Annotated in this window: 52 protein-coding genes and 1 tRNA gene (2 of these 53 only partly in view); 36 read left to right on the top strand and 17 right to left on the bottom strand. The window is 48.6% G+C overall.

Annotated elements, in window-relative coordinates:
- From ABXT40_RS11300 to ABXT40_RS11290, 3 genes are all read right to left on the bottom strand, one after another.
- Positions 1-1,640, bottom strand: the 5' portion of a protein-coding gene (locus tag ABXT40_RS11300; protein WP_443645699.1) for a malate synthase G. It extends 529 nt beyond the left edge of the window; 1,640 of the gene's 2,169 nt are visible here — the first part of the coding sequence; it begins with the start codon at positions 1,638-1,640; its stop codon lies off the left edge, out of view.
- Between the two features lie 196 nt (positions 1,641-1,836).
- Positions 1,837-3,222 (bottom strand): phosphomannomutase/phosphoglucomutase, encoded by a 1,386-nt coding sequence (locus ABXT40_RS11295; protein WP_443645698.1) that lies wholly within the window; start codon positions 3,220-3,222, stop codon positions 1,837-1,839.
- A 94-nt stretch (positions 3,223-3,316) separates the two neighbouring features.
- A complete protein-coding gene (locus ABXT40_RS11290; RefSeq protein ID WP_443645697.1) occupies positions 3,317-4,177 on the bottom strand; it encodes a UTP--glucose-1-phosphate uridylyltransferase in 861 nt (286 codons plus the stop codon).
- 225 nt (positions 4,178-4,402) lie between these two features.
- Between ABXT40_RS11290 and ABXT40_RS11285 the strand changes: the two genes are divergently transcribed.
- Together ABXT40_RS11285 and ABXT40_RS11280 are read left to right on the top strand one after the other, a co-directional pair.
- Entirely contained in the window at positions 4,403-5,707 is a 1,305-nt protein-coding gene (locus ABXT40_RS11285) for a UDP-glucose dehydrogenase family protein (protein ID WP_443645696.1), read from the top strand.
- Positions 5,708-5,762: 55 nt separating this feature from the next.
- On the top strand, positions 5,763-6,167 hold the full coding sequence (locus ABXT40_RS11280) for a VOC family protein (protein ID WP_443645695.1): 405 nt from the start codon (positions 5,763-5,765) through the stop codon (positions 6,165-6,167).
- 11 nt (positions 6,168-6,178) lie between these two features.
- On the opposite strand, the gene ABXT40_RS11275 is transcribed toward ABXT40_RS11280, so the two are convergent.
- Positions 6,179-9,631 (bottom strand): indolepyruvate ferredoxin oxidoreductase family protein, encoded by a 3,453-nt coding sequence (locus tag ABXT40_RS11275; RefSeq protein ID WP_443645694.1) that lies wholly within the window; start codon positions 9,629-9,631, stop codon positions 6,179-6,181.
- A gap of 195 nt (positions 9,632-9,826) precedes the next feature.
- On the opposite strand from ABXT40_RS11275, the gene ABXT40_RS11270 reads away from it, so the two are divergent.
- Together ABXT40_RS11270 and ABXT40_RS11265 are read left to right on the top strand one after the other, a co-directional pair.
- On the top strand, positions 9,827-10,708 hold the full coding sequence (locus ABXT40_RS11270; protein WP_443645693.1) for a DMT family transporter: 882 nt from the start codon (positions 9,827-9,829) through the stop codon (positions 10,706-10,708).
- A gap of 128 nt (positions 10,709-10,836) precedes the next feature.
- Positions 10,837-12,456, top strand: a complete 1,620-nt coding sequence (locus tag ABXT40_RS11265) for a GMC family oxidoreductase (RefSeq protein ID WP_443647017.1) — start codon at positions 10,837-10,839, stop codon at positions 12,454-12,456.
- A gap of 25 nt (positions 12,457-12,481) precedes the next feature.
- Here the strand turns inward: ABXT40_RS11265 and mmsB are convergent, their stop codons facing one another.
- The gene (gene mmsB, locus ABXT40_RS11260) at positions 12,482-13,372 is read right to left on the bottom strand and encodes a 3-hydroxyisobutyrate dehydrogenase (RefSeq protein WP_443645692.1); all 891 of its coding nucleotides are present in this window, start codon (positions 13,370-13,372) and stop codon (positions 12,482-12,484) included.
- Positions 13,373-13,498: 126 nt separating this feature from the next.
- On the opposite strand from mmsB, the gene ggt reads away from it, so the two are divergent.
- The gene (ggt, locus tag ABXT40_RS11255; RefSeq protein ID WP_443645691.1) at positions 13,499-15,094 is read left to right on the top strand and encodes a gamma-glutamyltransferase; all 1,596 of its coding nucleotides are present in this window, start codon (positions 13,499-13,501) and stop codon (positions 15,092-15,094) included.
- A gap of 48 nt (positions 15,095-15,142) precedes the next feature.
- On the opposite strand, the gene ABXT40_RS11250 is transcribed toward ggt, so the two are convergent.
- The 4 genes from ABXT40_RS11250 to ABXT40_RS11235 form a co-directional block, all read right to left on the bottom strand.
- Positions 15,143-16,282, bottom strand: a complete 1,140-nt coding sequence (locus ABXT40_RS11250; protein WP_443645690.1) for an SAM-dependent methyltransferase — start codon at positions 16,280-16,282, stop codon at positions 15,143-15,145.
- A 62-nt stretch (positions 16,283-16,344) separates the two neighbouring features.
- On the bottom strand, positions 16,345-18,996 hold the full coding sequence (locus tag ABXT40_RS11245; protein WP_443645689.1) for a TRAP transporter large permease subunit: 2,652 nt from the start codon (positions 18,994-18,996) through the stop codon (positions 16,345-16,347).
- Positions 18,996-20,012 (bottom strand): TRAP transporter small permease subunit, encoded by a 1,017-nt coding sequence (locus ABXT40_RS11240; RefSeq protein WP_443645688.1) that lies wholly within the window; start codon positions 20,010-20,012, stop codon positions 18,996-18,998. Before ABXT40_RS11240 ends, ABXT40_RS11245 begins: the two co-directional genes overlap by 1 nt.
- Positions 20,013-20,110: 98 nt before the next feature.
- The gene (locus tag ABXT40_RS11235; protein ID WP_443645687.1) at positions 20,111-21,205 is read right to left on the bottom strand and encodes a TRAP transporter substrate-binding protein; all 1,095 of its coding nucleotides are present in this window, start codon (positions 21,203-21,205) and stop codon (positions 20,111-20,113) included.
- Between the two features lie 241 nt (positions 21,206-21,446).
- Between ABXT40_RS11235 and ABXT40_RS11230 the strand changes: the two genes are divergently transcribed.
- Positions 21,447-22,064: an antibiotic biosynthesis monooxygenase family protein gene (locus ABXT40_RS11230; RefSeq protein ID WP_443645686.1), complete on the top strand. Its 618-nt coding sequence runs from the start codon at positions 21,447-21,449 to the stop codon at positions 22,062-22,064.
- 145 nt (positions 22,065-22,209) lie between these two features.
- Here the strand turns inward: ABXT40_RS11230 and ABXT40_RS11225 are convergent, their stop codons facing one another.
- Positions 22,210-22,896 (bottom strand): VOC family protein, encoded by a 687-nt coding sequence (locus tag ABXT40_RS11225; RefSeq protein WP_443645685.1) that lies wholly within the window; start codon positions 22,894-22,896, stop codon positions 22,210-22,212.
- Between the two features lie 898 nt (positions 22,897-23,794).
- Here ABXT40_RS11225 and ABXT40_RS11220 point away from each other — a divergent pair.
- From ABXT40_RS11220 to ABXT40_RS11210, 3 genes are all read left to right on the top strand, one after another.
- Positions 23,795-24,565: an FKBP-type peptidyl-prolyl cis-trans isomerase gene (locus tag ABXT40_RS11220; protein ID WP_443645684.1), complete on the top strand. Its 771-nt coding sequence runs from the start codon at positions 23,795-23,797 to the stop codon at positions 24,563-24,565.
- Positions 24,566-24,667: 102 nt separating this feature from the next.
- On the top strand, positions 24,668-24,919 hold the full coding sequence (locus ABXT40_RS11215) for a hypothetical protein (RefSeq protein WP_443645683.1): 252 nt from the start codon (positions 24,668-24,670) through the stop codon (positions 24,917-24,919).
- Positions 24,920-24,929: 10 nt separating this feature from the next.
- Positions 24,930-25,859: a DMT family transporter gene (locus ABXT40_RS11210; RefSeq protein ID WP_443645682.1), complete on the top strand. Its 930-nt coding sequence runs from the start codon at positions 24,930-24,932 to the stop codon at positions 25,857-25,859.
- A gap of 15 nt (positions 25,860-25,874) precedes the next feature.
- Here the strand turns inward: ABXT40_RS11210 and ABXT40_RS11205 are convergent, their stop codons facing one another.
- Positions 25,875-26,033: a hypothetical protein gene (locus ABXT40_RS11205; protein WP_443645681.1), complete on the bottom strand. Its 159-nt coding sequence runs from the start codon at positions 26,031-26,033 to the stop codon at positions 25,875-25,877.
- Positions 26,034-26,550: 517 nt separating this feature from the next.
- Between ABXT40_RS11205 and ABXT40_RS11200 the strand changes: the two genes are divergently transcribed.
- From ABXT40_RS11200 to ABXT40_RS11175, 6 genes are all read left to right on the top strand, one after another.
- Complete coding sequence (locus ABXT40_RS11200) at positions 26,551-27,702, top strand: FAD-binding domain-containing protein (protein ID WP_443645680.1); 1,152 nt, start codon at positions 26,551-26,553, stop codon at positions 27,700-27,702.
- 217 nt (positions 27,703-27,919) lie between these two features.
- Entirely contained in the window at positions 27,920-29,101 is a 1,182-nt protein-coding gene (locus ABXT40_RS11195) for an ABC transporter substrate-binding protein (protein WP_443645679.1), read from the top strand.
- 59 nt (positions 29,102-29,160) lie between these two features.
- On the top strand, positions 29,161-29,952 hold the full coding sequence (locus ABXT40_RS11190) for an ABC transporter ATP-binding protein (RefSeq protein WP_443645678.1): 792 nt from the start codon (positions 29,161-29,163) through the stop codon (positions 29,950-29,952).
- On the top strand, positions 29,952-30,656 hold the full coding sequence (locus tag ABXT40_RS11185; protein WP_443645677.1) for an ABC transporter ATP-binding protein: 705 nt from the start codon (positions 29,952-29,954) through the stop codon (positions 30,654-30,656). The genes ABXT40_RS11190 and ABXT40_RS11185 overlap by 1 nt, the downstream gene beginning before the upstream one ends.
- Before the next feature lie 3 nt (positions 30,657-30,659).
- Positions 30,660-31,673: a branched-chain amino acid ABC transporter permease gene (locus ABXT40_RS11180; RefSeq protein ID WP_443645676.1), complete on the top strand. Its 1,014-nt coding sequence runs from the start codon at positions 30,660-30,662 to the stop codon at positions 31,671-31,673.
- Between the two features lie 95 nt (positions 31,674-31,768).
- Positions 31,769-33,043, top strand: coding sequence for a branched-chain amino acid ABC transporter permease (locus ABXT40_RS11175; protein WP_443645675.1), 1,275 nt, complete (start codon positions 31,769-31,771; stop codon positions 33,041-33,043).
- 199 nt (positions 33,044-33,242) lie between these two features.
- Here the strand turns inward: ABXT40_RS11175 and ABXT40_RS11170 are convergent.
- The 3 genes from ABXT40_RS11170 to ABXT40_RS11160 form a co-directional block, all read right to left on the bottom strand.
- Positions 33,243-33,317: transfer RNA gene (locus tag ABXT40_RS11170), tRNA-Gly, on the bottom strand.
- A 171-nt stretch (positions 33,318-33,488) separates the two neighbouring features.
- A complete protein-coding gene (locus ABXT40_RS11165; protein ID WP_443645674.1) occupies positions 33,489-34,622 on the bottom strand; it encodes a DegT/DnrJ/EryC1/StrS family aminotransferase in 1,134 nt (377 codons plus the stop codon).
- On the bottom strand, positions 34,619-35,647 hold the full coding sequence (locus ABXT40_RS11160; RefSeq protein ID WP_443645673.1) for a Gfo/Idh/MocA family protein: 1,029 nt from the start codon (positions 35,645-35,647) through the stop codon (positions 34,619-34,621). The genes ABXT40_RS11165 and ABXT40_RS11160 overlap by 4 nt, the downstream gene beginning before the upstream one ends.
- 221 nt (positions 35,648-35,868) lie before the next feature.
- On the opposite strand from ABXT40_RS11160, the gene ABXT40_RS11155 reads away from it, so the two are divergent.
- The 5 genes from ABXT40_RS11155 (at position 35,869) to ABXT40_RS11135 (ending at position 38,932) form a co-directional block, all read left to right on the top strand.
- The gene (locus ABXT40_RS11155) at positions 35,869-36,387 is read left to right on the top strand and encodes a prolyl-tRNA synthetase associated domain-containing protein (protein ID WP_443645672.1); all 519 of its coding nucleotides are present in this window, start codon (positions 35,869-35,871) and stop codon (positions 36,385-36,387) included.
- A gap of 160 nt (positions 36,388-36,547) precedes the next feature.
- Positions 36,548-37,450: a thioredoxin gene (trxA, locus tag ABXT40_RS11150; RefSeq protein ID WP_443645671.1), complete on the top strand. Its 903-nt coding sequence runs from the start codon at positions 36,548-36,550 to the stop codon at positions 37,448-37,450.
- Between the two features lie 107 nt (positions 37,451-37,557).
- Positions 37,558-38,274: an LON peptidase substrate-binding domain-containing protein gene (locus tag ABXT40_RS11145; RefSeq protein WP_443645670.1), complete on the top strand. Its 717-nt coding sequence runs from the start codon at positions 37,558-37,560 to the stop codon at positions 38,272-38,274.
- Positions 38,261-38,467 carry a Trm112 family protein gene (locus ABXT40_RS11140; RefSeq protein ID WP_443647016.1) on the top strand — a complete coding sequence of 69 codons (207 nt, stop codon included), beginning with the start codon at positions 38,261-38,263 and terminating at the stop codon, positions 38,465-38,467. Before ABXT40_RS11145 ends, ABXT40_RS11140 begins: the two co-directional genes overlap by 14 nt.
- 81 nt (positions 38,468-38,548) lie before the next feature.
- On the top strand, positions 38,549-38,932 hold the full coding sequence (locus ABXT40_RS11135; protein ID WP_443645669.1) for a gamma-butyrobetaine hydroxylase-like domain-containing protein: 384 nt from the start codon (positions 38,549-38,551) through the stop codon (positions 38,930-38,932).
- A 34-nt stretch (positions 38,933-38,966) separates the two neighbouring features.
- On the opposite strand, the gene ABXT40_RS11130 is transcribed toward ABXT40_RS11135, so the two are convergent.
- Positions 38,967-40,247 (bottom strand): FAD-dependent monooxygenase, encoded by a 1,281-nt coding sequence (locus ABXT40_RS11130; RefSeq protein ID WP_443645668.1) that lies wholly within the window; start codon positions 40,245-40,247, stop codon positions 38,967-38,969.
- On the bottom strand, positions 40,244-40,780 hold the full coding sequence (locus tag ABXT40_RS11125; protein WP_443645667.1) for a D-glycero-alpha-D-manno-heptose-1,7-bisphosphate 7-phosphatase: 537 nt from the start codon (positions 40,778-40,780) through the stop codon (positions 40,244-40,246). The genes ABXT40_RS11130 and ABXT40_RS11125 overlap by 4 nt, the downstream gene beginning before the upstream one ends.
- A 230-nt stretch (positions 40,781-41,010) precedes the next feature.
- Between ABXT40_RS11125 and ABXT40_RS11120 the strand changes: the two genes are divergently transcribed.
- The 7 genes from ABXT40_RS11120 to ftsY all read left to right on the top strand — a co-directional run bounded on the left by ABXT40_RS11120 (position 41,011) and on the right by ftsY (position 49,350).
- On the top strand, positions 41,011-42,216 hold the full coding sequence (locus tag ABXT40_RS11120; protein WP_443645666.1) for an aminotransferase class I/II-fold pyridoxal phosphate-dependent enzyme: 1,206 nt from the start codon (positions 41,011-41,013) through the stop codon (positions 42,214-42,216).
- Positions 42,217-42,290: 74 nt separating this feature from the next.
- Positions 42,291-44,642, top strand: a complete 2,352-nt coding sequence (locus tag ABXT40_RS11115) for a DNA translocase FtsK 4TM domain-containing protein (RefSeq protein ID WP_443645665.1) — start codon at positions 42,291-42,293, stop codon at positions 44,640-44,642.
- A 53-nt stretch (positions 44,643-44,695) separates the two neighbouring features.
- The gene (locus ABXT40_RS11110; protein ID WP_443645664.1) at positions 44,696-45,313 is read left to right on the top strand and encodes a LolA family protein; all 618 of its coding nucleotides are present in this window, start codon (positions 44,696-44,698) and stop codon (positions 45,311-45,313) included.
- An 82-nt stretch (positions 45,314-45,395) separates the two neighbouring features.
- On the top strand, positions 45,396-46,175 hold the full coding sequence (xth, locus tag ABXT40_RS11105) for an exodeoxyribonuclease III (RefSeq protein WP_443645663.1): 780 nt from the start codon (positions 45,396-45,398) through the stop codon (positions 46,173-46,175).
- Positions 46,176-46,238: 63 nt separating this feature from the next.
- Positions 46,239-47,108, top strand: coding sequence for a diaminopimelate epimerase (dapF, locus tag ABXT40_RS11100; RefSeq protein WP_443645662.1), 870 nt, complete (start codon positions 46,239-46,241; stop codon positions 47,106-47,108).
- Positions 47,105-48,391 (top strand): tRNA (N(6)-L-threonylcarbamoyladenosine(37)-C(2))-methylthiotransferase MtaB, encoded by a 1,287-nt coding sequence (gene mtaB / locus ABXT40_RS11095; protein ID WP_443645661.1) that lies wholly within the window; start codon positions 47,105-47,107, stop codon positions 48,389-48,391. Before dapF ends, mtaB begins: the two co-directional genes overlap by 4 nt.
- Positions 48,388-49,350, top strand: coding sequence for a signal recognition particle-docking protein FtsY (gene ftsY, locus ABXT40_RS11090; RefSeq protein WP_443645660.1), 963 nt, complete (start codon positions 48,388-48,390; stop codon positions 49,348-49,350). The genes mtaB and ftsY overlap by 4 nt, the downstream gene beginning before the upstream one ends.
- A gap of 3 nt (positions 49,351-49,353) precedes the next feature.
- Here the strand turns inward: ftsY and ABXT40_RS11085 are convergent, their stop codons facing one another.
- Positions 49,354-50,133, bottom strand: coding sequence for a YdcF family protein (locus tag ABXT40_RS11085; RefSeq protein ID WP_443645659.1), 780 nt, complete (start codon positions 50,131-50,133; stop codon positions 49,354-49,356).
- 199 nt (positions 50,134-50,332) lie between these two features.
- Here ABXT40_RS11085 and ffh point away from each other — a divergent pair, with 199 nt between their 5' ends.
- From ffh to ABXT40_RS11040, 9 genes are all read left to right on the top strand, one after another.
- Positions 50,333-51,841, top strand: a complete 1,509-nt coding sequence (gene ffh, locus ABXT40_RS11080; protein WP_443645658.1) for a signal recognition particle protein — start codon at positions 50,333-50,335, stop codon at positions 51,839-51,841.
- 39 nt (positions 51,842-51,880) lie between these two features.
- Positions 51,881-52,474 carry a 30S ribosomal protein S16 gene (gene rpsP / locus ABXT40_RS11075; RefSeq protein ID WP_443645657.1) on the top strand — a complete coding sequence of 198 codons (594 nt, stop codon included), beginning with the start codon at positions 51,881-51,883 and terminating at the stop codon, positions 52,472-52,474.
- Positions 52,474-53,007: a ribosome maturation factor RimM gene (rimM, locus tag ABXT40_RS11070; protein ID WP_443645656.1), complete on the top strand. Its 534-nt coding sequence runs from the start codon at positions 52,474-52,476 to the stop codon at positions 53,005-53,007. The genes rpsP and rimM overlap by 1 nt, the downstream gene beginning before the upstream one ends.
- A gap of 47 nt (positions 53,008-53,054) precedes the next feature.
- Positions 53,055-53,825 (top strand): tRNA (guanosine(37)-N1)-methyltransferase TrmD, encoded by a 771-nt coding sequence (gene trmD / locus ABXT40_RS11065; RefSeq protein WP_443645655.1) that lies wholly within the window; start codon positions 53,055-53,057, stop codon positions 53,823-53,825.
- A gap of 74 nt (positions 53,826-53,899) precedes the next feature.
- Complete coding sequence (rplS, locus tag ABXT40_RS11060) at positions 53,900-54,280, top strand: 50S ribosomal protein L19 (protein ID WP_443645654.1); 381 nt, start codon at positions 53,900-53,902, stop codon at positions 54,278-54,280.
- Positions 54,281-54,335: 55 nt separating this feature from the next.
- Positions 54,336-55,739, top strand: coding sequence for a 3-isopropylmalate dehydratase large subunit (leuC, locus tag ABXT40_RS11055; protein WP_443645653.1), 1,404 nt, complete (start codon positions 54,336-54,338; stop codon positions 55,737-55,739).
- Positions 55,740-55,757: 18 nt separating this feature from the next.
- Positions 55,758-56,363, top strand: coding sequence for a 3-isopropylmalate dehydratase small subunit (leuD, locus tag ABXT40_RS11050; protein ID WP_443645652.1), 606 nt, complete (start codon positions 55,758-55,760; stop codon positions 56,361-56,363).
- Between the two features lie 54 nt (positions 56,364-56,417).
- A complete protein-coding gene (gene leuB, locus ABXT40_RS11045; protein ID WP_443645651.1) occupies positions 56,418-57,530 on the top strand; it encodes a 3-isopropylmalate dehydrogenase in 1,113 nt (370 codons plus the stop codon).
- A gap of 87 nt (positions 57,531-57,617) precedes the next feature.
- Positions 57,618-57,671 carry the start of an aspartate-semialdehyde dehydrogenase gene (locus tag ABXT40_RS11040; RefSeq protein WP_443645650.1) on the top strand. Its footprint extends 981 nt past the window's final position, so 54 of the gene's 1,035 nt are visible here — the first part of the coding sequence; its start codon is at positions 57,618-57,620; its stop codon lies off the right edge, out of view.

Raw genomic sequence — 57,671 nt, 5'->3', positions numbered from 1 at the left:
AAGGCATGCAAAGTGGCGGCAGTTGGTGATGGCACCCAAGCGCAATTGGCACCGGCTTTTGGGTGGCTAATCTTCTGGGTAAACATATCGGCCATCAAATCGGGCATGGCCCACATGCCTTTGCCAATTTGCGCCTTGCCCGAAAATCCACAAGCAAGCCCAATATCGACATTCCAATCTTCATAGGCTGAAATCCACGCTGCGGCTTTCATATCGCCTTTGCGGATCATCGCGCCAGCATACATTGATGTGTGAATCTCATCGCCCGTGCGATCAAGGAATCCGGTATTGATAAAGGCAACGCGTGATTTTGCCGCCCGAATACATTCTTTTAAATTAACCGTGGTGCGGCGTTCTTCATCCATGATGCCGATTTTGATAGTATTGGCAGGAAGCTGAAGAAGCCGTTCGACCATATCAAAGGTTTCAACAGCAAAAGCCACTTCATCGGGGCCGTGCATTTTCGGTTTTACAACATAGATTGAACCGGCTGGTGAATTCTGCTTGCTGGCAAAATCGGGCAGCGCTGCGGCGACTGAAATAAAGGCATCTAAAATCCCTTCGGGAATTTCACGCCCATCAGATAAAAGCACGGCTGGGTTACTCATCAAATGCCCAACATTGCGAACCAGCATCAAGGCCCGTCCGCGCAGCGTTTGGCGGCTGCCGTCAGCGGCGATAAAGCTTTTATCGTCATTCAATTTGCGATCCATCATTTCACCATTCTTGGTGAAACTCGCGGTCAAGGTGCCGCGCATGATCTTGTTCCAATTGCGATAGGCAAGAACCTTATCTTCAGCATCAACCGCAGCAATCGAATCTTCAAGATCAATGATGCTTGTCAGTGCTGATTCAACCATCACATCGTTAATATGCGCTGCATCACCGGCACCGATGGTGCCATTGGCATCAATGATGATTTCAAGATGAAGCCCGTTCTTGATCAAGATAATGCTGCTTGGTGAATCGGCTTTGCCGGTATAGCCGACAAATTGATCATGATCGCCAAGGCCTGTATGACCATCACCCATTGTCACGACAAGCGCTCCATCGGTAATGGCAAAACCGGTTACATCATTCCAGCTGCCAATTGACAGCGGTGCTGATTTATTCAAAAGATCACGCGCAAAGGCAATGACCTTATTGCCACGAACCGGATTATAGCTGTTCGTTTTTTCGGCACCACCAGCATCACTAATCGCATCAGTTCCGTATAGCGCGTCGTAAAGACTGCCCCAGCGTGCATTGGCGGCGTTCAGCGAATAGCGTGCATTAGTGATTGGCACAACAAGCTGTGGGCCGGCAATAGTGGCAATTTCAGGATCGACATTGCTGGTTTCAATGTCGAAATCGCCGTCATCTGCATGAAGATAGCCAATGTCACTTAAAAATGCTTCATAGGCGACTGGATCAATGCTGTCATTGCTATGCGTTTTTAGCCAGTTATTAATCTGGTTTTGCAGCCTCGCTCTTGTTTCCAAAAGCGCCTGATTTTTTGGCGCGAGTTGGTGCGCCGCCTGATCAAAACCGTGCCAGAAATCTGCAGGCGTAATATTGGTGCCAGCAAGAATTTCGTCATTCACTAAATCATAAAGAACCGTGGCAATGGTTAAACCGCCATGGATGGTAACATCTGACATTATTTGCTCCGCTTTAGCAGGCAACCCGTGAGTTTCATCGGGAAGGGGGGCATGGATGAATTTTTTTTCATCTTTAACCGAAGCGGCCGGACGTTTCAAGTTGCAAGGCGCGTGTTTTGGCGGAAATCGTCATAATTCGTGGGTAGATTTTTCGGTAATTGGTTTTTGATGACCAAACTTTTCAAGACGGCTGGTTTTATGGCCGCTGCCATGCCAGCCCAGCACCAGCCAACGCATCTTCAATTTGACTAACAAGCGTGTTTAGAATTTCGGGTGTTCTGCCCTCGGCTCGCGCGACAAGTGCCGCCTCGGTGTTTGAGGCTCGAACAAGCCACCAGCCGTCATCATTTCGCACTCTTACACCATCAATCAGGCTCAAGCTTTCTTCGCCAAACCGCACTTTTGCTTCATCGGCAAGCCGGTCAATAACACCAAATTTCTGATCATCAGGGCAATCAATGCGTAATTCAGGCGTTGCATGTTGTGGCGGCAAGCCATCAACAAAATCGGTGATGCTTTGGCCGGTCTTGGCCATCTGACAAAGAACGCGAAGGCCAACATAAAGCGCATCATCAAATCCGTAAAACCCGTCTGTGATAAAAATATGTCCTGACATTTCACCGGCCAATGGTGCGTTGATTTCGGCCATTCGGGTTTTCATATGGCTATGTCCGGTTTTCCAGATTTGCGCATCACCACCAGCCTCGGCAATTAAAGCTATTGCCATATCGGATGACTTCACATCGAGAATAACCGGCGCACCGGCATGCCGTGCCAAAATGTCACGCGCCAGAAAGGCGGTTAAGAAGTCCCCTGGCACCTGACGGCCTTTCGCATCGACAATGCCAATCCGGTCGCCGTCACCATCAAAGCCAATGCCAAGATCTGCGCCAGCATCAGCAACAGCTTTTCGCAAAATGGCCAAAGTTTCTGGATCAACAGGGTTGGGGTGATGATTGGGAAATGTGCCATCAATATCGCCAAACAGGACTTTGTGATTGCCACTGATTTTCTGTGTTGCGGCAATTGTCGCTGGCCCTGATGCGCCATTGCCACAATCCCAAATCACGGTGAAATCCCCGGTATTGGCATCGGCAATTAGGCGGTTAATATAATCGTCAAAAATCGGCACTTCGCTGTGGCTACCCCCTTCTTGAAGGGCGGGGCCATTGGCGCTGATGGCACCAAGGTCTTGAATATCATCACCAAAGAAAACCGTGCCATCCATCACCATTTTAAACCCGTTATGCGTTGGCGGGTTGTGCGATCCGGTTACTTGAATGGCGGCGTTGGCGTTTAGGGTGACACCAGCATAATAAAGCATCGGTGTGGGGCCACATCCAATATCACTAACCCGCGCACCGCCGGCAACCAAACCATCGCAAAGTGCTGCTGCCAAAGCTGGTGATGATAATCGTCCATCACGGCCAACCGCGACATGATTGCCATAACCGCGCTGGCGAAGACAGGCCGCAAAGGCAATGCCAATGGCCTTTGCATCACTCAGCGTCAATGTCTCATCAACAATGCCGCGAATGTCATAAGCGCGTAAAATGCTTGGATGAAAAACATGCTTTGTCATGTGAACACCTTTGATCGAAATTTTTTTGATGGGACTGGCAACAGGGTCATGGCTTAGAACAATATTTTATACCGATCAGCGACGCTGAGGAGGTTTAGGATAATGCCATGCGGTTTTTGATCCAGCTTGCAAGCGGTTCGGCAAGATCATCGCGTGACATGGCAAAAGCGATATTGGCCTGTAAAAACCCGATTTTTGATCCGCAATCAAACCGTTCGCCTGAAAAGCGGAATCCATGAAATGGCACCTTGCCAATCTGGCGCGCCAACGCATCGGTCAATTGCACCTCGTTACCGGCACCGCGATCTTGCGTGCCAAGCTGGGCGAAAACCCCTGATTCAATGATATAGCGGCCAACAACACCAATATTTGATGGGGCATTTGCTGGATCAGGTTTTTCCACAAGCTCTGATACTTCGACAAGCTGTCCATGATCGGCACCGGGGGTGATGATTCCATAAGAGCCGGTTTTGGATTTTGGAACATCCATAACCGCAACCATGTTGCCGCCTTGATATGATGCCACCATTTCAGCCAAACAACTTGGACCAAGGATCAAATCATCAGCAAGAATAATGGCAACCGGTTCATCATGGATCAAATGACGCGCGCACCAAACAGCATGGCCAAGACCAGCCGGTTCTTGTTGGCGAACATAGGCAACGGTTCCCGGTTCGTGAATCATGCCGCGCACGGTTTCAAGCGCGGCTGCTTTGCCTTTGGCAAGAAGTGTTTCTTCCAATTCAAAGGAATGATCGAAATGATCTTCAATGGCAGTCTTGTTACGGCCGGTCACAAAGATGAATTCCTCAATACCGGCGGCCGCGGCTTCTTCGACGGCATATTGAATTAACGGCTTATCAACAACCGGAAGCATTTCCTTTGGCAGCGCCTTCGTGGCTGGCAAAAACCGTGTGCCAAGTCCGCCAACGGGGAAAATTGCTTTTTTGATCATTTATGCTGTTCCTTAAACTGCGACTGATCGAAATGGTGATGCCACCATCACAAAGGCTTACTCTGCAGAGGTAAAATAGGTCAAGATACCTTTGCGTGAAACCTTGCCATAAAAAATGTCAAAATCCTAATCTGTGATGAATCTTGCCGCCTACCCGAACTCTTTGATTGATCAAATTTTGTCTGCCTGTTATCAAACCTTAAGGTTATCAAAGGAATCAATATTGTGAAAATTGCAGTCATTGGCACTGGATATGTCGGTCTTGTTTCGGGGGCGTGTTTTTCCGAATTTGGATTTGATGTTACTTGCATCGATAAAGACCCGGCGAAAATTCAAAAAATCAACCAAGGCGAAATGCCGATTTACGAGCCCGGTCTGGCCGAACTTGTGGCACGCAATGTCAAGGCTGGAAGGCTGCATTTTGATCTTGATCTTGGCGCGGCGGTTGCTGCTGCTGATGCTGTCTTTATCGCTGTTGGCACCCCGACACGTCGCGGCGATGGCCATGCTGATTTGTCATTTGTGTATGCTGCGGCTGAAGACATTGCCATGCATCTGTCAGGCTATACGGTTGTTGTGACGAAATCGACCGTACCGGTTGGCACCGGCCGCGATGTTGCTGGCATCATTGCCAAAACAAACCCTGATGCAAAATTTGATACTGTCTCAAATCCAGAATTTTTGCGTGAAGGCGCGGCGATTTCCGATTTTATGCGTCCTGACCGTGTTGTTGTTGGTGCTGAAACCGACGCTGCCCGCGATGTTATGCGCGCGCTATACCGGCCGCTATTTCTGATCGAAACACCAATTTTATTTACCAATCTGGAAACCTCTGAATTGATCAAATATGCCAGCAATGCCTTTTTGGCGGTAAAAATTTCCTATATCAACCAGATGGCTGATCTATGTGAAAAAGTTGGGGCAAATGTCCATGATGTTGCTAAGGGCATGGGGCTAGATAAACGGATTGCCAATAAATTCCTGCATCCGGGGCCAGGCTATGGCGGGTCCTGTTTTCCAAAAGATACATTGGCGCTTGTCAAAACAGCCGAACAGCATTCAAGTGATCTAAGCATTGTTGATGCGGTTGTTGGCTATAATCAGGCGCGCAAAATCGCCATGGCCGATCGTGTTATCGCCGCCATGGGTGGATTAGTTGCTGGCGCAAAGATTGCCATTTTGGGGCTGGCCTTCAAGCCGGAAACCGATGATATGCGCGACAGCCCATCGCTTGATATCATTGATGCGTTGACCAAGGCAGGGGCAGTTTTGCGCGCCTATGATCCAAAGGCGATGGATGAGGCACGCCATATTTTGCCACAAGATGTCACATTTTGTGATAGCGCAACCGATTGCCTAAACGGGACAGATGCTGCTGTTATTGTCACTGAATGGAACGAATTTCGCGCTTTGACGCCGGCGCAATTTGCCGCCGCAATGCGTGGGCGGGTTCTTGTCGATTTGCGGAATGTCTATGAACCAGACGCGATGCAGGATGCTGGCTTTATCTATTTGTCGATTGGCCGCTAACAGGCCAAAGTCACGATAAAGTTTCGTCTCGTTTGGTGCTTTAAAGGAACGTAAAATGCAAAAGCCTGAAATTCAATCGATTGACCATATTGTTATGCAGGCGGCCGATCTTACGGCAACGATCAAATTCTATACTGAAATTCTGGGCATGGATCATAGTTCGTTTCAGCCACCAACAGGAGGGCCAGTGCGCCAGGCTTTGAATTTTGGATTGCAAAAGATCAATTTGCATGACGCCGCCTCGCCGTTTATTCCACATGCCAAAAATCCGGTTTCTGGCAGTGTTGATCTATGTTTCATCACAACGCAGCCGCTTGCTGATTGGCAAACGCATCTTGCCAATCATGGCATTGATATTGAAGACGGGCCGGTTCGCAAAACCGGCGCAAACGGCCCGCTTTTATCGGTCTATATTCGTGACCCCGACCATAATCTGATCGAAATTTCCAACTATATCTAGCAAGATAAACCCTATTCAGCAGCCATATCAATTGGTGGCGGCAGGGTTGAAATTTGCTCAATGATCGCGGTGATTTGCGGCACATAGCGTGAATGATTTGCCGCCCTGATATGACCATAGCCGCGAATCTTCAGCATCAGCTCAAGCGCTGTTTTGATTTGATCCTGCCGGTCAGGTGATGCTGCCATACCAAGCGCGTCAAGCCAGTCAATGACCCGTTCACGATAAGCGCGTTCGGCGCGCCGATCGGTTGCATAGCCAAAAGGATCGGCCCAGCTATCGCGCAGCCATGATAGGCGCGCAAGACCGCGCAAATAAGGCGTCAACCAGCGGCCAAAACGTATCTTGCGTGGGCTGCCATCACGCGCCTTTAGCCAGGCCAGCATCGGCGGGGCAAGATGATAGGAAATGGCGGCATTTTCGCCAGCCACCGTGGCAATCCTTGCGGTGAAATCGGTACTGGTTAACTGGCGTGCCACTTCATATTCATCCTTGATTGCTATCGCCCGATATAGCGCCCGCGCCGCGGTTACGCCAATGTCGTTTGATACAATGTCGCGGCTTTTTAGCCGTGTCATAAATTGTGTGATGATTGTTTCATAGCGCGCGGCATAGGCGGCATTTTGATAGCTTGTTAATTGCGCGGTAAAATAGGCAATCGCCCTATCGGGATCGTTTAGTGCTGTTTCATTTTGTGGGATCGCTGTAATCGCATCAAGATGGGCAAACAGCTTGTCCGGCGCATGCGCCAGCAACCGGCCCCATCGCAATGCCGCAAGATTATTTTCAAGCGATGTGCCGTTCAGCTGCAAGGCTGCCTCAACCGCATCAATGCCAAGCGGGATAAACCCTTTTTGAAGCGCCCAACCAAGCATGATGATATTGCTTGACGTCGTGCTTCCCAAAAGCTGATTGGCAAGCGATGAAATGGCCCATTTGACAATATGATCCGGATTCATGGCTGTGCCAAGACGGGTCATCACAAGTGGCATATCAATAGTGCTTCCAATCCCGACGCCAGCAACGCCAACCGGATCAATATTATCATTGAGAATGGCACGGCTTTGGGTTTTGTTTAGAAGGCCAAGAACCATATCATTCGCCGCCACCACCGCATCACAGCCAATCAACAAATCAGCTTCATGGCTTGGCAGCCGCACCATATGACCATCAAGTGATTGATCGCGAGCAAGCCTGATTTGTGAGGTGACGCCACCGTTTTTTTGCGACAGGCCGGTTTGATTGACCGCGGTTCCGGCAATGCCATCAACCCGCGCGGCCATAATCAAAATACCGGCAAGTGTGGAAACGCCGGTACCGCCAATGCCGGCGATGAAAATATTGCAAATATCGCCGCTGGCTGGGGGTGGCATTGGCAGTATTATATCTTCTGGAAAAGTTGGCTTTACAAAGGTCTTTGCCGGGGTTGATTGGTCGCTTTTATCGGCTTTTTTGACCGTTACAAAGCTTGGACAAAACCCGTTCAGGCAAGACATATCTTTATTGCATAGGCTTTGGTCGATCTGGCGTTTTTCACCTTCAGGTCGTATCAGGGGTTTGACAGCGACACAATTTGATTTGACTGCACAATCACCACAGCCTTCACAGACAGCGTCATTGATCATGATCGTTTCAGGTTTATCGGCAATTAGCCCGCGCTTGCGTTTGCGCCGCAATTCGGTTGCACAGCCCTGAACATAAATGATTGCGGTAACGCCGGTGATTGTTTTGAGTTCCTGCTGCAATGCCAGCATATCTTGGCGATCATAAACCTGGCAATTGCTGGCCCACTTGGCGCCAGTCAGCAACGCATCCGGCGTGTCACTGACGACAGCAATTTTGACCACGCCTTCGGCGGCGAGCTGGCGGGAAATAACCCATGGCGGCTGTCCGCCTTCAACAGTCTGGCCGCCGGTCATTGCCACCGCGCCATTATATAGAATTTTAAAGGTGATATTGACCCCCGCCGCCACCGCCGCGCGAATGCCAAGATAGCCCGAATGGGCATAAGTGCCATCGCCGATATTCTGGAAACTATGGTGATGGCTTGAAAAGGGTGCCCGCCCAATCCAGAAAGCACCCTCGCCGCCCATTTGGGTGAAATTAGTGATAATGTCAGGCGTTAAAAACCCACTGATCGAATGGCAGCCAATGCCCATCCCAACAATTTCACCGTCGGGAAGCTTGGTGCTGGAATTGTGTGGGCAGCCTGCACAATACCATGGCGTGCGCGCGGCTATTTTGGGAAGGTCGGCTGTGGTGAAGTCTGGCTGTATTATTGCGCGCATTGCAATGCCATGCGCGTTGGCGCGGTCGCTTATCGCCGTCAGTAAAATGGAATGGGTGATTTCGCCAGTCTCGGGCAAAAGGCGTGATCCATCTGGGGCTAATTTGCCGGTGATGACTGCGCGTTCGGCAAGATTGACGACCGCCCGTGCCACTTGATCTTCAACGATGGGGCGTTTTTCTTCGACCACCATCACCTCATCATAATATTTCGCAAAATCAACAAGGCTTGCTGGGTCAATTGGCCATGGCATGACAATAGAAAACAGGCCAATGCCAGCTTTTGCTGGATCATCAATGCCAAGGCTGGCAAGCGCGTCATTGACCTCATAAGTTGTTTTGCCAACCGTCATGATGCCAAGTTTGCCAATGGCTGGCTGGCTGCCGATTATGCTGTTTATATTTTGCGCTTTTTGAAACCGGCGAACGGCTGGAAGCCGAAAATTAAACAGCCGGTCTTCACGAACCAATGCCGGATCATGGCGGCCAATATGAACTGGCCCCGATTCATCATTTGCGGTGATTTCGGGGCGAATCCGGTTAAGGTCAATAATGCTGCTTGCATCGGCCGTATCGACAACAATTTTCATACCTACACAGCACCCGGCCAAACGTGATAAGGCAAAAGCCTGCAACCCCATGGGAATAATGTCATGGATTGATCGCGGGTAGAAAAATGGCACACCAGCGGCAATGAAGGTTTGTTCGGACTGATAGGCAAGGGTTGATGATTTGCCTGTGGCATCATCGCCAACCGCCAAAACCATGCCGCCATATTTGGCAACGCCGCCCATATTGGCATGGCGAATTGCGTCAAGTGCGCGATCAAGGCCCGGCCCCTTGCCATACCAAAGGCCAAACACCCCATCAATTTCGGGCTGATCATAAAGATGGATATGCTGGCTTCCCCAGATTGCAGTTGCCGCCAGTTCTTCATTGATTGCTGGCTGGAATGTCACCCCGTCTTTTTCCAGCAGGTCAAGATTGCGATTTAATTCGAGGTCGAGCCCGCCAAGTGGCGACCCCGGATAACCACTGACAAGGCCACGGCTATTGATTCCCTGTTCGCGGTCAAGACGCGCTTGCTCGAGTAGTAGGCGCACCAAAGCTTGGGTTCCAGTCATGTAAGCTGGCCCATGATCCTTTGTGTAGCAATCCAGAAGTTTTATTTTATCCATCAGGTAATAATTAAACATAAATTTGGATTAACTATAAAGTGATTATTAGAACCAAGTTGTTTTTAAACTTCACTTTTAAATCCGAGAAGCTTTGCATGGCGCATATGCTAAAACATGTCTAAGAATAATATTCATCGATAGCACCTACATTGCTTTTTTGTTTTTTTACCTAATACAGTGCCGGAAGATACAATCATGACAACAAGATCTGAACCGCTGAAGGCAACAGTTTGGATGATTGGGGCGATGGTGTCATTTAGTCTGATGGCGGTTTCAGGGCGAGAGCTTGCAACCAGCTTGAACACTTTTGAGATAATGCTGTATCGGTCTATAATTGGCCTTATGATTGTTTTAGTTATTGGTTTTTTTGCTAAAACCCTTAATGAAATTAGGTGTGACCGCCTTGGGCTGCATTTGTTCCGAAACTTGGCTCATTTTTCTGGACAAAATTTATGGTTTTTAGCTGTTGCTTACATTCCATTTTCACAACTTTTTGCATTAGAGTTTTCCACACCAATCTGGGTTGCGTTATTTGCTCCTTTATTTTTGGGCGAGGCCTTAACAAGACAGCGTGTTTTAACTGTTATATTAGGATTTGCAGGTGTATTGATCGTTGCTAGGCCAGATATGGAACAAATTGATTTTGCAATTATTGCAGCGGTTGCTTGTGCTATCTGTTTCGCCGGTTCAATGATGGCGACTAAAAAGCTGACAAACGATCAATCCATTACGTGTATTCTTTTTTGGTTGACCTTAATGCAGCTTTTCATGGGCCTTATGGCAACGTTTTTTATGGGTATGAACACTTTCCCAGAAGGCATTAATATCATATGGGTTGTGATCGTGGGTATAGGTGGTTTGATGGCTCATTTTTGTATCACCAATGCACTGGCACTTGCTCCAGCCATTGTTGTCATCCCCCTAGACTTTATGCGTTTGCCATTGATTAGTGTGATTGGCTTTTTGATTTATGGTGAGGCCTTTGAGCTACCAATTCTTTTGGGCGCAGGGATTATTTTCATCGCAATTTTGTTAAGTTTGAAAGCTGAAAAGCAACGTCAGTCTGGGCTGGCCTAAATGGTGTTATTTAATAGCTGTGTTTGTCTGGGACTAATGAATGTGATGTGCAAATCAGACTTGTCACTTTAAGACTGATTAGTCACTATCATATACTGCGGGCCTTATTTGAGTTTGAAAGCAGATTGATGTCAGAAAAATATGATTATGTGATTGTTGGTGCTGGCAGTGCTGGGTGTGTTCTAGCAAATCGCTTGACTGCTTGTGGCACCTATAAGGTTTGCCTTTTGGAAGCAGGTCCGTCTGATTGGAATCCGATGATCCATATCCCTGCTGGTTTCATTAAAACACTGGTCAATCCATCAGTAAATTGGATGTATCAAAGTGAGGCTAGTAAAGGAACGAACGGCCGTACAATTCCAATGCCTCGCGGCAAAGTTCTCGGTGGGTCAAGCTCAATCAACGGCTTGATTTTTAACCGTGGTCAAAAGATGGATTTTGACGTCTGGGCGCAAAAAGGAAATCGGGGCTGGTCATATGATGACGTGCTTCCTTATTTTCGCCGTTATGAGTCCCACGAGGATAGCCCAGATGCGAGCTATCGAGGCCAGACGGGCGAAATGAAGATAACCAACCTTGCGTGGCGCGACCCACTTTGTGAGGCTTTTATTGAAGGTGCTGAAAGCATTGGGATACCGAGGAATCCAGATTATAACGGTGCTTACCAAGAGGGCACTTCTTATGTTCAACGCACCGCCACTGGCAAATTACGAATGAGCTCAGCTCGCGCTTTTCTGAAGCCGGCACGCAATCGTTCTAACCTTCATGTCATTACCAACGCACATGCAACAAAAATTTTACTGGATGGTAAGCGGGCAATTGGTGTTGCTTATAATCGAGGTGGAGCCAATGGCCGCCCAGATCAGGTGTATGCGGGTCGTGAGGTAATTATTGCTGGCGGCACAATCAATTCACCACAATTACTTCAGTTATCAGGAATTGGGCCAGGGAAGCTTTTGAATGAGCTTGGTATTGAGGTGAGGCATGAATTGTCTGGTGTTGGTGAAAATTTGCGTGATCATTACGGCACGCGTCTGACTGCTCGAGCAAAAAATGTAAAAACTATAAATGAACTCGCTCGTGGCCCAAAATTGGTTGGTGAAATCGCCAAGTATTTTTTAGGAAGGCGTTCTATTCTTGAGTTAGGACCAACGCTGGTTTACTGCTTTTGGCATTCGGATGAAACTGTTCGTAATGCTGATCTTCAAGTGAGCTTTACGCCTGCTAGCTATAAGGAAGGTTTGCAAGCCTGGCTTGATGATGAACCGGGATTCACCCTTGCTACTTGGCAACAACGTCCTGAAAGTCTTGGTTATGTTCGCGCAAAGAGTAGCGACCCTTTCGTCAAACCCTTGATACAGCCAAATTATTTGGCGAGTGAGGAAGACCGACGTGTACTGCTAGCCGGTATTAAACTAAGCCGCCGACTTATGAATACTGAACCATTAGCGCCTTATTTTGATTATGAGGGGTATCCTGGTGCGCATATTCAAAGTGACGAAGAATTACTGGACGTAGCTCGCCAGCGAAGCACTACAGTCTACCATCTTATGGGAACTTGTCGGATGGCGCCAGAGACGGATCCAACTGCAGTGGTCGATGATCAATTGCGGGTTCATGGCATGCAAAACTTGCGTGTTATTGATGCCTCTATAATGCCAACTATGCTATCGGCAAATTTGAATGCTGGTGTTTTGATGATTGCAGAGAAAGGCGCTGATTTGGTGCTTGGCAAACCACCGCTTTAAGGGTTTTTGCAAAATCATTTTTGCACTATTGATCTTTACTGCGTGACGTTAGGTCTTGGAGTATTGCAGAAAAATCTAGCGCTCCGCCTTTGCTTGATTTTACAAAATCTTGATATAATTCCAAAGCAAGTTGACCGGCTCTGGTTGGTGTGCCGTGGATTGTTGCGGCTTCTTGAGAAAGCTTCAAATCTTTCAGCATTAAAGAAGCTGAAAAACCAGGTAAGTAATCATTGTCAGATGGGCTTTCTGGTCCAACTCCAGGTGCTGGACAATAGGTGCTCATTGACCAGCTATTTCCTGATGAGGTGCTGACAACATCAAAAAGCTTTTGCCGATCTAGTGCCAAATCATCAGCAAGTGCAAAGGCTTCACATGTTGCTATCATGGTAACACCGAGGATCATATTATTACAAATTTTGGCTGCCTGTCCGGCGCCGTCAGCACCACAATGAATAACACGTTGACCCATGATTTTGAAAAGTGGGTTTCCTATGGCAAAGCTATCTTCACTGCCACCAACCATAAAAGTGAGTGTGCCTGCGACAGCGCCGCCGACACCACCTGAGACTGGAGCGTCAAGAACGTGAATGGCCGCATTTTTTAGCAGTGTAGCCACCTGCCTTGTAGTATTTATATCAACTGTTGAGCAATCAATGAAACATGATCCCTTCGGCATAACAGGAATGATTGCTTCTACAACCTTGATAAGCGCTTCACCGTTGGGAAGCATTGTTATGACAACGTCCTGTTCGCGGGCTGCTGTTAAAATGTCTTTGGAAAAACTCATTTTTACTTCTGATAAAGCAGCCATAGCGCTCTCCATTACATCATAACCAGTGATGTCGTGACCTGATGCCACAAGTCGTTTCACCATTGGAGCGCCCATATTACCTAGTCCAATGAACCCAATTTTCATGTTTTTCTCCTTACCATCACCCCGCGCTGCTTATATGGCTGGTGATATTATATTGCTCAAATAAGCCTAGGTACTGTATTACTCTGACCTCAAGTTGTTTTTAAGGTTTTATTATGAGGAAATGTGATGCGTAGTTTACAACGGCCGGGTCGGTCACCAGTTCTAGCCCCAAATGGGATGGCTAGCACGTCTAATCCCTTATCAACTCAGGCTGCGGTCACAGTTCTTCAAAATGGCGGAAATGCAATGGACGCAGCCATAGCTGCGAGTGCCGTACAAGCGGTTGTAGAGCCAGAATCTACAGGTATTGGTGGTGACTGCTTCTGCCTTTATTCAGAAGCTGGTAGCGACAAGGTTATTGCCTTGAATGGATCTGGCCGTGCGCCAATGAGTTTAACCGCTGATTGGTTGTTGGCACAGGGAATCAAAGAGATTCCTCAACAATCCCCTCATGCAGTGACAGTGCCAACAGCAATTGATGCTTGGGTACAATTGAGTCGTGATTATGGAAAAAAATCGCTTGGCGATCTTCTTCAGCCAGCAATTGGCTATGCCCGCGATGGATTTCCGATTGGTCAACGAGTTGAAGCAGATTTTGCTGCAAGTCGCGAGCTAATTTTGGGTGATGCCGATTTGAGTGCGCTATACCTTAAAAATGGTGAAAATTATAGAATGGGCGATCGGTTTATTAATAAAAACCTCTCCAAAGCATTGGAGGCTGTTGCAAAAAATGGCCGCGCTGGATTTTATGAAGGCTGGGTAGCAGACGATATTTTAACCAAGCTAAATACACTTGGTGGTTTACACACACAAGCTGATCTCGACTCGGCATTGGCAAATTATGTTACACCGATTAAAACCAACTTCCGTGGTTATGATATTTGGGAATGTCCGCCAAATGGGCAAGGCGTCATAGCCTTGATGTTGCTAAACATTATGTCCGGTGTAGATAAGTTTGGTGATCATCCTATTTCTGTTGAACGTATTCACCATGAGATTGAAGCAGGCCGAATAGCTTATCGTGATCGAAACCTATATTTGTCTGATCCGGAGTTTTCTGCCATGCCGATTGATGACATGTTAAGTCAGGAGACAGCTGATCTCATACGCGCTCAAATTAACCCAAATAGGGCACTTGATAAACTTCCAGAAACCACACTTCCTAAGCATAAAAGTACAGTTTACATCAGTGTTGTTGATAAAGATCGGAATGCATGTAGTTTTATAAACACTGTATTTCATAATTTTGGTGCCGGTATTCTTGCGCCAAAATCAGGTATCATTTTGCAAAACCGTGGCCAGGGATTTGTAGTTGAGCCAGGTCATCCAAATTGTATTGAACCTGGCAAACGCCCGCTTCATACGATCATTCCGGGCATGGCCACTAAAGATGGTAAAACCATAATGCCATTTGGCGTTATGGGCGGTGAATATCAGGCGTTCGGCCATATGCAGTTTTTGACTCGTCTTTTCGATTATGGGATGGATATTCAAGAGGCGCAGGATATGCCGCGCTTTATGCCGGACCCGTTTAGTGATGTTGTCGAGGTTGAAGAGCCAATTAGTGATGAAATCCGTGAATCATTGCGTGCACTTGGGCACAATATTCAGCCAGCTAGCAAGCCTATCGGTGGCTCGCAAGCAATCTTTATTGATTGGGATACAGATTTACTAATTGCTGGGTCTGACCCACGCAAAGATGGATGCGCCATTGGCTATTAACACCTAAAAGGCAAATTGATAAGTGCTGAGTAATTTAGAAAAGATTGTCTAATTAGCAGTCTTTTCTATATCGAGAATAATGTGGACATAGTCCATAGCATGACCGATTGGGTTTGCCGCAACCTCGTCACGATAGGCCTTATAAAAACGATCAATGATTTGAAGGCTTTCATCGTCACTTCGATCAGAAATTGCTGTTCTGAAAACCGTTTCAGACCAAGATCGCATGGTTGGAATAAGGCTATCGGCGTATTCAGCGTTTGTCATTGATCCACCAGCTCCACCGGCTTTTATGAATGCTGCTTCATAGGGGCATTTTGTGAGCTTGCTGTGACAGGATTTTAGCACCAAACCGGCTTTACTGACTGGACTTTGTGGGTCATTGAAGGGCGCACAAAACTCGTTAATATTGCGGTAGTATTGTGCGAATGTTGCCTTTTCATATTCATCTTTGGTGATAGTATTGTCCTGATATAGGGCATTCCAATGTTTGTGAAACTGGTCAAACATATGAACCCCGCCAGTATTGCCTAGGTAGCGCCCCTTTTCGTCTATGCCAAAATTAAGCGCAATAAAACGCCCTCCTGGAACCAGCTCAGCAGCGCGGGCAAGTAAGATGTTTTGCCAATCAAGCGCCGCTTGCTCTGCAAAGGCTGCATTACTAGTATGATCAGCTCTTGCGGCATGCACATGTTTTGGAATTTCCAGTGGTTTGACTGAAACATAATGCATTGCGGTGGCGCTAAATCCTAAATGTAGGGACTCACTCGCCATTAGTTGTTGGTGAAAACCGGTTCCACACCCATGCACAAAAACATTCTCATGATGCTTTTGATAGGCATGGGTTGGGCTGCCTTGCATACCTTGCATCATTCTGAACAGGGTTGAAAAATCATTACTTGCAAGGTCGGTATAGAGTATTTCAATTTGCCGGTTATCTCCGGACTTGCGGAGCATTTCTATAACCGTACTCCACATTTGTTGGCTAGTACCACCATCAGCGGCGCCAAAATCTGCAAGTCGTAGGCTTTCTGCATCGGAAAGAGTCTCAAGTGCTGTTAGCACTAGTTCTCTTGCATCATTAATGACATCCCGTGCACCTGCGGTTCGCTCTGAATAATAGCCGGCACCTCGCATGGCCAAAACGGCTTGGGTATTTATACCCCCACTGTCACTTTGGTTTGACACACGTTATCTCCACTATTCTATCTTTTAAGTGTAAATTGCTGACGGGTCTCGCGCGATTTACATTAAAATTGAAGAGCAAGGCTCCTATGTTTTGCTAGGCATGACGTGATTGAGTCAACTTGCTCTGGGTTCAACCTATCCTGTTCCCGCAGGCCAAGGTTTGATCTTGCATAAGCTTCAAATGCTGCAAGTTTTTCATATGGGCCCTGTTTAGCTTTACCACGCCAAGTTAATTCGGCATTAATTGAAGCTAATGTTTCATCAACAAACGCAACCGCTTTTGGTAAATTTGGATCTTTCCTATCGATCAAACGGCGCGCATTTGATAATGATTTGGCGGCGTTATTGGCCCCAGGGATTCTGGTTAAAACACTATAGGCTGCTTTGATTTCACTCAGTGCCTCATCAACAGATTGCTGGCCTATCCGGGCTTTGACATTGACTATGTCTTGGCGGACCTCATCCAAAATGGAAACAGAGTTGATTGAATTCACTATTCCACGGATCTCTGAATAGGCTTGATCTGACTGACGTCGGAATTGCATGCGCGCACGATTCAACTTCGTCGTTATGAGTTTAAAATCTTTATTTGTTTTCTGCCAACTGTTTGGAATTAATGCAAGTTTTTCTGTAATGCTTGTCTCAAGCGTTGAGATTGACTGTTTAATGTCGGTCTTTTTGCTGACATCGTCAGTTCCCCTTAATTCATTTTTTAAAGTTTTGATCTCTTCTTGATTTTGTTTGATGGTGCGTTCAAGGCTGCGAACTTCAGTATGAATTGGCGCATAAGCAACTGATGCACGTGCCATTTCAGCTTGAGCTTCCTTGATTTCATCTATCAAAATGAAAATATCACCAGCAGATTTTAAACTACGCTGAAGCCCTGCCATAGTCGTTTTTGGAAGTGAAGAATAATCAAGATTATTTAGCAAACTAACTTGCGATAAATATTCGCTCTTATTGGCATCATAAAAACTAAATAGGTGGTTTTCTAGGCACAACTGTAGGCGTGGGTTTTTTGGTGGCGGCGCAGTCTCACTTGATAAAAATGTTTTGGTTGGTAGGTAGTTCACCAAACTTGGATTAAAGCCTACGATTGCGAGTCCTAGTAATTGTAGGCCAATAAACGGAACGACGCCTTTATACATGTCTATGGTTTTGACTGCTTTGGATGCCACTCCCCGTAGATAAAATAATGCAAAACCAAATGGTGGCGTGAGGAATGAGGTTTGAATGTTGAGGCCAATCATAACGCCAAGCCAAACAGCTGTTATATTGGCAGATGGATCAGCAAGCAAAATTGGCGCAACGATTGGTACCACGACCACTGCAATCTCAATAAAGTCGAGAAAGAAACCAAGCAGGAATATTACCAGCATGACTACCATGAATTGTGCCCAAAACCCTCCGGGCAAGCCTGACAGGAAGTGCTTTACAATTTCTTCGCCGCCAAACCCTCGGAAAGCAGCCGTCAGCATTGCGGCGCCGAGCAAAATAATAAAGACAAGGGAGGTTGTCTTTGCTGTTTCAGACATGACTTCACGAAGTGTGTTTTCAATCTTAAACGCGCGCCATCCACTCCATGCGATACCAGTACAAAGGCCAATAACAGCTAACGTGACGAAAAACACCCCAAACCAGTCAGAGGGATCTGTAACGGTCTTGATGCTAAGATTAAAGTTAGATTTAAAAAGCCAAATCAATAAAAGCGAAACGATGGTTAAGATCGATGGGTAAAAAGCAGATCTTGATCCCTCATGGAGTTTGTAGCCTGCCATAATCAGAGCTCCTACCGCGCCGATTGCTCCAGCTTGGTTTACCGTAGCAATGCCTGCAATGATCGAACCGAGGACTAGAAAAATTAGCAGTAAGGGCGGCACCAAAGCCAGAGCCACTTTTAAGAGAAAGCTTCTCTCTAATAATTTACCATCATACTTTACGGCGGGTGCTAAAGAAGGGCGAATTAACGCAGCAATCAAAATGTAGGCCATGTAGATACCAACAAGCAGAATCCCAGGCAAAAAAGCGCCAAGGAACATATCTCCGGCACTAGTTGAAATGATATTAAATTCAGACGGCATGCTGAACTGACCAGTTGCTTGCTTGTATAACGCTTTACGCGCCGTTGCCGCTTGATCGGCAGCACTTGCCAGCTGATCGGCTAAAATAATTAGAACAATTGAGGGTGGAATAATTTGTCCTAAAGTGCCTGATGCGCATATCGCGCCTGTTGCAAGGGGTTTTGAATAGTTGTTGCGCAACATTGCTGGCAACGAAATCAGGCCCATTGCAACAACCGTTGCGCCCACAATACCGGTGGTTGCAGCTAAAAGCCCTCCTACAAATACCACTGAAATGCCGAGCCCGCCGGGAACAGCTCCGAATAATTGTGCCATGGTGACAAGAAGATCTTCAGCAATCTTTGATCGCTGGAGCATGATGCCCATGAATATGAATAATGGGATCGCTATGAGGGTGTCCCGTTCCACCTCCCAATAAATTCCCCGAAAGTTTGTAACACCTGCCGTTAGCCATTCAATAGGCCCATCCTGAATAAAATAGGCACCGCTATCGCCTTCAAAAAGTGTCCCAGTTAGGCCGGCAAGAATGATTGTGACGATGGCAGCGCCTGGTAATGCAAATGCAACGGGATAGCCAGAACCAAGGGCATACATCATCAGCAAAAATAGGAGTGCTAGGAATAAAAGTTCCATTATTGAGTAACCTCTTCCGCATCCAAATCATCAGTAATATTTTCCTGAATGTCTGCCATTGACTGAAATAGGTAGGCGGTAAACTGTAAAATCATACTTAGTGCAAAAATCATGAGGAAAGCTGCCATCAAATATTTCACATACATTCCAAAGCCACTCATTGACGTTTCAAAGTTCATCATTGGGCTATTGATTAGACTGGATTTCCCCCACATGCCGCGTATTAGGATAAGCCAGCAAAGCGGAATTCCAAAAAACAGTGTCCCAATCGTATTAAGTATCGATTTGGTGCGCCGTTTCAAGCCTGCATAGAACACATCAACTCGGACATGGCCATCTTCTTTTAATGTGTAGGCAGATGCAAAAAGGAACAGAGCTGCATACCAGAAGCGCACAAGGTCTCCCATAAAGGTTTGTTCATAACCGTAAATGAAACGGCCAACCACAATGAGGAACTCAGCAATCACAACTAACAGGGTCAACCATACCAAAGAAACTGATTTGTCACGTAAAGCAATCAGAGCTGCAACAATTATCAAAGGAACATGGATGTATATTCCGCGAGAGCTAGGTAGGGCAATTATAGCCCCGCCTAAATCACCAAAAACTGTCTTATGAAAATCTTCAACGCGCATAAAAGACATTATAGCGTCGGCAACTCCAACAATTAGCACTGCCCAAAAGGCAGCACGAATAACATATGCGGAAAGCCAGTCAAGGCGCGCGGCATCTAAACGAAGCTGGCCTTTTTTTATGGTATGGAAACAAGCCCAAAAGGTCACTCCAAAAACAGCTGCAGTTTGCACCAACCCAACAATATATAATCCACTGCTGTAACCACCCTTTAGGCTTTCAACACCAAAAATTTTGTTAAGGCCAAGTACATTGATCACACCTGGAGCATTAAATCCAAAAATTAGAAAATTATTTACCACAAAAAGAACTGCTAAAAATGCGCTGCACAGCCCGACTAAATGCAGCATGGAAGACAAATTATTTTTCTGTTCTGACAGCATTATGATCAACTTAAATATGAATAACCAAATAATTAAAAGACTGAGATCCGCTATTTACAGATAGCGGATCTCAGTTGATTTTTTATCCCAGAGCAGCGTTACGCTCCCAGAGCAGCGTTACGCTTATTTGTGTACGCAACGTCATTTAGCTGGACGTAATCACCAACTATTTTTCTAGCATTTACCATAGATTCGTGGATCTTTTTCGCCAGTGCTGAATGAGTTTGGACTTCCTCATATACCTCGTCTGAGCCACGTTTGAAGGCAGCGTATACGTCATCATTGAATTCTTTAACGACAACACCTTGATCATTCACAAGACGCTCAAGAGCAGCACCATTTTTGGCATTGTACTCAGCCATAAAATCATTATCTCCACCGGCTGCAACTGCTTGGATAAGCGCTTTATCAGATGCACTCATACCGCTCCAGAATGATGCGTTAAATCCAACATGCAGCTGTGAAGCCGGCTCATGCATGCCTGGATAGTAATAGTATTTTGCAGCCTCATAAAACTTCATCGCTTCGTCGTTCCACGGGCCAACCCATTCTGTTGCGTCAATTGCACCAGAGACAAGGTTTTCATAGATTTGGCCACCTGGAAGTGAAACTGGAGACGCACCAAGCTTGGCCATAACATCTCCACCAAGGCCAGGGATACGCATTTTTAGTCCTTTTAAATCATCTCCAGAGTTGATTTCTTTGTTGAACCAACCGCCCCACTGAACTCCAGTGTTGCCCATTGGCACACATTTTAAACCAAATTCACCAGCTAATTCATCGTGAAGCTCTTGGCCACCCATCCAGCGAAGCCAAGCCTTCATTTCTGGGTAAGTAAGGCCAAATGGAACGGCTGTAAAATAGGCCCATCCAGGATGCTTCCCTTTCCAATAATAATCTGCTGCATGATAGGCTTGTGCATTGCCTGAAGCTACCTCGTCAAAGGAATCAAACGCGCCCACACGCTCACCGGCAGCATAGTAGGTGACTTGAATGCGACCATCAGTTACGTCTGAAAGCTTCTGCGCAAAGCGCTGAGCACCAGTGCCAAGGCCAGGAAAATCTCTTGGCCAAGTTGATACCATTGCAATTTCGATTCGGTCTTGAGCAATAGCTGGCGCAGCAAGCGTAGACGCAGCAACTGTGCCTGCTCCGACCAAACCCGCTTTAGTAATAAAATCTCTACGTTTCATGAGAGTGTCTCCTCAATTTTGATTAGGCTTATGAAGCGCTGCTTGATGCAGCTTGAGTTCACGCTAGCAGAAAAAATAAAACAGGCAACAAAATCGTATAAAAAGATTGTGCAGATTGAAGAAAAGTATTTTTGATAAACTGTTGTGGAAATACAAATTTGTCAGCTAATTTTAAAAATGCTGAATAAAGCCGTGCTGAAAAATCAAATATCTAATTTTTTAAAATTTTTGGAGGCAGCACATGCACAAAAGCAATCAAGCGCCCGTAGGTTTGTTTTTTGAACTTGTTCCAAATTCTGGTCATTTACATCATTATTTTTCATATGTTGAAAAGCTTAAACCCGAACTGGAAAAACATAAGGGACTGATTTGGTTAAACCGATATGAAGCCCAGCTTGATGATTACAGTCTTTTGTCTCATCAATTATGGGATAGTAAAAAATCACTTGAAAATTGGCGGCAAAATAAACAGCATCGACTGGCGCAAAAGGCTGGCATTAAGAAGCATTTCAAAGATTACAGAATTCGAATTGGACAGAGGCTAGCCTGCTGGGAAGCTAACTTAGTAACCAAAACAAATTTTGAGTTAACCTCAAAGTCAGATGCGTTGTTGGTAAGCATACAAAGTAGGACAGTTATTTCTAATACTGCGTTTAATAAGTATGCGGTTTTGGATGGAGCTTATAACGGCTTATCAGCGTCAGACCAGTTTATAACTTTGGTGACTCCAAATGATTTACCTTCTGTAAAGGCGCTTACCTCCTTAATATCAACAGACTCAATTGACAAAATAGAATTATTTTTGATTAGCCGAGACTACAGCATGACAAATCGCATTCAGGCACCGTGCGATAGCTAACGTGAACTATCAATAAATGGTGCGCCCTAGTTGGATCAATAGTGCCCCGGTTTTTTGAATAGCTGGTTGTAAAAAATAAAAAGATCCAAAAAATGCCGCGCGCACATGAAATAGCGTGATTTGCCGGCACATTATGTCAGGTATTTCAGGAGGATGATTGGATATCAGCTAGACAGTTTTCGTAAAAAATAATGCTTTTTCCGCTCGCGGTTTTGAAAGAAAATTGTATTCTTGGTTCTCCAAGTTCAATATTTATTGGGCCTAAAATATTTAGCTTGGATAAAATGCCTTTGATTTTTTTTGGATTTGAATGAAATAAGGTCAGTTGCTGTAAACACACGTTGCTCTCCGGCATCCTTTCGGCAGGATTTTTCCCATTTGGCCATTCAATTAAAATAGGTAAAACGCCATCAAAAGATAATTTCCCATTCTCTGGGACTGTTAACCTCCATCGTAAGTTGTCTCTTGTTACCTCAATAATTTTACCGGGGTTGTAACCACAATGTGATACTGCTTGTTCGATATTATCAACGGCGGCAACCCAGCACAAAGGTTGTGGTGCAAGTGATAACCGGCGTTTTGTGGACTGCGAGTCAAGCGAGAACCAACGCTTTTTTTGAGCTGACGATTGGGGCATTGTAGCGCTGGGGTCTATAGATATAACTTCCATGTATATTGAATTTTGAAGTTTGATTAAGCGGTTATGTGTTGCCATCAATGGATGCTTTCCACCACTCGAAAAATCCGCTTTTATAAACTGCTCAATCCTTTTTGTTGCTTTTTCTAAATCTGCTGCGCCAATAACGATATGATCGATAGTTGATTGAATCATTAACATTTCTCCGAACTACTTTTAGAAAATATTGATGTGAGAGATGAAATTTGTAGGCCTTAATAAATGCTAACATTTGTCCTTGTGGTTTTTCTTTAAATAATCACACCTGAGCCAGGCGTGTTATCATTGGCAGGAGTGGGAGCCGCATATGATTGGCGGCAAGGATTTCGGCACCTTTTTGGTTTGTCCCTTGGCACTAATCTTGTTTGCCTTGCGGTTATTTCGGGCCTTGCAACTGCAGTCTCGGCAGACACAATTATTCGAACGATGTTGCTGATTATATCTGTTTGATATCTTGTTTATCTATCCTTAAGCATTGCTCTTGCCGGCTCAAAAATTGCATTTATCCATGTTATAAAACCGGGAGTTATATCCGGTTTAACGCTCCAGTTTATCAATCCAAAAGCATGTGCTGTTAATACAGCACTTTTCAGCGGTTTCGCTTTTTACCCTGAAAGCCTCATCATCGAAACTGGGATTAAGCTGATAATTGCAAACTTTATTTGGTTGTTACTCCACTGTCTTTGGTTATTTGTGGGACTAAAAATCAATTTATTAGAGTTGTCCGTCCGAACTCAAAGACTAATTAATTTGTCAATGGCACTCTGCCTATTGGCCGTAGTGTCTCTTTCTGTCTGGTCAATGTTTTCATAACCCAACAATAATGCCAAATTAAACCGTCAATTTTCTTGCAAATGATATTTTCTTTGAAGGGCTTTTTGGAATTAATACATAAAAATCCATCTTAAATATTGGGCTAAAAATCCAGAAACTGGGTCACAAAATACGTATTTTGGGCTACTAATTGAGCCGGTGGGGACTAGCATCTTCAGTCAAATAATGTGATTAATGAATTGTTGTTTAGTCGGCTCATTACCAAAGGGTTGAAAAATTGATGAAAATTCTTCACTGGATCAAAAGCCTTGGGCGAGTCCTTGCCTTTTTGCCGGTATGTTTATTTTTGGGGGTTAGTGTGAACGCGGCCGATTTATCATTTGAGGTCATTGCCGAGGGCGATGGTGAAACAGCCAAGAACGGGATGCAGGTATCAGTGCATTATCAAGGACGCCTGACCGATGGCACCGTTTTTGATGATTCCCAAAAACGCGGCACGCCGTTCAGCTTTACCCTTGGTAGCGGACAGGTTATTCCTGGCTGGGAACAGGGCATTGCGGGCATGAAGATTGGCGAAAAGCGGGTTCTGACAATCCCGCCAGAGCTTGGCTATGGTGCGGCGGGTGCTGGTGGGGTAATCCCGCCAAATGCAACATTGGTTTTCGATGTCGAGCTTGTTTCTGTTGCCATACCACCGAAACTGGGTGATGCCACAGCTGCCGATTTAAAGGCGGCGCAGAAAAACGGTGTTGTGGTGATTGATATCCGCCGCGCTGAAGAATGGGCAGAAACCGGAATCATCGAAGGTGCGCATACCATTACCGCCTTTACCCAATCAGGGCAGTTGCATTCGGAATTTCAGACAAAATTTACCGCCATCGTGCCAACGCCAGATACGCCCGTCATGCTGTATTGCCGTACCGGAAACCGAACCGGCATTATCGGCAATGCGCTTGTCAGCCAGCTTGGTTACAGTGATGTCACCCATCTGAGTGACGGTATTGTTGGCTGGATCGCAGGCGGTGCGCCGGTTGTTGCGTTCAAGCCATAAGCAAAACTGGCTGGTTTGGCCACGGCTATTGGCGTGTTACGTTGGGTGATCTGGAGATGGCGGTTCTAAGACCATCACTTGGTTGTTTGTAAAGGGGTTGCCATGCGTTCCGTAACGGTGATGGTATTGTTTTTGTTGCTTGGTTGCGCGCCGCTTGACCGGTCAATTCTCACCCGCGATGGGGATGAAGCCCTTGATTGCGTCGCGTTAAAAGCCGAATTTGATTTCGCTGCCGACCTTGGCGAAAATGCCCCAGCCCGCCGTCGTCATATCAGGGCGCTTCAGACTGAAAAGAAATGTGTGACGCCGCCCAAAATCTCAATTTCAATTGGCGTGTCAAAATCTTTTAATTGATGGTTTGGTCATGGTCAGCTGCGCTTGCTTGAGGCTGATCCCTTCGTTGGCGCTGTGGCCGGTGTATGAGGAAATTATGAGTCCAAATTTGAAAAGCATAATCCTAATGATTATTGGAATGGGTTGTCTAACCTTATGTGATTTACTGATCAAAATCGCCAGCCAAACATTACCACTCGGACAAGTAATGATTATATTTGGTGTAGGGTCGATAATGGTGTTTTTGGGGATCATGCGTATTGAGGGAGAGTCTGTTCGCTTATCACCATTCACTAATCTTGCAGTGGTATTGAGAAATATTGGGGACCTCATTGCCATTAATGGTATGTGCTTGGCATTAGTATTTGTCCCCATATCCATTATTGGAGCAGTGATTCAAACTGTACCGCTGATGGTTACCGCCGCCGCAGCTTTGTTTCTTGGAGAGAGAGTTGGTGCGAGGCGATGGTTGGCCATCGTCATTGGTTTTTTGGGAACTTTATTTATCATCCAACCTGGTGCTGCTACTTTTGATATCACAACGGCCTTTGTATTGATTGCTGCAGTAGGTATGGCGTTGCGAGATATCACGACTAAGCTAGTTCGAGACAATTTTTCAACGCTACTTCTATCGTCTTACACGTCAGTATTATTTATCGTCAGCGGTAGTGTTTTACTCATTATTTCAGGGGAAGCCATCGTGCCTGATTTATGGATGACCGCCATACTTGCGGCAATGATCGCTTTTGGTTCTTTAGGTTTTTTCTTTACAACGAAGGCTGTCAGATTGGGTGATGTATCCGTTGTTATCCCGTTTCGTTACACTCGACTTCTGTTTTCTGTAGCAGCTGGCATTTTAATCCTTGGCGAGCAGATAAATGCAATGATGTTATTTGGCAGTGCTTTAACGATTTTGTCCGGCCTTTACATCTGGCGCAGAGAAATTGCGATTAAAAATTGAAATAGGCGAGCCAATTTACTGAACAAACTCCACGATATGCAGGAGCATCTGCTTTTGTTTGTCCGTCTGCCATTTTTCACCATTCCACAAATACCAGTGCTTATCGTCAAAGCAGAACACGGCCTTAGCTTTAAGCCGAAAGGCAAAGATGTCAGCAAGTGTGGATTCTGTCACAGTCTCTGGCCGTCTTATGAGACGCATATCAGCTATGTTAACATGATGCGCTTACTCACTGTCTGTTGAGACTTAGCGCTCTTCTTTTGTCATGATGTAAACCATTCCAAAAGTGAGCCACGAAGCTTATACCGTTTTGCCATTAGATAGACTTATGAGGCGTGACTGTCGCGCGGCATACAGGCCCATTAGAAGGTGCTATCTCACAAATAGACCTAAAGTGTTAAGATTAAAATACAAGTGATACATACCATATAAATCAAAGGACAATTTATCAATTGCCTTTTTATCCAACTTGGCTTGCGTGCTTACTTTTTGAATTTAGCAAAATCTGATATTTTCAATCTTGAGGCGGTGACAGTTCCTCTTCAATTGCAGCGGTTTGCGAACTCACCATACAAAAGCATATGAAAAAATATCACCCAGGTAACCTGCTCTAAAGCAGATATGCGTAATTGACAAAATTAGGCGGAATGATGTTTTAAGCGTTTATCAGGAATTAACATAGGATCAAATTGTGCCGCCCATCATCGAACATTTGTACAAGACTGCTCATGAAGACCTAGGACGGTTTCTAGATGGCCCCATCAATTCCTATGATCATTTGCGTAATTTTGATTTTGGCCCAGATAACCGGCGCAATGTGTCATGCCTATCCAAATACATCTCACACCGGGTCTTATTTGAGTATGACATAATTACCCAGACCTTGTCCTTGCATAGCCACGATCATGTCGAAAAGTTTGTCCAGGAAGTGTTTTGGCGGGTCTATTGGAAGGGCTGGCTTGAACACCGACCAACGGTGTGGGATGCTTTTGTCTCATTCGATTTCGACAACGCGTCGAACTCAAATTACCAAAATGCCATCAAGGGTAAAACTGGGATCCGGTGCTTTGACAGCTGGGTAAATGAGTTACGGGATAGAAATTATCTGCATAACCACACTCGAATGTGGTTTGCCAGCATTTGGATTTTCACCCTTGGCTTGCCTTGGCAATTAGGCGCACGTTTTTTCATGCACCATTTGCTTGATGGCGATGCCGCGTCAAATACACTTGGTTGGCGGTGGGTGGCAGGCGTGCAAACAGTGGGTAAACACTATCTTGCTCGTTCGAACAATATTTCACGTTATACTGATGGTATGTTTGGTGATGATAATCTAAACGAGGAGGCAGAGCCGTATTTTGATAATACTGATCATACCACTCTTCCAATTGATCCAGCTGGCGGCATGACACAGAAATTTAATACGCTTGTTGTCTTTGATACCGACCTACATCTTGAAAGTGAAAATATCTACGACAACTATGAAACTGTTTTTGTTATTTGCCTAAACAATGACGAACGCAGTATTTTGCTGAGCAACAATGTGCTTGCTTTTAAGCAGGCGCTAAGCAATGATTTTGTAGTGCGCTGCCAAAATGCTAGATTGTGTGATCCTTCCAATTTCATCAAAATAGCATCCACCATTGAGGGACTTGATGTTGTATATCCGTTTGTTGGGGATAATCTTGATTATCTGAAACGCCTTCAATCATTGACCAATGTGACACTGCATATCCGCAAGCGCGCAGAAGATCTCCATTGCTGGCAATATGCGAAAAAGGGATTTTTCAACTTTAAAAAACAAATTCCATCGATAATCAATACATTGGGTTTGCAATCTTAATTGATGGGTGTGACGGCAAAACATGCGGTTCAAAAAGTTGGTGATGCTATGCATGATTTGTTGGCTTGAATGAGCCAACCAGAATAGGGTATTTTGTCTAGATGGCATGATTATTTTTTGAGTTTCAAATGATGCCGTGAGTGCCAAGTTTCTTTAACTAACGACGCATCAGAGACTTATAAACTATTTTAATTGAAAACTACTAGGGGTGGATATTGTGAAAAAAACTCTCGCTTTAGCGGTGACGGCCGCTTTTCTGGCAACGCCAGCGTTTGCTGCTGATGTGAAAATTGGCGTGCTATTAGGGTTTACTGGGCCTATCGAATCGTTAACACCAGATATGGCAAGCGGTGCTGAATTGGCAATGAAAGAAGCCAGTGAAAGCGGTGCTTTTATGGGTGGCTCGAAAATTATCTCTGTTCGTGGTGACTCAACTTGTGTTGATGCGGCAGCAGCAACTGCAACCGCAGAACGGTTGATCACCTCAGATGGTGTCAGTGCCATTATGGGTGCCGACTGTTCAGGTGTGACCACAGCAGTTTTGCAAAATGTTGCGCTTGCAAAAGGCGTGGTAATGATTTCACCATCAGCGACCTCACCGGCTCTTTCTACTGTCGAAGACAATGGACTATTTTTCCGGACTTCGCCATCAGATGCACGTCAAGGTCAGGTGCTAGCGGAAATCCTCAAAGAGAAAGGTGTGAAATCGGCAGCCATCAGCTATACAAATAATGACTATGGCAAGGGTCTGGCAGCCAGCATCCAGAGCAATTTTGAAGATTTGGGTGGTAAAGTAACCATCTCGACTTCGCATGAAGATGGTAAAGGTGATTATGGCGCAGAGGTTGCTGCACTGGCGCAGGCTGGTGGTGATGTGTTGATTGTCGCCGGTTATCTTGATCAGGGTGGTAAGGGCGTTATTCAGGCGTCGATTGACGCAGGTGCATTTGATGTTTTTGTTTTGCCCGATGGCATGATTGGCGACAGCCTTCCAGCCGCAATCGGTAAGGATTTGAACGGTTCATATGGCACTTTGCCGGGCACAGACAGCCCCGGTGCAGCCAAGTTCAATGGTCTGGCTACGGCGGCTGGCTTTAAGCCGGGACCTTATGCACCACAATCCTATGATGCAGCGGCATTGATGATCCTTGCCATGCAAGCATCCTCTTCTTCTGACAGCCTCAAATTCAAAACGAAAATTACTGATGTTGCGAATGCGCCTGGCGAAAAAATTTACCCAGGCGAATTGGCAAAGGCCTTGAAAATCTTGGCCTCTGGCGGTGATGTGGATTATGTCGGCGCAACAGATGTCGAGTTGATTGGCCCGGGTGAGTCAGCTGGCTCTTTCCAAGAGATCATGATCAAAGATCAGAAAATTACGCCTGTTCGTTATCGTTAGTCATTAACCAAAAACCCGGCCCTGAACATGCGTTTGGGGCCGTGTTTGAAAGCTGATCCATGCTATCTGTTCAAAATGTCAGCATGCATTTTGGCGGCATCAAGGCTGTTGATAATATCAGCTTGTCTGTTGAAACCGGTTCAATTACTGGTCTGATTGGACCAAATGGTGCTGGAAAAACGACGCTTTTCAACGTAATTGCCGGTCTTTACAGACCTAATACTGGCCGGGTTTTTCTGGACGGGCAGGATATCACAGGTGCAGCGCCGCATGAGTTATTTCACAAAGGTCTGTTGCGTACCTTCCAGCTAGCGCATGAATTTTCATCGCTGACTGTTCGGGAGAATCTAATGATGGTTCCGCCCAACCAGTCCGGCGAACGCCTGATTGATATATGGCTATCACCAAAGAAAATCCGTGCCGAAGAAGCCGCAAACCGTCAGCGTGCCAATGATGTCATTGCGTTTTTGCAAATTTCCCATCTTGCTGATGAATATGCTGGCAACCTATCGGGGGGACAAAAGAAGCTTCTTGAACTGGGCCGAACTATGATGACAGACGCTAAGATTGTGTTTCTGGATGAGGTTGGCGCTGGTGTGAACCGTACGCTTTTGCACCAGATTGGCGATGCAATTTTGCGCCTTAACACCGAATTTGGATACACTTTCTGCATGATTGAGCATGATATGCAATTTATTGCGCGCATGTGTGATCCAGTAATCGTGATGGCACAAGGCAGGGTTCTGGCTGAAGGTAGTGCGGCCCAGGTTCAGTCAAATGAGGATGTCATTGATGCTTATCTGGGCACAGGCCTAAGAAACCAGACACGCAAACCCAGAGACCGCCAGTAATGACATTCATGATTGGTGAAAATATGGTTGGCGGCTATGGCAGCACAGATATTTTGAACGGCTGTTCTATTTGTGTTGACCTTGGTGAAATTGCCGTTGTTGTTGGTCCAAACGGAGCTGGCAAATCCACCGCGATGAAAGCCATTTTTGGCATGTTAAATCTCCGTGGTGGGAAAATATTAATTGATGGTGAGGATATAACCGCACTCGCGCCATTTGAACGCGTGAGAAAAGGCATGGCCTTTGTTCCGCAAACCCACAATGTTTTTAACTCGATGACGGTTGAGGATAATCTTGAGATGGGCGCCTTTATCAATACCAGCCCGATCGCCGGCATCATGGCGCAGGTCTACGACCTGTTTCCGGTTTTAAAAGAAAAGCGTCATCAGCGTGCTGGTGAATTATCCGGTGGACAGCGGCAGCAGGTCGCTGTCGGACGTGCGTTGATGACAGAACCAAAACTGCTAATGCTTGATGAACCCACCGCTGGCGTCTCACCAATTGTGATGGATGAGCTGTTTGACCGCATCATCGACGTAGCCAGCACCGGCATTGCTGTTTTGATGGTTGAACAAAATGCCAAACAGGCTCTTGGCATTGCTGATCAGGGCTTTGTGCTGGTGCAAGGTGAAAATCGCTATACTGGCAGTGGAACGGATTTGCTGCGCAATGCCAATGTTCGCAAAGCCTTTTTGGGAGGCTGATTGATGGAAATGCTGTTAAATCCACTGGTGCTTTTGGCGAATTTCGTTCTGGTTCCGGGCCTGGCCTACGGCAGCCAACTTGCCCTTGGTGCGCTTGGGGTAACAATGGTGTATGCGGTGCTGAATTTCTCAAATTTCAGCCATGGCGAGGTTATGTCTTTCGGTGCCATGATCACCATCCTTTCAACCTATTGGCTACAATCTATTGGCTTGTCGATTTCACCATTGCCAACAGCCCTTTTGGCACTACCCTTGGGCATTCTTGGCACAATTGGACTTTGCCTCTTATTGGACCGGCTGGTGTTTCGCTTTTATCGCCATCAACGGGCCAGTTCAGTCACCTATTTGATCGTGTCAATTGGGGTGATGTTTGTAATTGGAGGGGTTATACGTTTCGTCATTGGGCCCAATGACCGAAACTTCAATGATGGCGACCGGTTTCTGTTGAAGGCCCGCGAATTTAAGGAAATCAGCGGCTTGTCCGAAGGCTTGGCAATCAAATCATCGCAGGCCATTACGGTGTTTACTGCAGTCATCGTGGTGGCAGCTATATTCTGGTTCTTGAACCGAACACGCACTGGTAAATCAATGCGAGCCTATGCCGACAATCAGGATCTAGCGCTTTTATCGGGCATAAATCCGGATCGTGTTGTTAGCATCACATGGATTATTACAGCGGGGCTGGCGGCGGTCGCTGGAACTTTATATGGACTTGATAAAAGTTATAAACCACTGGTTTATTTGCATCTTGTTCTGCCTATCTTTGCCGCTGCAATCGTTGGCGGTGTTGGTAACCCACTTGGCGCAATTGTCGGTGGTTTTGTCATTGCTTTTTCCGAATTACTGCTCACTTTCGCCTATAAAAAAGTAGCTGCCTATTTATTTGGTGAAGGGCTTTTTGGCGATGGGCTTTTACAGATATTATCTACCGATTATAAATTTGCAGTCTCCTTCATGATATTGGTTGTGGTGCTGCTTATAAAGCCAACCGGCATTTTTAGTGGGAAGTCATTATGAACAAGCCATCAAAAAATGCGCCTGCGCGCACCCATATATTTAGCTTGCCAGCATACTGGCCGGCCCATCGGCGCAATTTGGTTCTCGCTTGCATAATGGCATTAATGCTCAGTTTTGTGGGGTTCGTCCAAAGTTGGAATTTGGCCTTTTCACTTCTAAACATGTGCTTGATTTCCGCGATAATGTCGCTGGGGGTGAATATCCAATGGGGCTATGCTGGTCTGTTTAATGCTGGGGTTATGGGATTCGCTGCACTTGGTGGACTGGCTGCAGTGCTCGTGTCGATGGACCCAGTGCCGTCAGCCTGGGCTGCTGGTGGCGGCGGGATAGGTCTTGGTTTGGTGATTGGCTTTGTGACTATTTGTGTCAACATCTATCTCTGGAAACGGGCCCGGTCACAAGGCAAGAAACGCTATTGGCTGATCGGCTTGGTTATTGTGGTCGGCTATAGCCTGATGCGCATGACGATTGATCCATCGGTGGCCGCAATCGAGGCGGTTGACCCCGCCATGACCGGTTACCTTGGTGGGTTTGGCTTGCCAATTGTCTTGTCATGGATAGTAGGTGGTTTGTTTGCCGCTGCAGCGGCATGGGTTGTTGGCAAGGTCGCACTTGGCCTTCGTTCAGATTATCTGGCTATTGCGACGCTTGGTATTTCGGAAATAATTCTTTACGTGCTGAAATTTGAAGATTGGCTCACACGCGGTGTAAAGAATGTGAACGGCTTGCCACGGCCGGTGCCCTATGAGGTGGATTTGCAAGAGGCCACATGGTTTCAAGAAATCATCACGCAGTTCAACCTGTCAATTGTTGAGGCTTCATCTTTGCTGGTAAAACTGTGTTATGCAGGCCTTTTCCTCATTGTTCTATTGACCATAATTTGGCTCTCGGAAAGCGCCCTTCGTGGACCGTGGGGGCGGATGATGCGAGCCATCCGTGACAATGAGGTTGCGGCAAATGCGATGGGCAAAAATGTTACTTCCCGGCATTTGCAGGTGTTTGTTTTGGGTTCGGCAGTAATTGGAATTGCTGGTGCGATGCTGGTAACACTTGATGGACAATTCACCCCGACAAGTTATCAGCCACTCCGTTTCACCTTCCTGATTTGGGTGATGGTGATTGTTGGTGGTTCGGGTAATAACTGGGGTGCGGTTCTGGGCGGCTTTGTTGTCTGGTTCTTCTGGATTGAGGCCGAACCAATTGGCCTTTGGCTTATCACTTTGCTGACGTCGGGCATGGAACCAGCCCATTGGCTACGATTGCATTTAATCGAAAATGCAGCGCATACACGCCTCATAACCATGGGGTTGGTCCTTTTGTTAACGCTGCGTTTTGCGCCGTGTGGCTTAATCCCCGAAGTCAAAAGATAAAACCAGCGCTAGTTTTGGCGTTTGGAGGCATAATGCTGCCTCACGCCTTATGGAACGCGTCTTATATCATCATAGACACCAGCCCGACATGATATGTAACGATCATCAAACCGGTACATCACTTTGGACATCACTCACCACCTGCAAACAATCAATATGTCTACAAATCAGTGAGATACATGTTCATCGTTAGGAAAATTGGAGCGGGTGAAGGGATTCGAACCCTCGACCCCAACCTTGGCAAGGTTGTGCTCTACCACTGAGCTACACCCGCGTCGCATCCATAAAATCAGTTGGGATGCGGATATCGCGAACCGCTGAAAGCTGGTATAATCCAAGCCTTGCGCCCTTGCAAGAGGCAAATTACCCAATCGAGTGGTGTTGGCAGCGGTTTTTTCATTTGCATGCCATCTGTTGGTGCGGCAGACCCTCAGAATTGATAATTTTAGGCCGTAGCCAGCGCGTCTTTCAGGCTGCTGGCAATAAGCGCTTGCTGGTCTGTTTCAAGATAGGGATGCATTGGCAAGGCCAACACATGATCGCATAAATCCATTGTCACCGGCAGATTGCAAGCACTAACCGGGTAATGTGCATAGGGTGGCTGACGATGCATTGGCACAGGATAATAAATTGCTGTCGGCACACCGGAATTCGCAAGCGATTTGCAGATGGCGTCACGGTTGCTGCCTTGTGGCAATTGAATCACATATTGTGCCCAGCTTGATGTGACGCCTGCCGCAAGCGATGGCGTGCTAACCACGCCCTCAAGCAAAGCCGCGTAGCGGTTGGCAGCATTTTGACGATGCACAAGCTCATCGGCAAAAATATCAAGCTTGGCGTCAAGCACCACCGCCTGCATGGTATCAAGACGGCCAGTCATGCCAATGCGGATATTTTCATATTTATCGCGTCCCATGCCATGAACACGGCATGAACGGATGATTTCGGCAATTTTATCATCATTGGTAAAGATTGCGCCGCCATCACCATAGGCACCAAGCGGTTTGGCCGGAAAAAAGCTTGTGCAGGTAACATTGGCAAGCTGGCCAACCGGCTTGCCATGCCATGTTGCGCCAAAGCTTTGCGCGGCATCATCAATCAGCCACAGGCCATTTTCTCGGGCGAAATTGCCAATGGCGGTATAATTAGCCGGCTGGCCAAACAGCCCAACGCCAATAATGCCAACAATATCGATGCCCGCACTTTTGCCCGCGGCAAGCGCTTGCGGCAATTTTTCTGGATCAAGGTTAAAGCTGATTTTATCCACTTCGGCAAAAATCGGGATTGCGCCCATGACCGAAATCACTTCAGCGCTTGCGGCAAAGGTAAAAGAGGGAACGATGACGCCTTGGCCGGGTTGCAACTCTAGTCCCATAAGCGCCAACAATAACGCATCGGTTCCTGACGAACAGGAAATATTATGCGCAACGCCTGTCCATTCACCAAGACGCGTTTCCAATGCGGCAATTTCTGGCCCCATGATATAGGCGCCATGATCAAGCAACGTTTGGAATCCGGCTTCGACCTTGTCGCGAATACGGGTTTGCTGGGCTTTTAAATCAATAAAGGCGATGCTCATTTAGGCCTCACTGGCTGATGATTCGAGGGTGTGGCGGATGTATCGATTAGCTGGGTTTGCATGGTTTCAAGAACCTGTTGAACCATTATCGCTTCGGCAATATTAGTTGGCGCTGGCTTGCCCGTTTCGCAGGTTTGAATAAAGGCGCGCATTTCATCTTTTAAAGGTTCGGCTTCGGCAACTGGAAGCGCAATCGGGCTTGCTCGATCAATGATGAAATGTTCGCCATTCAACCGCATTTGATCCTGAAAGAGGGTCAATTTTTCCGGCCAAGCTTTGGTATCATCAAAAACCAGCGATCCGGCGGTTCCGGTGACTGTCAGACGATGTTCTTTGAACGGGCTTAGCCAGCTTGTTTGCATGCCCGCCGAAACCCCATTTTCAAAACTCATAAAGCTGGTCAGAAAATCAACAATATTCGGGGTCATATGGCTTGCGCCGGCACAATGAATTTTTGTCGGAAGGCCGCCAATCAGCGCAAGGATAAGCGACAGATCATGCGGGCATAAATCAAACAATACAGATTCGGTATTGCGAATACGCCCCATTGCCAACCGGTTTGCCTGAACATGGCGAAGGCTGCCAATGGCACCAGCGGCAAGCTGTTTTTGCAATTCGATAAAGGCGGCATGATAGCGGATCAAATGTCCGACCATCACTTGTTTTTTGGCCGCATGCGCAGCGTCTTGAATGGCTTTTGCCCCAGCCAAACTCAGCGATAATGGCTTTTCCACATAAATATGTTTGCCAGCGGCCAAGGCGGCAATGGCAAGCGCATCATGGCTTGGCGCGGCGGTGGCAATGACAATGCCGTCAATTGATTCATCATCGATCAGCGTGTCCACATCAATCGATTTGGCGGCAAAGGCTGATCCAAATTCGGCGGCGTTTTTGGTATGGCGATCGGCAACCGCAGCCAACACCTCAAGCTGGGCAAGATTGCGCGCCAAGTTCCGGCCCCACATGCCACATCCGATTAGACCAATATTCATCATCGCCTGAATTTCATTTTGTAACGCAACCATATCTGTCGCTGTAATCTCGTGTCTTAATATGTGCGACGATTCGCGTCAATCGTTGCATTTCGTTACATTTTTCACAGAATTCAGCCAGATTTACCACCCGCCTATGGCGTGGCAAACCGATGGTCTTGCAGAGGCGTGTTCATCCGGCTAGAAAGAGATCGGGCCAGCCTATGGTCATCGTCATTATGGCGACGGATTAATCACCTTATCAGGGCCGCATTATGGACGCATCATCACAATTCAAAGACAGCTTGCCAACGACGCCGGAATCACTTTTGGCGGTTCTTGACGCGCTGGCGATTGATTATGTCACGCATCATCATCCGCCTTTGCGAACAGTTGAAGATGCCAAAGCGTATCGCGGTGATATGCCCGGGATTCATATCAAGAATCTGTATCTTCGCGACCGGAAAAAGCGCAATTTCCTGATTGTCGCCCAAGAAGATCGGGTGATTGATTTAAAAACTCTTGATCAGAAAATTGGTTCTGACCGGCTGTCATTTGGCAGTGCTGACCGGCTATTTGAAATGTTGGGTGTGCGCCCTGGCGCGGTCAGCCCGCTGACAGTGATTAATGATTCGGACCATAAAGTTTCGCTGTTTCTTGATACGGCGCTTCAAACCGATGATCGCATTTACGCCCATCCGCTTGTCAATGACATGACGATTGGCATCACCAGATCAGGCTTGAAGCAATTTTTGGCGCATACAGGCCATCGGCCGCGCTGGCTTGATTTTTAAATGGCTTTGGGGTCAGTCATGGCGCGCCCCTTGTTTTGCAACGCCTGATGATTACATCTACATGAGGAGTTGAAAAAGTGCGTGACCGCCGATTAAAATGCACCGTCTTGGCGGTGGATCACAATCGGATCACCGCCTTTTAAAGAAGGTTTAGGACAAAATGGAACAGCTTATCGCGGCCGCTGCCGATACCACACCAATCGATGTGAATATGGATAATTTCATGGCCGAGGTCATTGATGGTTCGGCAACAACGCCAATCGTCGTGCAATTTTGGGCTCCATGGTGTGGGCCATGTAAACAGCTTGGTCCGCTGTTGGAAAAGGTCGTTGCTGCCGCCAAGGGCAAGGTCAAGATGGTGCGAATCAATATTGATGAGAACCAGCAAATTGCCCAACAGATGCGGGTGCAATCAGTGCCAACAGTTTATGGTTTTTTCAATGGACAGCCCGTTGACGGTTTTGCCGGTGCGCAGCCCGAATCAACGTTAAAGCAATTTATTGACAAGCTGGTAGCGGCTGGCGGCAGTGGCCCCGATATCGCGGCAATGGTCGAGGCGGCAAACAACCTTCTTGAAACACAAGATTATGACAATGCGATGGCGCAATATCATGAAATCATGGCGGCCGATCCTGAATCGCCCGATGGTCTTGCAGGCATGATCCGTTGTATGGTTGGGATGAAAGATATTGATGGCGCGCGCGAAATTGTTGATCAGCTTGATGATGAATTTCGCGATAAACCAGCCATGGTGATTGCCATTGACTCGCTTGACTTGGCCGAAAAGGCGGCGCGTGCGGCTGGCGGTTTGACGCAAGCGCGTGCGGCGGTTAATGCTGATCCGAATGATCTTGGCGCGCGTCAAGAACTGGCATTGGCGTTATTTGCCTCTGGCGAACAAGCCGAATCAATGGAACAGCTTCTTGAATCCATCCGCATTGACCGCGCTTGGAATGACGAGGCAGCCCGCATGCAGCTATTGGAATTTTTCAAGACGCTAGGCCCGGCAAACCGCGATGTGATGGCGGCGCGGCGCAAGCTATCGACGTTACTTTTCGCCTAGCTGGATTATGCCCGTAATGGGCAACGATAATGTGGCCAGAGTAAACAGTCTTTTCGAGGCATAAGGCAGATGCAGAACGGCTTGAACCTAATTTTTAAGGAGTGATTATGGCAGGTGGTATTTTTGATCCGGAATTTGACCAGCTTCCGATGCGGATTCCGATTTTTCCGCTGCCAAGCGCCCTTTTGCTCCCGGGCGGGCAATTGCCGTTGAATATTTTTGAACCGCGTTATCTGGCGATGGTAAGGCATGCGCTGGCAACGCCAACAAGGCTGATTGGCATGGTACAGCCACTTGATCATCATGTTGGTGGTGACATCGCTAATGATAACATAGCCAATGATGACGGGGCCAATGATGACGGGGCTGATGCGGCGGGTTTGTTTGAAACTGGCTGTGCCGGACGTTTGTCATTTTTTCAAGAAAGTGATGATGGCCGTTTTGTCATCGCGCTTAACGGCGTGTGCCGGTTCCATCGTCTTCGCCAAGAACTAGACCCGAATGGGTTTCTGGTTGCGGATGTTGATTGGCAGCCTTTTGCGAATGATCTTCGCATCGATGTTAGCGCGCTTGACCGTGATCCGCTGATCAAAGTGATGAAACGCTATTTCGATATGAAGGGTTTTGAGACCGACTGGACGCAAATTGAAAACTCGGATAACCATCAGTTATTGGCTACATTATCGATGATCTGTCCGTTTGAAGTTGCCGAAAAACAGGCGCTTTTAGAAGCCGATTCAATGGCAAAACGCGCCGATCTATTAATTGCCATGATGGAAATGGCATTGCATGACGAAACCGGAGGCAATGATGCGCGACACTGACCCTGCGGCAGATTATGAAATTGATCCACGGCTTCTTGAAGTGCTGGTTTGCCCCTTGACGCGCGGCCCCTTAACCTATGATCGTGTAAATCATGAATTGATTAGCCATCAAGCACGCAAGGCCTATCCAGTTCGCGCTGGTGTGCCAATCATGCTTGGCGATGAAGCGCGTGATCTTGGCGCAGATGAATAGGCTTTTGCCGCCCATGACCGCCAAAATTTCCATGACTGCCAAGTTTGGCGATCAAGTTAAAATGCCAGGATAGTGTACCCCATGACCACATCACCGCCGCGAAAACCATCACAAGATGTCTGGCCTGAAGAAATCCGGCTTTCAAAAGCCAAGAATCGGCTGGAAATTCGTTTTGATGATGGCGCGCAATTCTCGCTATTAGCCGAATTATTGCGCGTTGAATCGCCATCGGCCGAGGTGCAAGGTCATGGTGCTGGTCAGAAAACCACGCCAGCGGGAAAACAGGATATCCTAATTAGTAGCATTGAACCGGTTGGCAATTATGCAATCCGGCTTAGCTTTAGCGACGGGCATAATACCGGCCTGTTTAGCTGGGGTCTGCTTTATGATTATGCGCTTCGCCAAGATCAGTTGATGGCTGATTATCTGGCGCGTCTTGCGAGTGATGGTGCGCGCCGCAACTAGTCTCTATAATTTGGGCCCCATTATGCAGACTCTATTATGTAGGCAAACGCCCCTCAAGAAGGTTGGCGCGTGCCAGGTGACCGCCCATCGCACTTTTCTGAAAAAATGATTTTACTGGACCAGCATTGACCAGCCCCATACCCGCGCCGGTGATTTTGGCAATGGCTGGTTGAAATGACATAAGCTGGTTCAGCCCGCTTGTCATGGCTGTCATGGCGGTGACTTCGAATTTGCGTCCGGCAAGATAATCAGTTTCAACCGACCGGTGACCAGCGCCAAGCCCGCGTGCGCTGGCGCGGGCAAGACAATCGGCAAGAACCGCCGCATCACCAAGCGCCAGATTATATCCCTGACCGGCAAGCGGGTGGATCGCATGGCTGGCATCGCCTGCCAGAATCAGATGTGAGCCGGTCATTTTGCGGCTAATCGTTGGCTTTAAAGGCCAGCCAAGACGTGGCCCGTCAAGCTGCAATCCACCAAGCGTTTCACCAAAAGCGGTCAATAGCACACTGGCAAAATCGGCTTCATCAAGCGCCATAAAATGATCGGCATCGGCCTTTGGTAACGTCCAGACAAGAGAAGCTCGAAACGGGCCATGCGGCATCAACGCCAATGGCCCGCTTGGCAAAAACCGCTGATAGGCAATATTGGCATGATCGCGTTCAAGCGTGAGATTGGCAACAATGGCGGTTTGCCGATGTGTTTCGGCCAAGCTGTGGATGCCGGCATAATCGCGCAATTTGCTTTTCGCACCATCACAAGCAACAACCAGCTGGCAGGATAAATCGGGCCGGTTGGCAAATTGCAATCGGGCAAGATCACCTGCCCCGTCAAAGCTTGTCACCTCGGCGTCGGTGATATGGGCAATTGGCCGCGTTGCCATCACCATATAGAGGGCATCAAGAAGCTGGTCATTGGCCACAACATATGCCATTGGCTGGTGAGCATCATGCCAATCAAGACTGAATTCGGGGCGTTGAAGCCGCGCAAGCCCGCCTTGGCGCGGTGCGCCATTGGCAATTTTGATGCGGGTGATCGGCGTTGCCATATCGCTAATAAGCGGCCAGACGCCAAGTGTTTCAAGCATGGTTTTGCCAGCAGCGTGAATGGTGGTGGTGCGATGATCACCGCTTGTGGTTTTGCTGGTGCTTGATGCGGAATCTGATGATTTGTTGTGTGCTGGGGCGCGGTCAACAAGCGCAATTGCGGGTGCCGCAGCCAATCCATAGCCGCCATAAGACAGCGCCAATGCCATCATCACCCCGGTCAGCCCACCGCCAACAATAATCACTTCATAATGTGTCTGATCGGTCATTTGCTGCCATCCGTCTTTGCCGTAAAATGGCGATCCATCACTTGTTTGGCAAGCTGATCCAGATCACCCCGATCAAAAAGATAGGCGGCCATGTCAGCCCGCTTTCCAGCCTCAACATCGCTATCACGATCGCCAATCATCACTGAGGCACCAAGGTCAATTTGCCATTTTTGTGCAAGATCAAACAGCAATCCCGGTTCGGGTTTGCGGCAACGACATGCCGCCGCCATTACCGGATCAGGCGAAAGCGGATGATGGGGACAAAAGGCAATATCGGTAATGCCACCACCGGCCTTTTCGGCAGCATCAATCAGATGATGATTGAAGTTATGCATATCGCTTTCGGTAAAGATGCCGCGTCCAATGCCGCCTTGATTGGTCACGATAAATACTGGCAATCCGGCCTGATGAAACCGCCTTAACGCCGCCACCGCACCAGTGATCCAGGCAAATTTTTCAATCTCGAAAATATAGCCATCATCATGGATCAGCGTATTGTCGCGGTCAAGAAAAATGGCTGGCTTTTGCGGCATGGGGGCGTGATCCTTTTCAAGGCAATATGGTGCGCTGGCACCAGATCACTCATCACAATCAATCTGGTTGAAAGCAGTTTACTGAAATTGGTCTATTTTGCTAGTGAGTAACATCATCGCAGCCATTGCCCCAGCGCAAGGCATGCGCTACCAATGAGGGCGAAATAACCAATTGGCGAGCCAAGCCGTCTTTTTGATCAAGCCTTTCATTTGATATGGTGAAAACATCCATGAAATTTAATCCAGCGCATGCTATTTTTGACGGCAATATGTTTGTCCAGCTTCGCGGGCTTCTTGAATCGATAACGCCGCCAGCAAATCTGCACGTTCTTGATATGTCGATTGGCGAGCCACAACAGCCGCCAGCTGCCCTGTTGCTCGACAGTGTGTCGCGTCATAATGACCAATGGCAATTCTATCCAAAGGCAACGGGAAGCCCGCGGTTTACCGCAGCGATTGAAGGCTATATTGCGCGGCGTTGGCCCGAAGCTGCAGGGCTTGCCGATGCAAGCCAAATCATTCCGGTTCCCGGAACGCGCGAACCACTTCATTTGCTTGGCCATCTGGTAACAGCAAGCAAGCCTAATGCCGCCGCGCTAGTGACCAATCCCTTTTATCACGCATGGCGCGCCGGTGCGCTTGCCATTGGCGGTGAGACGATCTGGCTGAACAGCGGTGCCAATCAGAATTTTCTCCCCGATCTTCATGCGGTTGCATCTGCCGATCTTGACCGCGCCAGCATTCTCTATCTGTGCAGCCCGACAAATCCGCAAGGCAGCGTTATGGATATGGATTATCTGGTGGATGTAGTCCGGCTTGCCCGCAAACATGACTTTCTGCTGGTGATGGATGAATGCTATGCCGATATTTGGCGGCACAGTCCGCCAACGGGTCTGATGCAGGCCGCCGCCTTGGTTGCACGCCAAGATGGCATCGCTGGCGATGCAGATCCACTGGCCAATTTGGTGGTGTTGAATTCACTGTCAAAACGGTCGGGTGCGGCTGGTCTTCGTGCCGGATTCATGGTTGGTGACAGGCAGGTTGTGGCACAATATTTAAAACTTGTCGGCAATGGCGGATCACTGGTGCCAACACCGCTTTTGGCGGTCGCTGCCGATCTTTATGATGACGAGGCGCATGTTGCTGCAATCCGTGCCTATTATGATGCCAATTTTGCCCTTGTTGAAAAACATCTTGGCATCGCCTCACCGCAAGGCGGCTTTTTCCTGTGGCTCAAGGTCGATGATGATATTGAATTTGTCAAAAGGCTGATGGCCGAACAGGCGGTAAAGGCTGTTCCCGGATCTTTTATGGGTCTGGAAACCGAAGATGGCAATCCGGGTGCTGGCTATGTCAGATTGGCGCTTGTTCATAATGCCGAACGCACCGATGAGGCGCTTTCACGGGTGGCGAAAATTTATAAAAGCCAGCAATGATAATGCCTTTGACCAAAAATAACGCTCATGGCAATGCCTAGATTGCCACACAGATTTACCCTATAAGGAAAGTCATGGCCGATAGTGACGACAAAAAACCCATTTTTTCCATTGCGATGATGCAGTTTTTGCAGAATCGGTTAATGGAAATTTTTGGTCTTGGGCTTTTTTTGATATCGGGTTTGTTGCTGATTTCGCTTATCACCGCTGGTAAAAATGACCCGTCCTTTAATCAGGTTTCAACGGCACCTGTGGCCAATTGGCTTGGGCCGGTTGGCGCCAATATCTCGGCCGGGCTTTATGCGGCAATCGGGCTTGCGTCATTTTTTCTAGCTTTAGTGCCGTTATTCTGGGGCTTGTCCTATTTCCGGAAACAGCCAGTGCTATGGATGCGATTTCGGATCATTGTTTTGCCGCTAAGCCTGTGCTTTTTGGCTGGCGGTCTTTTTGCGCTTGATGGTGGCGGTGCCAGTGATAATGGCGGGGCGGCAGGCGCGGTGATCATTGGCATGATCATGCGGGTCATGCAACCGATACCGCCCTTTATGGGACTAGAGACGATTCATTATGTTGGCGGTGCGGCGCTGTTTTTCGGCTTGTTATCATGGCTATGGGTGGTGGCAATTTCGCCTTGGCAATGGTTAAAACGATCTGATAGAACCAGTAAAATCGGATTTTTGTTCAAAATTATTGCCGGCCTTGGCCAAAAGGTTGCGGGTTCGGTCAATAATGCGCAACAGCTGGTTTCGGCAAAACCGCCGCGCAAACCAAAACCATCAAGACAACGCCAAGAACCGGTGCTTGTTGCCGATGCGACTGGTCATGTGGCTGACCAGATTGCCGCGGGTGGCAAAGCGCGCTCACCGCGCGCCACCAAAAAGAATGCCAAGCAGGAAATGTTTGATTTTGGCAATGGTTCGGGATTCCAATTGCCGCCTGCCCGCCTGCTGAATCCACCAGCAAAAACCCAATCAGGCCCGTCAAAATCGATTCTTGAAGATCATGCACGCCAGCTTGAAAATGTCCTATCGGATTTCAGCGTCAATGGCACGATTGCCGATGTGCGCTATGGGCCGGTTGTCACCCGCTATGATTTGAACCCTGCACCGGGTACCAAATCGCAACGCGTGATTTCGCTTGCCGATGATATCGCCCGTTCAATGAGCGCCATTTCGGTTCGGGTTGCCGTTGTGCCCGGCCAGAATGTGATTGGCATCGAATTGCCAAACGAAGACCGGCAGGTTGTTATGCTTCGTGATATTCTTGACCATGATAGCTGGGCCAGTGATCGTTCAAGTCTGCCAATGGCGCTTGGCAAGGATATTGCCGGCGCGCCGGTGGTGGTTGATCTCGCCAAATTCCCGCATCTTCTGGTTGCGGGTACCACCGGTTCCGGAAAATCAGTTGGCATCAATGCGATGATCCTGTCGCTTCTTTACCGGCATACGCCCGAAACCTGCCGGATGATTATGATTGATCCGAAAATGCTGGAACTATCGGTTTATGATGGCATTCCGCATCTTTTGAGTCCGGTTGTGACCGATCCGTCAAAGGCAGTTACTGCATTGAAATGGGCGGTTCGCGAAATGGAAAACCGCTATCGCAATATGGCCAAGATGGGGGTTCGTAATATTGGCGGTTATAATGACCGTCTTGCCGAAGCGCGGGCCAAGGGCGAAGTTTTGACAAGACGCGTTCAAACCGGCTTTGATCCTGAAACCGGCAAACCGATCCATGAAGAGGAAATTCTCGATCTGGCACCGCTTCCATTCATTGTGGTGCTGATCGATGAAGTGGCCGATCTGATGCTTGTTGCGGGCAAGGAAATCGAAGGCGCGGTTCAGCGTTTGGCGCAAATGGCGCGGGCGGCGGGAATCCATGTCATCATGGCAACCCAGCGCCCGTCAGTCGATGTGATTACCGGCACAATCAAGGCGAATTTTCCAACAAGAATAAGCTTTCAGGTCACGTCGCGGATCGACAGCCGCACAATCCTTGGCGAACAGGGCGCCGAACAGCTTCTTGGTAGGGGTGATATGCTGTTTATGGAAGGTGGCGGCAGGGTTGTACGCGTGCATGGCCCGTTTGTCGATGATGGTGAGGTTGAAGCTGTTGCCAATTTCCTACGCCAGCAAGGCGAGCCTGAATATGATGACCGCGTTGTTGAAGAGGTTGAAATTGGCGGCGATGGTGCTGGTGACGGGACGGTGCCAAGCAATGGCGGTAGCCTTTATGAACAAGCGGTGGCGTTGGTCGTTCGTGAACAAAAAGCATCAACAAGCTTTGTTCAGCGGCATTTGAAAATTGGCTATAACCGCGCCGCAACGATCATTGAAGAAATGGAAAGCAACGGCATTATTTCAGCGGCGAATCATGTTGGCAAACGCGATGTCCTGCTAACTGATAATGAAAATGGTGGCCTGTAATGCCAATCACCTTACTGCCAAAAACTCTCCCACCATGGATTATGACGCGGTTAATGATTAGAAAACGAATCATAGGTTTCGGGTCAATGGTGATGTTCCTCGTCAGCTTGCCCATCATGCTGGTTTCGATGCCGTCGATGGCCAATGATGATTTGATGCGCGCCGAAGCGTGGTTTAATAAGATCAGAACGATTTCAGCCGATTTTGTGCAGGTGGCGTCAGACGGCACCACTGCCGAGGGCAAATTGGCATTTAGCCGTCCGTCACGCATGAAAATCACCTATGGCAAAGGCGATGAATTGCAGCTGATCACCAGCAGTGTCTGGCTTCATGTTGACCGTCCAGATGAACGTCTGCTGACAAGCTATCCAATTTCTGAAACCCCGCTTTCGCTCATTCTGGCGGATAAGGTCTCGCTTCGGCCTGATGGATATGAAACGCGTGTTTTGCCGACGAGTGCTGGCATTGTGCGGATTCAAATTGGCAAAGATGATGGCGAAGGGGCTGGCCGTTTGACCCTTGAATTTTCCGAAAAGCCATTTCAGTTTCGTCGCTGGATCGTGCTTGATTCGGCTGGCATTGAAACTAGTGTGACATTACAAAATATCGTTTATGACCAGCCCATCGCCAATGAGGTATTTCGCCTTCCCGAATATTCTGACGGGAATTAACCCACCTTTGCCTCCGGCCAACAAAACTTAGCTGGTACTGCGGCGACAGTGATCAAACCGCCCCTTTAAGGAACCATTCGAAATGAAAATCGCAACTTGGAATATCAATAGCGTTCGGCTTCGCCTCGAGACGGTGCTGGCATTTTTGCAGCAGGCCGATATTGATGTGTTATGTCTTCAGGAGACTAAAACCCAAGATCTGCATTTTCCAGCCGAAGCATTTGCAGCGGCAGGCTGGCCGCATCAGGCCATTCGCGGCGAGAAAAGCTATAATGGTGTTGCGATTATTGCGCGCCAGCCCTTGGCTAAAATCGACCATACGGAATGGACAGGCAAATCCGATTGCCGTCATATCTGGGCAATGACCAATGACGGCATTGGCATTCATAATTTTTATGTTCCGGCTGGTGGTGATGTTCCGGATATTGAGACAAATCCGAAATTTGCCCATAAGCTGCAATTCATTGACGAAATGACAAGCCATTTCAGCGCAAATCAGCCAAAGGCCGAAATTCTGGTTGGCGATTTGAATATCGCGCCATTGGCAAGTGATGTTTGGTCATCGAAACAATTATTGAAAATCATCAGCCATACGCCGGTGGAAACCGATGGGTTAAAACGGCTGATTGCCGATGGTGGCTGGCATGATGCGGTACGGGCCTATTTTGGTGACGATCAGAAATTATATTCTTGGTGGTCTTACCGGGCGCGCGACTGGGCGGCTAGTGATCGTGGTCGCCGTTTGGATCATATTTGGGTTAGTCATGATCTTGCCGAAAAAGTGACGCATGCGGAAATTCACCGCGATTGGCGCGGCGTTGACAAGCCATCAGATCATGTGCCGATCAGCCTGACCCTCTAACCTGCGATCATCACCATGCTGACCCCCTTTCGCGATGGGGAAAAACCCGCTATATGCTGTGCTATGACAGCTTTTTTGAAGATGCAGGGCCTTGGCAATGATTTCATTGTTCTTGATGCGCGCGATCCGGCAAATGGCATTCCCGATGTGATCGGGGCTGCTGTGGCAACGCGTCTTGCTGACCGCCATTTCGGCATTGGCTGTGATCAGATATTGATTATCCGCGCTTCGGCTAAGGCTGATATTTTCATGCAGATTCTCAATAGCGATGGCAGTGACGCTGCTGCTTGCGGCAATGGCACAAGATGCGTTGCCGATCTGGTGATGCGCGATCTTGGATTATCAAAGCTGTCGATCGAGACAGATGCTGGCATTTTGCAAAGCTGGCGTGCGGCTGAAGTTGCCGATCATATCGCGGTTGATATGGGGCCGGCGCGGCTTGCATGGGATGAGGTGCCTTTGGCAAGTCCTGCCGATACGGCGGCGGTTGACCTTGGCGCATTAGCACCGGTGACAGCGGTTTGCCATTCAATGGGCAATCCGCATGCGGTGCTATTTGTCGATGATGCAGAGGCGATTGATCTTGCGCATATCGGGCCACAACTTGAGCATCATCCACTATTTCCCGATCGGGCGAATATTTCCTTTGTGACCAAGGTTGGTCCAGACCAGTTTCGCATGCGCGTATGGGAACGTGGCGGTGGCATTACCTTTGCCTGTGGGTCAGGAGCTTGTGCTGTTGGTGTTGCGGTAAAGCGATCGGGGCGCGGTGCGCGGCGCAATGAAATCATCATGGATGGCGGCAGTGTTTTTATCGACTGGCAGGATGATGGCACAGCAGGCGGGCGGGTGATTATGCGCGGGCCGGTTGCCTATGTTTTTGATGGGGTACTTCACGGCGATTTATTGGCATTGATGAGGACAAGCGCATGAACAAACGCAATGCGCCTGACGTGCAAACCTTTGGCTGCCGGTTGAATATTTGGGAATCGGAAGTGATCCGCGATCAGGCGGGCGCTGCCGGTCTTTCCGATGCGATAATTTTTAACACTTGCGCGGTAACTGCCGAAGCCGAAAAACAGGCACGCCAAGCTATTCGCAAAGCCCGCCGCGAACACCCTGATGCCAAAATCATTGTCACGGGATGCGCTGCCCAGATTGCACCTGAAACATGGGCGGCAATGCCCGAAGTGACGCAGGTTGTTGGCAATCATGACAAATTGCAGGCGGCAAGCTGGACAAAATTAGCGGCCAATGACGCGCCATCGCTTTTGGTGAGTGATGTGATGGAAGTGCACGAAACCGCATCGCATATGGTCGATAGTTTTCACGAACATACCCGCGCCTTTTTGCAGATTCAGCAGGGCTGTGATCATCGCTGCACCTTTTGTATCATTCCCTATGGACGCGGCAATAACCGGTCGGCACCAGCAAGCGATCTGATTGATGCAGCGCGGCGACTCGTTGCTAATGGCTGCAAGGAATTGGTGTTAACCGGTGTTGACATCACCTCATGGGGCAGTGATTTGCCCGGGCGGCCACGGCTTGGCAATCTGGTTCGCCAGATTTTGGATGCGGTGCAGGATTTGCCAAGATTGCGTCTATCGTCAATTGATCCGGCTGAAACTGACGCTGAATTGATGGATGTTCTTGCCGAAGATCAGCGTCTTTTGCCGCATTTGCATTTATCATTACAGCATGGTGATGATTTAATTTTGAAACGGATGAAACGCCGCCATCTGGCGCGTGACATTTTGCGCTTTTGTGACGAGGCGCGTCGCCGCCGGTCGGATGTGATTTTCGGGGCTGATGTTATTGCCGGATTTCCAACCGAAAATGATCAGGCACATCAAGCCAATCTGACAATCATCGCCAAAGCGGATATCACGCATCTTCATATATTTCCCTATTCACCACGCCCGGGAACACCGGCTGCCGCTATGCCGCAAACACCCGCCTTGGTGATCAAGCAGCGGGCTGCCGAATTGCGCGCCCTTGGTGCGGCGCGGCTTGGCAGTTTTCTTGATAGCGCCATTGGCAAGCGCGATCAGCTTCTTGTCGAGGCGGGCAATCGCGGGCATGGACGCAATTTTGCCAAGATCCGGCTAGCGGGTGAATTTATCCCATCAGGCCAGCTTGTTGATGTTGAATTGATCGGGCGTGATGGCGACAGTCTTGTTGGTCGTGCGGTTGCAAAGGGGGCGCAGAGCGCATGAACTGGTTCAAAAAACTAAAAGACGGTCTTAGCAAATCAAGCAAAAAGGTCAGCGAATCACTTGCCGGCCTACCCTCTTTATCGGCGCTGATTGGCAAATCCAAACTGGATGCAGCTTCATTGGAAGAAGTTGAAGATGCGCTGATTGCGGCTGATCTTGGGACGGCGTCGGCAATCCGGCTTGCCACTGCTTTAAAGGCGCATAAATTTGACGGGCCGGTTGATGCTGATTCAATTGCGCTTGCCTTGGCCGATGGGCTGGAGGCAATTTTAAAACCGGTTGCCAAACCGCTTGAGATTGACCCCCAAAACCGGCCGCATGTTGTGCTTCTTGTCGGCGTTAATGGTTCGGGGAAAACTACAACCGCAGGCAAGCTTGCGCAAAATTGGCAGGCCAAAGGTAAGACCGTATTGCTTGCCGCTGGCGATACATTTCGGGCGGCTGCGGTTGAGCAATTGCAAATCTGGGGCGAGCGAACCGGCACAAAGGTGATCGCTGAGGCAACCGGTGGTGATGCGGCGGCGCTTGCCTATCGGGCGATGGTTCAGGCCAAGGAAGATAATGCCGATGTGTTGATCATTGATACGGCTGGCCGGTTGCAAAACCGAAGCGAGCTGATGGATGAGCTGGCCAAAATTGTTCGTGTAATCCGGAAATTAGATGATAGCGCACCGCATGATTCGGTGATTGTTCTTGATGGAACCGTTGGCCAGAACGCGATGTCGCAGGTCAAAGCCTTTTCTGCCGTTGCCGATTTATCGGGTCTGATTGTAACCAAACTTGATGGATCGGCAAAAGGCGGTGTTGTTGTTGCGCTTGCCGAAGAATTTGGTCTTCCGGTTCATGCTGTCGGGGTTGGTGAAGGCGCTGATGATTTACAGCCCTTTGCTGCTGATGAATTTGCCAAGGCGCTTGCCGGTGTCGATTCTGAAATGGATGGCCGTAACGTTGGTGAGTAAAGCCTAATCAGGCAAAAGCGTAGCGCTTCGTCCAGATAAATAATAGGCCAATAGCCCGGCATATTCATGCAAGGCTTGGCGCACAAGTAAGACACCCTGATCAATATCCCAAAGATCGGCATAGCCTGTTTTTGGGGTTTGAAAATCAACCGGATAGGGAATCACGCTCGACCAGCCAGCGGCGGCAAAGCTGCCAATGGCACGCGGCATATGATTTGCCGAGGTGATTAAAATCCAAGTTGTACCCGGTTCCGCTGCTAGAATTTGACGGCTATTCACGGCATTTTCATGGGTGTTACGGCTGTTTTCTTCATAAAGAACGGTTCGGCCGAGCCCGCCAAGCTGTTTGACCAGATCACGAATATTATCACTTTCGCGCCAGCCGCGCTGGATCAATTCCCCCGAAAAGCCACTAAACAGAATCGGCGTATCGGGGTGCGCGCGCGCCAGTGTCATGGCGGCGGTAAATCGTTCAGCCGCCCCACCTAATGTATAATGATCGCGGCTTTGTGCAACAATGCTATTGCCGGTAAATCCACCAAGAACAATGATTCCATCAATATTGCGTTGGCCGATATCGCCGCGGGCAATCCGGTTTTCCAGAAATTGCAAAGGCAGGCTTGAAACCGGCAGAAAGCCATAGCCAAGCGGCAGGGTAATGGCGATCAAAATGGCCAGCCGCATGATCCAGCGCCAGCGCCGCCAGCGTGCAAAAAGCCCAAGCGCCAAAAACAGATAGGGGATTATGAGGGGTTCAAGAAGAAGACCAAGTGTTTTCGACAAGATAAAGAACATCACTTATTCTTGACAATTTGCGGTATAAAGCGCAATAGGTTCTATCAAATCAGGCCATCGCCGAATGAAATGACCTTAGCGGGTTCCACACGTCCTTGAAGTTTTCGAGCACGGGTGCCAAGCGTCATTTTGCAATTTGGATGATGGTAGTAACGCAAAATAACCAAGGGCAAGCAGGTTCAAAACCATGTTTGATACGCTAAAAAGTAAATTAGCTGATGTCTTTGACGGGCTGGCACGTCGTGGCGCGCTAAGCGAGTCGGATGTTGATGCGGCGCTTCGTGAAGTGCGGCTGGCTTTGCTTGATGCAGATGTCGCCTTGCCTGCGGTAAAAGCCTTTACCGGTAAAGTGCGTGAAAAGGCGGTGGGTGTTGCCAGCATGCGCGCCGTGCGCCCCGATCAGCAAGTGATCAAAATTGTCCATGATGCTTTGATTGAAATGCTTGGCGGTGATGCCGCGCCATTGAATATTGCCACCAACCCGCCAGCCGTTATTCTGATGGCCGGTTTGCAGGGTTCGGGTAAAACCACAACCGCAGGTAAATTGGCTTTGCGGCTGCGCAGCCGTGACCGCAAAAAGGTCATGCTGGCCTCGCTTGACGTCACGCGCCCGGCCGCGCGCGAGCAATTGCGCATGCTTGGTGATCAGGCCGACGTTGGCGTGCTGAACGAGGTTGATGGCGAAAGCCCAACGCAAATTGCCAAGCGCGCTTTGCAGGCCGCAAAATTACAAGCCTATGATGTTTTGATTTTGGATACGGCTGGCCGTCTTAGCATTGACGAAAGCCTGATGGCCGAATTGCGCGATATCAAAAAGGCTACCAACCCGCATGAGATCCTGCTTGTTGCCGATGCGATGACTGGACAGGATGCGGTCAATACAGCCGAAGCGTTTCATAAGGCTGTTGGCGTTACCGGTATTGCGCTGACCCGTCTTGATGGTGATGCGCGCGGTGGTGCTGCCTTGTCGATGCGCCATGTAACTGGCTGCCCAATTAAATTTGCCGGTGTTGGCGAAAAGCAGGATGCGCTTGAAGAATTTGATCCGGCACGTTTGGCTGGCCGAATTCTGGATATGGGCGATGTTGTCGCGCTTGTCGAAAAAGCTTCTGAAGCCATTGAGGTCGAAGAAGCCGAACGGCTGGCAAAACGCATGGCCAAGGGCCAGTTCGATATGAATGATTTTCTGGCGCAGATTCGCCAGTTACAGAAAATGGGCGGGCTTGGCGGTTTGATGGGCATGCTGCCCGGCATCGGCAAAATGCAGAAACAAATTGCGGCTGCCGGCATTGATGACAGCATGATCAAACGGCAAGAAGCGATCATTCTATCAATGACCAAAAAAGAACGTATTGCTGTTGGCCTGTTGAATGCGTCACGGCGCAAACGCATTGCGGCCGGGTCTGGAACAACGGTTCAAGATGTGAACCGGCTGGTCAAGCAATATCAAGATATGGCCCGCATGATGAAAAAGATGGGCGGCAAAACCGGTGCTGCGGCGATGAAAGCAATGCTTGGTGGCAGTGGTATGCCTGGCGGCGGTGGCGGAATGCCCGATCTTGGTGCGCTGTCTCGTGGGCTTGGCGCATCGGGGCTTGGAAAAGGATTGGGCGGCGGGCTTGCCAATGGATTGGGAAGCAGCCTTGCCAATGGATTACCGGGATTGGGTGGCAAACCTGACGGTAAGAAAAAATAGGATTTATGGACGACTAACGCCAATGAAAGGGATAAATTCATGGCTTTGAAAATCAGACTGGCACGCGGCGGTGCAAAAAAACGCCCATTTTACCGGATTGTTGTTGCCGAAGCTTCAGCACCACGTGATGGTCGCTATGTCGAGCGTGTTGGCACTTATAATCCAATGGTACCAAAAGAGCATGAACAGCGCATGACGCTGAATAGCGAGCGTATCACGTTCTGGCTTGGACAGGGCGCCAAACCAACCGATCGTGTTCATAAAATGTTGGCTGCGGCTGGCCTTGCCGAGGCACCGGTTATTCGTGATCAGCCAAAGAAATCAGCACCTGGTAAAAAGCGCGCTGAACGTGAAGCTGAAGCCGCATCTGCAGCAGAAGCAGCAGCCGAATCTGCAGCAGCTGAAGCTGCGGTGGCCAAAGAAGCTGTTGCTGAAGAGGCTCCAGCCGAAGAAGCTCCTGCTGAAGAAGCTCCAGCCGAAGAAGCTGTTGCTGAAGAAGCTCCTGCTGAAGAAGCTCCTGCTGAAGAAGCTGTTGCTGAAGAAGCTCCTGCTGAAGAAGCTGCTGCTGAAGAAGCTGCTGCTGAAGAAGCTGCTGCTGAAGAAGCTGCTGCAGAGGAAAAGGCAGACAGCTAGTGATAAGCGGCCATTTGCCGGTTGGCGCGATTGTTGGTCCACAAGGGATCAAGGGGCAGTTCAAGGTAAAACCCTTTACCGCGACGCCGCAAGCGCTGTCGGCTTATGGGCCGGTTACATTGGATGATGGTCGGCAATTGCAGTTGCAGGTCACCTCGGTCAATGCCAAGGGATTGGCCATTGTTCGGGCAAAAGGCGTTGAAACGCGTGAGGCCGCCGAGGCGCTTCGTGGTGTCACGCTTCATGTGTTGCGTGACCGGCTTCCCGATCTGGATGATGGTGAAATCTATCATGCTGATTTGCTGGGAATGGCGGTGACCGATCAAAATGGTCAATGGCTTGGTAAATTGGTTGCCATCCATGATTTTGGGGCTGGTGAAATTGCCGAACTTGCGGTCGAATCAGGGCCAACGATCATGGTTCCTTTTGGAGGTGACCGGCTGCTTGCGGTTGATATGGCGGCAAAAACAATCGATTTGTCGGTGCCGGCTGGTTTGCTCGATGATGCCATAGATGGTGATACGCCAGCCTAATCTGGCCGAAACCAATGGCGTCTGTGACCAAGAAAAGGATGAGGAAAATGACCAAAACCGAACCTCATCAAGACTGGCAAACCGATGCTAATCCGGCTTTGCCACATTGGCAGGCAACGGTTTTAACTTTGTTTCCGGATATGTTTCCGGGACATCTGGCCCATTCATTGGCAGGAAAATCGCTAAATGAAGGCATTTGGGCGCTGAAAACGCTGGACATTCGCGACTTTGCGCGCGATAAGCACCGGACTGTGGATGACACCCCCCTTGGCGGTGGTGTTGGTATGGTGCTAAAACCGGATGTTGTTGCCGCGGCCTTGGCCGCAGTTGCCGATTGTCCGGGCCCGCGACTTTACCTGTCACCGCGTGGCAGGGTGCTGGATCAGGCGCTGGTGCGCGATCTGGCCGCTGCCAAAGGGGCGGTGTTTTTGTGCGGGCGGTATGAAGGGGTTGATCAACGCGTGATCGATTCGGCCGACTTGATGGAAGTCAGTATCGGTGATTATATTTTGTCAGGCGGCGAAACTGCGGCGCTGACAGTGATGGATTCGGTGATTCGTCTGTTGCCCGGTGTAATGGGTAAAGAAGCCAGCTATCGCGAAGAAAGTTTTGAGACCGGGTTGTTGGAACATTCGCATTATACCCAACCCCGTGTCTGGAACGGCATCGAAGCGCCGGAAATTCTGGCATCGGGCCACCATCGCAAGATCGCCGAATGGCGACAGGCGGAGGCAGAAAAAGAGACGCAGCGTAGGCGTCCGGATTTGTGGCAACAATATCTGGATCGGCAGGCACTGCAAAAGGGCAAAAGTAAGTGACCTACCAGCACGGGGCTGGCCGTCGGTTGAATAGCCGGCAAGGGTGACACGGAATTTATGAAGGGAATCGGGCGATGAACATCATTGACCGCATAGGCAATAAACAGATCGAGAAAGTGCTTGGCCAACGTCAGTTGCCAGAGTTTGCACCCGGTGACACCGTTCGTGTTGATGTGAAAGTTATTGAAGGTACGCGCGAGCGGATTCAGGCCTTTGAAGGGGTCTGCATTGCGCGGAAAAGCGATGGCGTCAATTCGTCATTCACCGTTCGGAAGATTTCCTATGGTGAAGGCGTCGAGCGCGTATTCCCAACACATGCGCCACAGGTTGCCGGTGTAACGGTAATGCGTCGTGGTCGTGTTCGTCGTGCCAAGCTATATTATTTGCGTGGTCGTACCGGTAAAGCGGCTCGTATCGCCGAAAAAGTAACCTACCGCGAGGCGTTATCTTCTTAAATTGCCAGACCGGCTTTGAGATGACCTCCTCGCCGGCAGCAATCAGGAGAATGATATGTCGGCTCCAAAAACTCTGTTTGATAAGATCTGGAATGCACATCTTGTGCATCAACAGGAAGATGGCACATGCCTGATCTATATTGATCGGCATTTGGTTCATGAAGTGACCAGCCCACAGGCGTTTGAAGGGCTTCGCAATTCTGGCCGCGCCGTGCGCGCCCCGAACCGCACGCTTGCCGTTGCCGATCATAATATCCCAACAACCGATCGCTCGGTTGGTATCGAAGATGAAGAAAGCCGTATCCAGGTCGAAGCCTTGGAAAAAAATGCGGCTGATTTCGGCGTTCCCTATTTTGCGATGGATGATATCCGGCAGGGTATCGTTCATGTCATTGGGCCGGAACAGGGCTTTACCCTTCCGGGCATGACCATTGTTTGTGGTGACTCGCACACCGCAACCCATGGGGCATTTGGCGCGCTGGCCTTTGGCATTGGAACGTCCGAGGTTGAACATGTTCTGGCAACCCAGACGCTTATTCAAAAGCCAGCCAAAAATATGCGTATCACCGTTGATGGCACCCTTGCCGACAGCGTGACGGCCAAAGATGTGATCTTGGCGATCATTGGCAAGATCGGCACCGCTGGCGGTACGGGCCATGTGATCGAGTTTGCCGGATCAGTGATTCGCGGCTTTAGCATGGAAGGCCGGATGACAGTCTGTAACATGGCGATTGAAGCTGGCGCCCGTGCTGGCATGATCGCGCCTGACCAAACAACCTATGATTATCTGGCAGACCGGCCAATGACACCAAAAGGTGATCATTGGGATCGCGCTGTGGCTTATTGGCAAACGCTGCCATCGGATGCTGGTGCGGTCTATGATGTGGAAATTACGCTTGCTGCCGAAGATATTGCGCCAACCGTAACATGGGGTACCAGCCCTGAAGATGCGCTTGCCATCACCGATGCCGTGCCAAATCCAGACAAGGAAAAAGACGCCAATAAACGCGCTAAAATGGAGCGAGCCATTGCCTATATGGGGCTGACACCGGGTCAAAAACTGACCGATATCAAGGTTGATACAGTGTTTATCGGCTCATGCACCAACAGCCGGATCGAAGATCTTCGCGCGGCGGCAGCACTTGCCGAAGGCCGCAAAGTTGCTGATGGCATGCGGGCACTTGTCGTTCCCGGATCAGGCCTTGTGAAAGAACAGGCCGAGGCTGAAGGGCTTGATAAGGTCTTCATCAATGCTGGATTTGAATGGCGCGAACCGGGCTGTTCAATGTGTCTAGCGATGAATGCCGACAAGCTTGCCGAAGGCGAGCGCTGTGCCTCGACATCAAACCGCAATTTCGAAGGCCGTCAGGGTCGTGGTGGACGCACGCATCTTGTTAGCCCGCAAATGGCTGTTGCCGCGGCATTGTCGGGTCATCTTGCCGATGTGCGGAATATCTAAGGAAAACGGAGTCATCCCATGCAGAAATTTGACAAGCTGACCGGCGTTGCCGCGCCGCTGAATATTCTGAATATCGACACTGACATGATTATTCCGAAGCAGTTTTTGAAAACCATCAAACGTTCGGGTCTTGGCAAGAATCTGTTTGATGAAATGCGCTATCGTCAGGATGGCAGCGAAATTGATGATTTTGTGCTGAATCGTGCGCCGTATCGCAATGCTGAAATTCTGGTGGCTGGTGATAATTTTGGTTGTGGATCAAGCCGTGAACACGCCCCATGGGCGCTTCTTGATTTTGGCGTCCGCTGTGTGATTTCAACAAGCTTTGCCGATATCTTTTACAATAATTGCTTTAAGAATGGCATTCTGCCAATCGTTGTCAGTGCTGATGATCGCGATGCCTTGATGGCCGATGCGTCTGATACAGAAAATCCGGAATTATCGGTTGATCTGGTCAATCAGACAATCCACCGCCCAAATGGCCCGACCGTGTCATTTGAGATTGATCCTTTCCGCAAGAAATGTTTGCTTGAGGGGCTTGACGATATCGGTCTGACGCTTGCCAAAGCAGATGATATCGACAGCTATGAAGCCAAGCGTGAGAAGGATCAGCCCTGGCTATAAAAACCGGTTCTCAAGACCGGCCGTGGTCATAGCATAAAATTGAAGGAAAAGATGATGGCGTCTAATCGCAAAGTAATGGTGTTGCCCGGTGACGGGATTGGCAATGAGGTCATGCAGGCCAATATGAAGATTATTGACTGGTTGGCAAAACATCGCAGCCTTGGTTTTGATCTGTCTGAAGGGCTTGTTGGTGGTGCCGCTTATGATGTTCATGGCACGCCGCTTACCGATGAAACCCTTGCCGATTCGATTGCTAGTGATGCGGTTCTTTTTGGCGCGGTTGGTACACCAAAATATGATGGCGTTCCGTTTGAGGTTCGTCCTGAAGCGGGGCTTTTGCGGCTTCGCAAGGAAATGGATCTTTTCGCCAATCTGCGGCCAGCGATGGTGTTTCCAACTTTGGTTGATGCCTCAACGCTAAAGCCTGAAGTCGTCTCCGGACTTGATATCATGATCCTTCGCGAATTATGTGGCGGGTCTTATTTTGCCGAACCACGCGGCATTGATGATTTAGGCGATGGCACTAAAAGAGGCTATGACACCAATGCCTATACAACGCCCGAAATCGAGCGGATTGGCCGTGTTGGTATGGAATTGGCGCGCAAACGTGATGGCCGGCTGACCTCGGTTGAAAAGGCCAATGTCATGCATTCAGGCGTGTTGTGGCGTCAGGTGATGACCGCGCTTCACGCTGCCGAAGGCGAAGGCGTTGCTTTGAGCCATATGTATGCTGACAACTGCGCCATGCAGCTTGTTCGCAACCCAAAGCAGTTTGATGTGATTGTCACGGATAATCTGTTTGGTGATCTATTGTCGGATTGCGCCGCTATGTTGACCGGTTCGCTTGGCATGTTGCCATCAGCGTCGCTTGGCACGCCTGATCCCGAAACCGGCCTGCCAAAGGCAATGTATGAGCCGGTCCATGGCTCGGCACCTGATATCGCTGGCAAGGGCCTTGCCAATCCGCTGGCGCAGTTCCTTAGCTTTGCCATGATGCTTCGCTATAGCTTTGATCAGGCTGATGAAGCCGGTCTGGTTGAAAAGGCAGTGAACATGGCTTTGGAGAGCAAACGGACGGGTGACATCATGGCGCCTGGTTGCGAGCAGACCGACACCGATGGCATGACCAAAGCCGTGCTTGACGCAATGGATCGTCTGGCACGTTAGACCAAACCGCCATATCTGTTCATGGCGGAAATTTAGCCGCCCAGCCAGACAGATATGGATCTTGGGCCTTTACTGGAGGATGAAATCATGGGGTATAGAGTCGCTGTTGTCGGCGCAACCGGTGCGGTTGGCCGTGAGATG

It is taken from the genome of Candidatus Ponderosibacter sp. Uisw_141_02 (assembly GCF_048087665.1).
Classification (GTDB): Bacteria; Pseudomonadota; Alphaproteobacteria; order Puniceispirillales; family Puniceispirillaceae; genus UBA3439.
This window is presented reverse-complemented; position numbering and strand designations above follow the sequence as displayed.

Excerpts from the sequence above, each read along its gene's own strand:
- ffh (WP_443645658.1), top strand. The coding sequence starts at position 50,333 with ATGTTTGATACGCTAAAAAGTAAATTAGCTGATGTCTTTGACGGGCTG.
- rpsP (WP_443645657.1), top strand. The coding sequence starts at position 51,881 with ATGGCTTTGAAAATCAGACTGGCACGCGGCGGTGCAAAAAAACGCCCA.
- leuB (WP_443645651.1), top strand. The coding sequence starts at position 56,418 with ATGGCGTCTAATCGCAAAGTAATGGTGTTGCCCGGTGACGGGATTGGC.
- ABXT40_RS11280 (WP_443645695.1), top strand. The coding sequence starts at position 5,763 with ATGCAAAAGCCTGAAATTCAATCGATTGACCATATTGTTATGCAGGCG.
- ABXT40_RS11160 (WP_443645673.1), bottom strand. The coding sequence starts at position 35,647 with ATGGTTGCGTTACAAAATGAAATTCAGGCGATGATGAATATTGGTCTA.
- ABXT40_RS11270 (WP_443645693.1), top strand. The coding sequence starts at position 9,827 with ATGACAACAAGATCTGAACCGCTGAAGGCAACAGTTTGGATGATTGGG.
- ftsY (WP_443645660.1), top strand. The coding sequence starts at position 48,388 with ATGAACTGGTTCAAAAAACTAAAAGACGGTCTTAGCAAATCAAGCAAA.
- ABXT40_RS11110 (WP_443645664.1), top strand. The coding sequence starts at position 44,696 with ATGATTAGAAAACGAATCATAGGTTTCGGGTCAATGGTGATGTTCCTC.
- ABXT40_RS11245 (WP_443645689.1), bottom strand. The coding sequence starts at position 18,996 with ATGGAACTTTTATTCCTAGCACTCCTATTTTTGCTGATGATGTATGCC.
- trxA (WP_443645671.1), top strand. The coding sequence starts at position 36,548 with ATGGAACAGCTTATCGCGGCCGCTGCCGATACCACACCAATCGATGTG.
- ABXT40_RS11115 (WP_443645665.1), top strand. The coding sequence starts at position 42,291 with ATGGCCGATAGTGACGACAAAAAACCCATTTTTTCCATTGCGATGATG.
- ABXT40_RS11215 (WP_443645683.1), top strand. The coding sequence starts at position 24,668 with ATGCGTTCCGTAACGGTGATGGTATTGTTTTTGTTGCTTGGTTGCGCG.
- mtaB (WP_443645661.1), top strand. The coding sequence starts at position 47,105 with ATGAACAAACGCAATGCGCCTGACGTGCAAACCTTTGGCTGCCGGTTG.
- ABXT40_RS11165 (WP_443645674.1), bottom strand. The coding sequence starts at position 34,622 with ATGAGCATCGCCTTTATTGATTTAAAAGCCCAGCAAACCCGTATTCGC.
- dapF (WP_443645662.1), top strand. The coding sequence starts at position 46,239 with ATGACAGCTTTTTTGAAGATGCAGGGCCTTGGCAATGATTTCATTGTT.
- ABXT40_RS11275 (WP_443645694.1), bottom strand. The coding sequence starts at position 9,631 with ATGGATAAAATAAAACTTCTGGATTGCTACACAAAGGATCATGGGCCA.
- ABXT40_RS11190 (WP_443645678.1), top strand. The coding sequence starts at position 29,161 with ATGCTATCTGTTCAAAATGTCAGCATGCATTTTGGCGGCATCAAGGCT.
- ABXT40_RS11135 (WP_443645669.1), top strand. The coding sequence starts at position 38,549 with ATGACCACATCACCGCCGCGAAAACCATCACAAGATGTCTGGCCTGAA.
- ABXT40_RS11120 (WP_443645666.1), top strand. The coding sequence starts at position 41,011 with ATGAAATTTAATCCAGCGCATGCTATTTTTGACGGCAATATGTTTGTC.
- ABXT40_RS11240 (WP_443645688.1), bottom strand. The coding sequence starts at position 20,012 with ATGCTGTCAGAACAGAAAAATAATTTGTCTTCCATGCTGCATTTAGTC.
- ABXT40_RS11180 (WP_443645676.1), top strand. The coding sequence starts at position 30,660 with ATGGAAATGCTGTTAAATCCACTGGTGCTTTTGGCGAATTTCGTTCTG.
- ABXT40_RS11175 (WP_443645675.1), top strand. The coding sequence starts at position 31,769 with ATGGCATTAATGCTCAGTTTTGTGGGGTTCGTCCAAAGTTGGAATTTG.
- ABXT40_RS11155 (WP_443645672.1), top strand. The coding sequence starts at position 35,869 with ATGGACGCATCATCACAATTCAAAGACAGCTTGCCAACGACGCCGGAA.
- ABXT40_RS11145 (WP_443645670.1), top strand. The coding sequence starts at position 37,558 with ATGGCAGGTGGTATTTTTGATCCGGAATTTGACCAGCTTCCGATGCGG.
- ABXT40_RS11295 (WP_443645698.1), bottom strand. The coding sequence starts at position 3,222 with ATGACAAAGCATGTTTTTCATCCAAGCATTTTACGCGCTTATGACATT.
- ABXT40_RS11265 (WP_443647017.1), top strand. The coding sequence starts at position 10,837 with ATGTCAGAAAAATATGATTATGTGATTGTTGGTGCTGGCAGTGCTGGG.
- ABXT40_RS11230 (WP_443645686.1), top strand. The coding sequence starts at position 21,447 with ATGCACAAAAGCAATCAAGCGCCCGTAGGTTTGTTTTTTGAACTTGTT.
- ABXT40_RS11125 (WP_443645667.1), bottom strand. The coding sequence starts at position 40,780 with ATGCCGCAAAAGCCAGCCATTTTTCTTGACCGCGACAATACGCTGATC.
- ABXT40_RS11185 (WP_443645677.1), top strand. The coding sequence starts at position 29,952 with ATGACATTCATGATTGGTGAAAATATGGTTGGCGGCTATGGCAGCACA.
- leuD (WP_443645652.1), top strand. The coding sequence starts at position 55,758 with ATGCAGAAATTTGACAAGCTGACCGGCGTTGCCGCGCCGCTGAATATT.
- ABXT40_RS11235 (WP_443645687.1), bottom strand. The coding sequence starts at position 21,205 with ATGAAACGTAGAGATTTTATTACTAAAGCGGGTTTGGTCGGAGCAGGC.
- ABXT40_RS11225 (WP_443645685.1), bottom strand. The coding sequence starts at position 22,896 with ATGATTCAATCAACTATCGATCATATCGTTATTGGCGCAGCAGATTTA.
- ABXT40_RS11140 (WP_443647016.1), top strand. The coding sequence starts at position 38,261 with ATGCGCGACACTGACCCTGCGGCAGATTATGAAATTGATCCACGGCTT.
- ABXT40_RS11290 (WP_443645697.1), bottom strand. The coding sequence starts at position 4,177 with ATGATCAAAAAAGCAATTTTCCCCGTTGGCGGACTTGGCACACGGTTT.
- ABXT40_RS11220 (WP_443645684.1), top strand. The coding sequence starts at position 23,795 with ATGAAAATTCTTCACTGGATCAAAAGCCTTGGGCGAGTCCTTGCCTTT.
- trmD (WP_443645655.1), top strand. The coding sequence starts at position 53,055 with ATGACCAAAACCGAACCTCATCAAGACTGGCAAACCGATGCTAATCCG.
- leuC (WP_443645653.1), top strand. The coding sequence starts at position 54,336 with ATGTCGGCTCCAAAAACTCTGTTTGATAAGATCTGGAATGCACATCTT.
- ABXT40_RS11210 (WP_443645682.1), top strand. The coding sequence starts at position 24,930 with ATGGTCAGCTGCGCTTGCTTGAGGCTGATCCCTTCGTTGGCGCTGTGG.
- ggt (WP_443645691.1), top strand. The coding sequence starts at position 13,499 with ATGCGTAGTTTACAACGGCCGGGTCGGTCACCAGTTCTAGCCCCAAAT.
- xth (WP_443645663.1), top strand. The coding sequence starts at position 45,396 with ATGAAAATCGCAACTTGGAATATCAATAGCGTTCGGCTTCGCCTCGAG.
- rplS (WP_443645654.1), top strand. The coding sequence starts at position 53,900 with ATGAACATCATTGACCGCATAGGCAATAAACAGATCGAGAAAGTGCTT.
- mmsB (WP_443645692.1), bottom strand. The coding sequence starts at position 13,372 with ATGAAAATTGGGTTCATTGGACTAGGTAATATGGGCGCTCCAATGGTG.
- ABXT40_RS11130 (WP_443645668.1), bottom strand. The coding sequence starts at position 40,247 with ATGACCGATCAGACACATTATGAAGTGATTATTGTTGGCGGTGGGCTG.